This window comes from Flavobacterium sp. LAR06, from assembly GCF_041946075.1.
Lineage (GTDB): Bacteria > Bacteroidota > Bacteroidia > Flavobacteriales > Flavobacteriaceae > Flavobacterium.
In genome coordinates this window covers 692,057-749,727 of sequence record NZ_JAUTYT010000001.1, presented here as the reverse complement: position 1 = coordinate 749,727, position 57,671 = coordinate 692,057, and the positions used below count along the sequence as shown (strand labels likewise).

Sequence of the window (57,671 nt, the reverse complement as noted above, 5' to 3'; positions counted from 1 at the left end):
AGCTTTAAGCTATAGGCTGTAGGCAGAAAAACTAAACGAAAAAAAGCTTAAAGCATATTGCTTAGAGCCTAAAGCATACAAAATGAACAAAGGAAAATTAATTGTTTTCTCGGCACCGTCCGGATCTGGGAAAACAACTATAGTAAGACATTTACTTGGGAAAGAAGATTTAAACTTAGAATTTTCGATCTCAGCGGCTTCACGTGACCCACGCGGAGAAGAAGAACACGGAAAAGATTATTATTTTATTTCGTTAGAGCAATTCAAAAAACACATTAAAGCAGAAGATTTCCTTGAATGGGAAGAAGTTTACCGTGATAACTTTTACGGGACTTTAAAAGCCGAAATTGAAAGAATCTGGGCTTTAGGAAAAAACGTGATCTTTGATATCGATGTTGCAGGCGGATTGCGTATTAAACATAAATTCCCGGAACAAACGTTAGCTGTTTTCGTAAAACCACCAAGTGTCGACGAATTAAAACGCCGCTTGAAACAACGTTCTACCGAAAGTGATGATAAAATCAATATGCGCATTGCAAAAGCTTCAGTTGAATTAGCAACAGCTCCACAATTTGACACGATTATCAAAAACTACGATTTAGATACAGCTAAAGAAGAAGCTTATCAATTGGTAAAAGACTTTGTAAATAAATAAGTTATTACACAGAGCTGCACAAAGTAAAACGCAGAGATACACAAATTTTTTATAAATTACTTTGCGAATCTCTGTGAGATCTTTGCGAATCTCTGTGAAACAAGACAACTATGAAAGTAGGCCTTTATTTCGGAACGTATAATCCAATTCATGTTGGTCATTTGATCATTGCCAATCACATGGCTGAGTTCGCCGATTTAGATCAGGTTTGGATGGTGGTTACGCCTCATAATCCGTTAAAAAAGAAAGCGACTTTATTAGACGATCATCAGCGGCTTGAAATGGTTTATCTGGCAACAGAAGATTATCCGAAGATAAAACCTTCAGATATCGAATTTAAATTGCCTCAGCCGAACTACACAGTGAACACTTTGGTTCATTTGCAGGAGAAATATCCAAATAATGAATTCTCCCTGATTATGGGTGAAGACAATTTGAAAACGCTTCACAAGTGGAAAAACTACGAAGTGATTTTAGATCATTATGAAATCTATGTTTATCCTCGTATTTCTGAAGAACCGGAAAATATCGAATTAAAATCGCATCCAAAAATTCATATTATTGATGCGCCAGTTGTGGAGATTTCTTCAACTTTTATTCGAAACAATATTAAAAAAGGTAAAAATATTCAGCCGCTTTTACCTCCAAAGGTTTGGGAGTATATTGATCACAATAATTTTTATAAGAAGTAATGTCATTTTCTGCTTCGATTTTTATTCCGCAAAAACCTAAAGGCTTTAATTTAACGCGATCCGAAAAACTTTGTTGGTATTCTCTTGGCGCATTATTAATTTATTCATTACCCGCTTTATTCATCGAGAATTATTATGATTACAGATTTCCTCAATGGGCTTATTATCCAGCATTACTTATCTTTCTATTAAATTTTAGCAGTTATTTCATAAGACTAACAGAATTTGAAAATCTTAATGGCTATTTTGACGGACTAATTTCATTTGAAGAAGATTGCTTAAAACTAAATGAAACTGAATACAAATATTCAGCAATAGAAAATTTGATCATTTACGGAAATTCTTTTTCCGGAGAAAAAACAAAAAATTATAGATATGGCCCAATGTATGGAAATGGTGTTGAAAATTTAATCTCATTTACTCATAATGGATTCAAACTTGAAAAATACTTTCAATTAAATTCAGAACGTCATCTTGACGAATTACAGGCAACTTTAATTCATATTATCACCTGTGAAAAAATTCCCTACAGAAGAGAATACCTAAACTTTATTAATGAAGAGCACCGATCGTTTATCCTTTTTGAATTATTCATAGGAAAATTGATAAAGGAAAAAAGAATCGAATATAGAGATGGGATTCGTTTAATTGGATTTAATTCAAAACAAGCTGAAGAGTTTAAAAATAAAATATTGTCTTAAATAATAAAGCCTGAATATGAATTCAGGCTTTATTATTTTTATGCTTCAATGTTTATCTCGCTTTTAACTTGCGCTCTAATCTCTGTTAGCGATTGATCTATTAAAAGTTTTCCATCTCTGAAAACTTCTTTTAATTCACCCTGTTTTTCTTCATCCCAGGAAACATTATCAGTTAAATGATAAACTCCATCAACTAAATCAATTCTCATCAATCCTTTTGCTGATTTTTTTGTTCCATCATCTGTAATTGGATCTTTGAAGATGGCTCTTCCTTCACCGTCTACTTTACCGTAAGTTGCTTTCATTGCAAAACCAAAAGTGTCACGTGTATTATATTGGTATGTAAAAGAACCTATTCCTAAAACCACATTGGTAGAAGCAAAACCTTTTGCTTTTAATCTTTCGCAAATTTGAATGGCTCTTGCCACCGTAATACTATCACCGTAAATAGCTCCAATTTGAGGTACAAGTTCTTTGTATCCTTTTGCATTAACAGAACCTCCAAAAACATCCCAAAGCAATTCAATTACACCTTTTCTCTCTACTTCCGTTTTTCCGTTTGGATTTCCGCAGATAATATCAACCGGATCACCACTATCAGGACGAATGACTACTTTACCTTCTCTGGAAATAATATCTTCTTTTAAACGCGGTAAATAATCGGTTAGCACTTTCCATAAATCCCAGGTATCAGAAACTATTGAAACAATTCCTTTAGAATAAACTTCTGTAATTAATCTTTTAAAAGTTTCACATTCACCCTCTGTAGTTCCCATACACATTACAGAATGTTCTGTTGCCGCGACAGAACCTGCAATTAGTTGCGTATCTGAATTGGCGTTGTAATATTCTTCAAAGAAATCAATTGCGGGAATCGTGTCAGAACCTGTAAAACTCAACAAGTGTCCTGCTGCAGATGTTATTGCTGCTTCAATTCCGCCCATTCCTCTCATGGAGAAATCGTGTCCCTGCCAATCTACAAATTCAGGTACAGAGGAAGTTTCATCAGCATATTTATCTAACACTTTTCTATATTCTCTTGCAATAGTAGCAGAGTTACAAGGCAGCCAAATCACTGCTGAAAGCAAAGTTTCAAAGTAATTAGTCAACCAAAAAAACTCCGGAATGGTATTGTACATCGTAAACATCGGCACTCTCAATGGCACACTTGCTCCTTCAGGCAACGCTTTAAAAACCATAGGAATATAACCCAAATCGTGTAAATCCTCGATATGTTTTGTCCCAACCTGGTTTTCGCCTAAGTAATTATTAATTCTGCGGGCATACTTTTTAACAACTTCCTCTTTTGGTTGTTTGAAAAAATCAGCATCGAAATCGTGAATGATGTATTTTTTAATGAAATATTGTAATCCGAAAAATACAACTTCATCAAGACCTTCAATTCTTGATTTTCTTGGTGTCCAGTTAGAATAAACTAATGTTGTTTTGTCTGGATATTGTCTTCTGTGGTCAACTTTGTAACCATCTGTTAATAATAGTGGGTTCATATACTTATTATTTTAGTAAATTTAGGATTAACTCTTCTAATGTTTTAAATTGTTCTACTGCATATCTTTCGCATACAATATCAATATTGCCCTTACGCCAAAAATCTTCTTCTACCACTACTTTCATTTTCTTAGACTGTGCATAAAGACCAAATTCAAGTAAGGATATTGGCGACATTGTATTTCCAGCAAAATACATAATTATGATGTCTGCTTTTTCTAATGCATTAAGTTCCCAATTTACCTGTTCTTTAAATTGATCATTTTCTATGGTCTGTGACCAGCTGGCATCCCATTCATTTCTTCTGGGATTAAAGATGACAAATTTATCTTCTAATAATTCCTCACACTTTTTTTGCCAATTTATAGCTTTGTCCATTTCAATAGAGCCAGCTAAAAAAATAGTTTTTATATCACTTTGCAAAGGAATTTCTTCTGGAGCTCTAAAAATATTCTTCATAATCCAATTTATCTCAATTCATCCCTAACCTCCATCAAAGCAAACCCCAAAAAATTCAAACCTTTCCATTTCCCTGGATTCATAACATCTCTATCATCACTTGCCATTCCTATTCCCCAAATTGGATCAACCGGACTTGCTTCTACTAAAACCCTGTCTTTTGTATTGATTAAAAATTGTTTTAAATCAGAATTTTGACTGAATTTATGATAATTACCTTGTTTCACAATTTCGTATCGATTGGCTAACCAAAGTTTATCATCGTAATTTTTTACTTCACGACCTAATTTTTTGGCTTCGGCTGGAGAATTCGACTCAATAATTCTTTCTAAAACCTCATTGTCATTAAACAAGGCTGCTTTTTTCGCCATCATCCAGTGTTCTGCCGTCTTGTATGTTAATCCTTCAACTTCAAAAGAGCTTAACCACCATTGACTGAAACAGGTTTTAGAAATAGTTCCATCTTTACTTGGCTGGTGTCCCCAGAAAAATAAAAATTTACTTTCTGGAGCTATATCTTCTATTTTATACTTCATATTAATTCATTTAATTTGATTTGACCGACGTTATCTCCTTCAAAATCTTTAACAGAATTAGTTGTAAAAATTTTATCAAAACAATCCAGAACCTCAAAACCTTTATTAAAAATTCCATGACTTACTGCCAAGTACAGTTTTCCGGCATTTTTGTTTTTTAATTCCTCGGCTAATCCAACAAAAGTTCCGCCACCGTCGCAAATATCATCCACAATTAAACAATCCATGCCGTTTAAATCCTCTTCATAAACTTTAAATCCAGATAATCTTCCGGTTTTTACATCACGGCTTTTACTGCATTCTACTACATCAATTCCACCTAAAAATTCAGAAACTTTATAGATTTTTTTCAATGCACCACCATCAGGAGAAATTAGTTTTACATTCTCACCAACTACTTTTAGGACTTCCTGAATGAAAGTATGATTCGGAATCACTTCGCAATTATTTACTAAAGCCGGAGTAACCTCAGAATGTGCATCAAAAACGAACACTTTATTTAATTGAAGTGCGTTGATAATATCTGCATAAACCTTAACAGAAAGAGGCTCGCCTTTGATCATTACACGATCTTGTCTGGCAGCCGGAAAATACGGAATAAAGAGATCAATAACTTTAACATCCATTCTTCGTAAAGCATCTACTGTAATACACAATAATCCCAAATCATTAAAAGAATTTAATCGGTGCGTAATAGTAACTTTTTGAGTAGCATCAAAATTTGGATCGATTTTGATATGTGGCTCACCGCCTGAAAAAGTAAAACTTTGAAAATTTATTTGTTCCTGATTAAGAATCGGAGTAAATTTTGGGTCTAGGTTAAGTATCATATTTTTTAATTTGCGTTAATTATACGCAAATGTATACTTTTCTTTTGGATAAACAATATTATTTTGCGTAAAATCTACGCAAACTTTATTTCGAAGTGAAAACCTTTGTCAATTAAGTCATTGTATTTCGACTTATTAAACCTAAATAATTTTGCCGGACGCCCACTTTTTATGGGAGAAAAATGGTCTGTTTCTTCTAAAAAACCATAACTAAGAATCTTTTTTCTGAAATTTCGTCGGTCAATTTCTTTCTCCAATATCGTGCAATAAAGATTTTCAAGGTCAGAAAATAAAAATTCATTCGGAAGTAAATCGAAACCGATTGGTTCATAAGTAAGTTTTGCTTTTAACCTAATAATTGCTTTTTCAATTATCAAATTATGATCAAATGCTAAAGTCGGAATTGCATCAATTTTACACCACTGCACTCTTTCAGCATCACTATCTGCTTTTATTTCGAGATTTGAAGCATCAACCAAAGCATAGTAGGCAATTGATATAACACGATTTCTTGAATCCCTGAAAACATCATCTCCAAATGTATACAGCTGTTCCATAAAAGTCAGCTGAACATTTGTTTCTTCATGCAATTCTCGTATTACGGCATCGCTCAACGATTCATCGTTTTTCACTAAACCTCCCGGAAGAGCCCAATATTTTTCGGAAGAACCAAATTGCTGCTCAATTAAAAGCACGTATAAACTGTTGTTTTTATATCCAAAAACAATGGCATCAACAGCAATTCTAATATTTTGAAAATTTTCCATATTTAAAACAAATTAGTAGCAAAAAACATTGATTTCCTTGCTGTTTTAATCCCTACATCCTATTCCCAAAAAACAACTTTAATTCCTTAGAAATAGTATCAAAAAACGAGTTTAAGTTATTGTTCTTAGCACTCAACAAATACACATACTCCTCCGGAACGTGAAAACTATTCCACAACAGCTGCAATTTATTTTCTTTGATATATTTTCTCGAATTACAATTCCATGTTATGGCAATTCCAGAATTTCTGGATAACATTTCCAACATCTCAGATTCTGATGGAATGATATAATTAGGCACTATTGCAGGCCTTTTTTTATTGAATGCATGTAACCAGAATAATTTCACATGGGGAATTCGGGCATCATGGCTGTACCATTTTTGATCATTAAGCCACTGCTCTATTTCTGTAGCATTATCTGATTTTAATTTCTGGCGAAAATCGGTTGTATCTAAATTTGTTGAACCAACTACAACCAGCTTAATCTTTCCGATGATTTCATAGATAGTATCAAAAGTGTCAAACTTTTTAGTAACTACCGCAAAATCAATTTTTTTACCATCAACTAGAGAAAAAAGAACATCGTCTTCAGCGAAAGTAAAATCGATTAGATCAAACTTCGAGATTAAAGTACTTCCAAAACTATTAAACAAATCTTTTGAAACTCCAATTGAAATTAATCGTTTAGAATCTTCTGCTTTAGCCCTAAAACCGCTTTCCACATTTTCTAATCTGTCGAGTGCATCAATAATTAAATTATTGAGTAACTTAGCGTATTCGGTTGCTTCAACCCCTTTTGACTTCCGATTGAATAATTTATAACCTACATGCGCTTCTAGCATTGATATCTGCTGACTTACTGCGGGTTGACTAATAAACAACTCTTTTGCAGCGACTGAAAAATTACCGTTTTTATAAACCGACTTAAAGGTTCTGTACCATTCTAGATTTACCATGATATAAATATATTTATTACAAACATAGTTTATTTTATTTTTACTAATATCACTTAAGCCGTAAATTTGATAAAAATTTAAAACTATGAAGAAAATAGCATTACTTGCAATTATAGCATTCACTGCCAGCAGTATAACAGCTACGGCTCAAAAACCAAATAAAAAAGGTATGAAAAAAGTATTATTTGTTGTTACCAGTAACGATAAACTGGGTAACACTGGAGAAAAAACCGGATTTTGGTCAGAAGAATTTGCTGCACCTTATTATGAACTATTAGATCAGGGAGTCGAAATTACGATTGCTTCTCCGCTTGGAGGTCAGCCACCAATTGACCCAAAAAGTGCTGATCCGGCATCAGCAACAGAAGACACCAAACGTTTTGACGCAGATAAAATACTACAAGAAAAACTAAAAAACACGCGCAAACTTTCTACTATTAATCAAAAAGATTATGATGCCGTTTTTTATCCTGGAGGTCACGGACCACTTTGGGATTTAGTCGAAGATCAAAACTCAATAGATTTAATCGAATCATTCTACACGCATAACAAACCTGTTGCTTTTGTTTGTCACGCTCCAGCCGTTTTGAAAAACGTAAAAGTAAATGGCGAATATTTAGTAAAAGGTAAGAAAGTTACCGGTTTCACCAATGAAGAAGAGGAAGCAGTTGGTTTAACCAAAGTAGTTCCGTTTTTATTAGAAGATGCACTTTCATCAAACGGAGGTAAATTCTCAAAAGGACCAAACTGGCAACCTTATGCTGTTGAAGACGGACTTTTAATTACAGGACAAAATCCGGCTTCATCAAAATTAGTGGCTGGAAAATTATTAGAAAAATTAAAATAAAAAAAGCTGCTAAGATTCTAAGCTACTAAGGTTCTAAGATTTTAAACCTAGCGTTTAGTACTTAACTATTAAAACAACAAGAGCCCCTAGGATTCTGAAATGTTAAGTTTAAAAAGCTTAGCATCCTAGAATCTTAGCCTCTCAGAAACTTAAAGAACATGTTAAACTTCGAATTATATAATCCGACGAATTTAATCTTCGGAAAAGGACAAATTGAAAAACTTTCAACTTTAGTTCCACAAGGAGCCAAAATATTAATGGCTTATGGCGGCGGAAGTATTTTTAAAAATGGCGTTCACGAGCAGGTAATCAACAACCTAAAAGGTTTTGATATTGTGGAATTTGGTGGAATAGAACCAAATCCGCATTTTGAAACTTTGATGAAAGCCGTAGAAGTTATAAAAGCCGAAAAAATTGATTTTATTCTGGCAGTTGGAGGCGGATCTGTAATTGACGGCGTAAAATTTATTTCGGCAGCCGTTAATTTTGACGGAAATCCGATTGATATTTTACAAAAAAGAATTTTAATTAAAGAGAATGCCGTGCCTTTTGGAACCGTTTTGACCTTACCGGCAACAGGAAGCGAAATGAATTCCGGTTCTGTGGTGACTATTGCAGCAACTCAGGAAAACTGGCTTTTGGTGGTAGCGCATTGTTTCCAAAATTTTCTATTTGTGACCCAACAGTTATTGTTTCTTTACCAAAAAGACAATTGCAAAACGGAGTTGTCGATGCTTATACACATGTAATGGAGCAATATTTAACATATCCGCATGAAGGTTTTTTACAAGATCGAATTGCAGAAGGAATTTTGCAAACGTTAATTGAAGTTGGCCCTAAAGTTGTTGAAAATCCAGCTGATTATGCTTTGGCTTCGAACTTTATGTGGAGCTGTACTATGGCATTAAACGGATTAATTCAGAAAGGTGTTCCTTCAGACTGGGCAACCCATATGATTGGACACGAATTGACCGCTTTATACGGAATTGATCACGCCAGAACTTTAGCTATTATTGGCCCAAGTTTATACAAAGTGATGTTCGATACTAAAAAAGGAAAATTAGCACAATACGGAAGAAGAATCTTCAACTTAACAGGTTCTGATGACGAAGTAGCAAAAGAAGCGATCAATAAAACCGTAGAATTCTTCCACACAATGGGAATGGACACGAAACTTTCGCAGTACACAAACGATTATCAAGAAACGGCTAATTTTATTGTAAAGCGTTTCGATGAAAGAAACTGGAAAGGTTTAGGCGAAAATCAATTGGTGACTTTAGATAAAGTAAAATCTATTGTTGAGATGAGCTACTAATAAATAAAATTCTAAAATTTTGAAATTCCAAATTCCAATAATGTAAGTTTACTATTGGGATTTGTTTTTTTTACTTGAATTTAAAATCTCTTGCTAATTACAAGAAATTAGAATTTGAGTTTAACAAAAAAGGCGTTCTTAAAAATATTTAGGAACGCCTTTTTAAAATACTAAAACAAAACTAACTAACTCATTTTTTGCTAAACTCATTAAATTCTAATTTATAACTACTTAGAACGTAATGATATCAACTTTATTGTATTAATGATGAAAATATTTTTAATATTTTTTTTATCAGTTGAAAACCCTCGCAATTAAAGGTCAATTATAAATTTCTTAAATGAGATTTTGTGTTATTACTACTTTATTAAGTACTTTTGCTTCAAATTATTAAAATAATGAGCGAAAATTTAAAATTTGCAGTAATTGGAGGAGGTAGTTGGGCAACAGCAATTGCAAAAATGCTTTGCGTGAATCTTTCCGAAATTGCATGGTATATGCGTAATGACGCTGCAATAGAGCACATTCAAAAATACAAACACAATCCTAACTATTTAAGTTCGGTAGAATTTGACACCAAAAAGCTTAAATTGACCAACAATATCAACGAAGCAATCGAATATGCAGATTATGTAATTTTTGCTATCCCTTCTGCTTTTTTAGATGCGGAATTGAAAAACATGACCGTTTCTTTATCTGATAAAATTATTTTCTCAGCGATTAAAGGAATTGTTCCTGAAACGAGTTTAATTGTTGGCGAGCATTTTCACATTCAATACGATATTCCATATTATAACATCGGGGTTATTACAGGCCCATGTCACGCTGAAGAAGTAGCCTTAGAAAGACTTTCTTATTTGACCATTGCCTGCGGTGATCCGGACAAAGCTTCTATCGTTGCAAAATCACTTTCAGGAAATTATATTAAAGCCAAAATTTCAGATGATATTATTGGAACTGAATACGCGGCAATGCTTAAAAACATTTATGCAATTGCAGCCGGAATTGCCCATGGTTTAGGTTATGGAGATAATTTCCAATCGGTAATGATGAGTAACGGAATCCGTGAGATGAAAAAATTCATCAGAAAGGTTCATAAAATGAAACGTAACATCAATGATTCCGCTTATTTGGGCGATTTATTGGTTACAGGATACTCGGTTTTCTCGAGAAACAGAATGTTCGGAAATATGATCGGAAAAGGCTACACCGTAAAAAGTGCCATGATGGAAATGAGCATGGTTGCGGAAGGTTATTATGCTACCAAAAGTGCGTACAAACTAAATCAGGGTTACGGTGCTAAAACACCTATTATTGATGCTGTTTATGCTGTTTTATATGAAGGAAAGGATGCTAAAGCGGTATTTAAGAAATTGACGGAGTCTTTGGATTAAAAAGAATATAGAACATAGAATATAGATTTATATTCGTATAGAATAAAAAGAGTCAAGACAAATTAATTTTCGTCCTGACTCTTTTTTATTTATTATTTTGTTCTAATTCAAGAAGCCATTTTTTTCTCCATAAACCTCCACCATAACCCGTAAGTTCGCCATTTGACCCTATTACTCTGTGACACGGAATTAATATTGAAATCCTGTTCATCCCATTTGCATTGGCAACGGCCCTGATCGCTTCCGGCTTTTCGATTACAAGAGATTGTTCTTTGTATGATTTTACACTCCCGTACGGAATTTCACCTAAAGCTTTCCAAACCCTATTTTGAAAATCTGATCCGGGTGAAAATAACGGAACTGTAAATTCCTTTCTTTTGCCTTCAAAATATTCCTTCAACTCAAATTCTAAAACATTGAAATGCTTATTTTCGCCCTGAACTATTGCTGCTTTTAAACTTTTAGCCAATGCTTTCAATTCGGTTTCCAGCATTTTTCTATCCGTAAATTCAAGCAGACATATTCCTTCTTTTACGGCACAGGCATACATTGTTCCTAGTGGCGTTTCTATTCTTTTAAGGTCAATAATGTTATGAGTTTTGCTGTTCTTGGGAGAAACACCAAAAACCGCTTTAAACGAATCGTTAAATCCGCTCAAAGATTCATATCCTGCATCAAAAGCAGTTGTTGTAATACTTTCTCCGTCTTTTATCTTTTTGAAAGCGCTGTTGATTCTAAACATTCTCTGGTAAGCCTGAAAAGTAATACCATGATTTTTTAAAAACCAGCGTCTCATTTTACTTGGTTCAATGCCTCGCTTGACCAAATCATAATCTTTAAATTTCAAGGAAGGATCATCTGATAATTCTCTCAGAATTTCTTTTATAAAGTCTGGCGTTTCGTTATATTTTTCTAACGGAAAACAAACTTTACAAGGTCTGTAACCTTTTAAAATAGCTTCTTTTGAATTGGTGAAAAATTCAACATTTTCTCTTTTCGGTTTTCTGGCCGTACAGGTAGGTCTGCAAAATATTCCTGTCGTTTTTACAGCGGTAAAAAACACACCCTCAAAGGAAGTATCTTTGTTTACCGCAGCTTTATACATTATGTCATCTGTAAGTTTCATATCCTATATTAAAAAAGCGAACTAAAATCATTTATCTTAATTACTTTTTCTATCACATTTTCCAATTGTTTATGCACATAAACAGTAGCAAAATTTCCCATACTAATACGTTTTACACCTAATGTTTTTAAAACTTCAAAATTAGGAAGATTTGGCATGCACATTACATTTAACGGGAGTTTTGTAAACGCTGTTATAGCTTTAATGTCGCCTTCATTTGTAATACATGGAAGAAAAATTCCATCTATACCACAGATTTCATATTGGCTTATTCTAAATTTAGCCTCTTCTAAAGCATTAGGTAAATCTAAAAGAAATGCATCACAACGAATGTTTATAAACATAGGGACATTTTTCTTTTTCAAATCCTTAATGATTTCTTTTAATAGTAATGTAAAAGCATCAATACCCACTATTTCTCTCCCTTGCTTATGTACAATTGAATCTTCAATGTTAATTCCAACTACACCTATTTCGTGTAATTTTATGATATTAGAAATTATTTCTTCGGATGCTTTTCCGTAACCCGCTTCTAAGTCTACAGAAAAAGGAATATTTACACTGGATACAATCCTTTTAATCATAAAAAAGTAATCTTCAAAAGGCATATTTTCACCATCTTCATAACCTAAATCGGCAGCAATCGCAGCACTTGAAGTTCCGACAGCCTTGAAACCTATTTTTTCAAACTGAAGTGCATTTTGTACATTCCAAACATTACCAATTAATATTGGATACTCGCTAAAATGCAATTTTTTAAATTCCTCAAATTTTGTCATAGTCTTTTTTTTACAAAATTACCTCTGATACAACCTCTGATACAACCGAAAAATTGACAAGTATTTTTTTTTTGAGAAAAGAAAATAAAGAGAATAGAATATAGACTTTTGAAATAAGATAAAAAAGAGTCAAAACAAACTTATGTTCGTCCTGACTCTTTTCTTGTAGGTCTATTCTAATGTCTATTCTCTATATTCTATTCTCTATATTCTTACTTCACCATCACTCCTTCAACAAACAAAATCGGCACTTCCTCCGTATCTTTCTCGTTGATTAAGTTTGATTTAAAAATGAATTTCTTATCGTATAAAGTGTTTCCAATGAAGAAAGTCACCATAAATTCGTTATTTAAAACCAAAAGGCTTTTCTCGATCATTTCAATTTTAACTACAGAAACAGCCGGAACCTCAACAAAGGCATGACGCAAAACAGAAGTTTTTTTCATTTCGCCATCTATTGTTCCAAATGCTCTTGAAACAACCATAACGCTGTCTAAATTAAAATCACTGTCGTTTACCAGGTAAGCGTACCACACTTTTTCCATGAAATCGTCACTCCATTCCTGAACAGCGGCAATGAATACGTTTTCTACTTCTGGAATTGTTATATCTTTTTTCATATTAGTCAAAAGTCATAAAGTCAAAAGTCATAAAGTCGAAAGTCTGATGCCATTATGTTGAGACTTTAGACTTTCGACTTTATGACCTTACGACTTAAATTATATATTTGCTTTAAATTGCTCTAAAAAACGAACGTCATTTTCGTAAAACATACGGATATCACCAATTTGGTACAATAACATCGCGATACGCTCCACTCCCATTCCGAAAGCAAAACCATTGAATTCATCAGCATTGATATCGCAGTTTTTAAGAACATTTGGATCTACCATTCCGCAACCTCCAATTTCTAACCAACCCGTTCCTTTTGTGATACGGTAATCGGTTTCTGTTTTCAGCCCCCAATAAATATCAATTTCAGCACTTGGTTCTGTAAATGGAAAGTACGACGGACGCAAACGAATCTTAGATTTTCCGAACATTTCTTTAGTAAAATAAAGTAACGTTTGTTTCAAATCGGCGAAAGAAACATCTTTGTCTATGTACAAACCTTCAACCTGATGGAAGATACAGTGTGAACGCGACGAAATAGCTTCGTTACGAAATACACGTCCCGGAGAAATAGTACGAATAGGCGGTTTGTGATTTTCCATATAACGCACCTGAACAGATGATGTATGCGTACGCAACAACACATCAGGATTCGTCTGGATGAAAAAAGTATCCTGCATATCACGAGCCGGATGATATTCTGGCAAGTTTAAGGCAGTAAAGTTATGCCAGTCGTCTTCGATTTCCGGACCTTCGGAAACATTAAAACCAATATTGGCAAAAATATCTATAATTTGATTTTTTACAATAGAAATAGGATGACGCGAACCAATAATTACAGGCTCAGCAGATCTGGTTAAATCACCAAATATACCTTTTGTCTCCTGTTTGCTTTCCAGCTCTTCCTGAATAACTCTTACTTTTTCTTCAGCAACGGTTTTTAAAGTATTTATTACCTGTCCAAAATCTTTTTTCTGGTCATTCGGAATATTTTTAAACTCTGTAAAAAGTTCTTTTAATAATCCTTTACTACCTAAATATTTAATTCGGAACTGCTCTAAAGATTCTTTATTTTTATCATTAAAGGCTTTGGCTTCCTCTATATGCTGTTTTATCTTGTCTATCATTTTCCTTCAATAATTGAGAGAGCAAATTTAGTGATTTTAGTTGAAAGTAAACAGTAGCAGTCACAGTTTTCAGTGATTGACAATCTTATAACTGTGACTGCTACTAAAAACTAGTCAATAACTTCTCTTTCTAAAAAATAATTTACAATCGCTTCTTTCATCAAAACCGATTGTTCACCTGCTTTTAGTGGTGGTAACTCTTCTTTTACTCTGTAATGCGGCCATCCGTCTTCATCAAAATACTCGAATTCATAGAATCCGTACGGTTCTAATAATCGGCAAATGGCGATGTGCATTAAGTTTAATTTTTCATCTTTTTTATATTCACGATGTACTTTTCCGAGTTCCTGAACTCCGATTAAGTAAATAATGGCATCTAAATCTAAGTCTTCACCTTGCGAAAACTGATTGGATAGTATATCGACGAGCTTTTCCCAACGCTCTTTTAATTGTGTATCTCTGGACATTTTTTATAATTGTGAATTATGAATTGTGAATTGTGAATTCAAAAACCATAAAATTTAGTTTGCAAAGATACGGACTTCAAATCCAATGACCTTAAAAAATAAAACATCAGAAAATAAAAACCTTTGCCCCTTTGCATCTATGAGTCTCTGAACCTTAAAAACTAGATAATTCTTTTATATTTGCGCCTCAATAAAACAACAGATATATGAGTTTTTTCGATATGATTTTTGGAGCACTTTTGGCTTTTAGTTTGTACAAAGGTTTTAAAAATGGGCTTTTTGTAGAAGTTGCTTCTTTTATTTCATTATTGCTGGGAATTTATCTCGCTATTAAGTTTTCTTCGTTGATGAAAGAAATAATCATGAAACATGTTTCCTGGAATCCCAACACGATTCAGGTTACGGCTTTTATTCTGACTTTTATTCTGGTTGTAATTGGTGTTTATTTCTTAGCAAAAATCCTTACCGGAATTGCCGATTTCGCTTTCCTTGGATTACCTAATAAACTTGGTGGTGCTTTTTTCAGAGTTTTGAAAACCATTTTGATTATGAGTGTTTTTATTGCTCTGTTTGAGAAAATAAACTTCAATAATACTTTTGCTAAAAAAGAAACTTTAGATAAATCTATTTTTTACAATCCTGTAAAAAAAGCGGCTGCTTTTGTTTATCCGTCTATTGAGAAATGGTACGAATCTTTTAAAGAAGAACATGCTAAAGATTCCCAGAAAAAATCCACCGAAACTTCTGAAAAATAATAATTAAGTCCCAGAGGGACAACACATTTATAGGAATTTACGAATACAGTTGGCAGAAACCCCATTGGGGTGGCATATTTTAATTGCAAAAATCAATATGTCGCTCCACTAGAGCTTTATTTCCGTTAATATTCTAATTGCTATAAACATATCGCTCCGCTGGAGCTTAGTCATAGCAAACCCGACAGGTTTTAAAAACCTGTCGGGTTTGACAAAGATTACGTTTAGAATTACTTTACCAGTTTATTTCTAGTTTTTCTCCTTTTTTCAATGTGATATCTTGCTTTTTATCACCGCTTATTAAAGTTGTTTTTCCTCCATTTTTAGAAAATACCGTAAGTTTTTTAAGTAATTTCTTTTCCCACTCCATTGTAATTTCAAATCCGCCACGGGCGCAGATTCCTTTCACAAATCCAGTACCCCAGGCATCTGGTAAGGCAGGCAATAATCTTATTTCGTTTTCATCAGATTGAACTAACATTTCTGCAACGGCAGCTGCTCCGCCAAAATTACCATCAATTTGAAATGGCGGATGCGCGTCGAATAAATTAGGGTAGGTTCCTCCTCCTCTTCTTGGTTTTTCGGTTTTCTTTCCGTCCGGATCGACGTAGCGAAGTAATTCTCTGTACATTTTATAAGCACGATTTCCGTCCCAAAGCCTTGCCCAAAGGTTGATTCTCCAACCTTTTGACCAACCTGTGGTTTCATCTCCTTTTATTTCGAGTGTTTTTCTTGATGCTGCAGCTAAATCTGGTGTTTTCTCAGGTGTGATTTGATCACCTGGAAAAAGTCCGAACAATTGCGATTGATGACGATGTTTAGGATCTTCGTCATTCCAATCGAAATACCATTCCTGTAAATTTCCTTTTTTACCCACTTGATAAGGATAAAATTTAGAAAGAGCTGTTTCCAATTTCGCTCTAAAAGCAATATCAATATTTAAAACTTTTGACGCTTTGATTGTTTTATCAAAACATTCTCTGATCATCGCCAAATCTGCCGTTCCTCCATACATTGTTGCTCCAATATAACCGTCTGGTGCAATAAATTTATTTTCAGGAGAAGTTGAAGGGGATGTAATTAATTTTCCGTTTTTATCTGTAATCATCCAGCCCAAAAAGAATTCAGATGCTCCTTTCATGATTGGATAACCATCATTTTTCAGGTAATTTTTGTCTTGAGTAAAAACATAATGTTCCCAAATATGTGTACTCAGCCAAGCACCGGATAATGGCCAGCAAGCCCAACTTGGATCATCGTTTCCGAAAGTCCCAACCGGATTTGTCATTGCCCAAATATCAGAGTTGTGTGCCGAAGCCCAGCCTTCATTTACGCCATAAAATGTCTTTGCCGTTACTTTTCCGGTTACCGAAAGGTTTTTAATAAAACTTAGAAGCGGTAAATGCATTTCTGAAAGATTGGTGTTTTCAGCCAGCCAATAATTCTCTTCCACATTAATATTCATGGTGTAATTACTGCTCCATGGCGGATTTAAATACGGATTCCAAATTCCTTGTAAATTTGCCGGAACACCCATTGTTCTTGAACTGCTGATCAATAAATAACGTCCGAAATTGAAATAGAGAATCTCCAGATTTTTATCTTCCTTCCCTTCTGAATATCTAAGTAATCTTTCGTCTGTTGGCAAATCCGGAGCGGTTGTTTTCCCTAAATCCAGATTGACACGATTGTAGAATTTTTGATAATCGGCAATGTGAGATTCTTTTAATTTATCGAATGGTGTTGCTAAAGCCTTGCTCAAGTGTTGTGATGCAATTGCTATATCGTCTATACCTTCAGTTGCAGGATTTTTGTCAAAACCATTAAAACTTGTTGCCACAGAAACATAAATAATAGCTTCTGTCGCGTCTTTTAAACTTATAGATTCTCTTGAACTTGTAATTTTCCCGTCCGTTTTTTTAATTTGGATTAAAGTCGTAAATCGTGTTCCTCTTTCGTTTACATCCTGATATTTTGGTAGAACTGTATATCCCGGATTTTCATGAATTGGCGCAGTACCTGTCATTACCAGAATATTGTTTCTTACTTCAACATTTGACTTTAATAGGCTCTTTAAATTAATATCAAAATTTAAAGCTCCTTTTTGATCACTTGTCAGTTTGATTACCATAATTTGATCCGGAGCTGAGACAAAATATTCACGGGTATATTTTATGCCTGCCATTTCGTAACTTACTTTTGATATGGCATTCGAAATATCCAGTTCGCGATGGTAATTTACCGCTTTTCCTTTTTCAGCATTATTGATTTCTAAAGTTCCTAAAGGCGCAAAAGATTCGGAGTTTTTACCCTGAACTTTTTTGTTTAATTCGTCTGCCAGCTTATAATTTTCATTTTTTAAAGCTTCACGAATGGCCGGAATATTTTTGTAAGCTTCCGGATTCATTTTGGCATTTACGGGTTCGCCCGACCAAAGCGTTGCATCGTTCAGGTAGATTTTATCGGAATTGGCACCACCAAAAACAGTTGCTCCCATTTTTCCGTTTCCTAAAACAAGGCTTTCCTCAAAAAATTCAGCGGGTTGATTGTACCATAAAACATGATTGGATTGTGCGTTTGCATTTTTACAGAAAAATGTAATTAGTAAAATGAAAAATGTTTTTTTTGTAAGGTTTGCGTTCATTTTGTTGCGTTTAAAATATGTCGCTCCTACGGAGCTTTATGCTGATGTTCCTTTTCATCAACGGATTTACATCCGTTGCTACCGATATTTCGTCCCTATGGAACTATTTTCGGTTATAATATACGTTTATCAATTATAAAAATGATACTTTCTTATTTACCGATCCCCCCGCGTGAGGGATAGGAGATAGCGCCTTTTGCAAATACGGTCACGCCCAACTATTTGCATCAACGCATTAAAATCCATTACTACAATATTAATCGTTTCTCCCGAACTTTTCACTTTTAACAATTTACATTGAACATTATTTGCTCACCTTATATTTCTCATTTGCTGTAATCATTTCCCAATTATCAGTTCTGAAAGGTGATGCAGGGAATTTTTCTTTGTTGAAAAGATTGATTTCGGTATCATCATCTGACCAACCGTAGTGAACGGCAACCGGATTTGGAACATTTTCGCTTGAAACGATTATTTTGTTGTCTTTAATTATCGCTTTCGCGGAATGAAAAACTTTGTCGGCACCTGCGATTTCGAAGCCTTTTACGTTTTGGGAATTATCCGATGTTGACAATCCGGTCCCGATAGTATCGAAAGTCAGGATGATCTGATTTCCTTTTATTTCCTGAGATTTATAAGTTGGACCACTGTAAACCTGTTTTTTACCGTAGACATTATTTAAGGCAATTGCTGCCAATCGCAATCCAACGTCTTGTTTGTTAGTTGGATGAATATCTTTTGCATTTCCGATATCTGTGGTTACGGCCATACCAGTGTTTTTCAATTTTAAAGTCTCCGATTGTGCTTCACGAAGTTCTGCCCAACGGCTTCCGACTTTGCTGTTTCCTTTGAACTCATCAAAAGTGGATAATTGAACGAAGTAAAAAGGAAAATCACCTTGATTGAATTTTGTTCTCCAATCTGTAATCATTAACGGAAATGCTTTTTTGTATTGATTGGCTCTCCAAACATTGGCTTCGCCCTGATACCATAAAACACCTTCAACGGCATAAGGAACTAGCGGGTTTACCATGGCATTGTAGAGTAATGACGGATAACTGTTTGGTGATAATGAAGTTTTTACAACTATAACTTTGAATTTCCATTTTCCGTCAAGCGGAATTGTTTTGCTTCCTAAAGTCAGTTTTAAGTCGGCTGCATCTCCGTAGATTCCGCCACCGCCGCTGTTATCGACAATTCTTACGGCAATAACATTTTGTCCTTCTTTCAGGACATTTGTAGGAATTTCGTAAACACGTTTGAAATCCCATTGGGTATTTTTACCCACTTCGATTCCGTTTACATAGGTAATATCTTCGTCGTCGATTTTTGAAAGGCTTAAAACGGCTTTGTTTCTAATATCTTCCGCAGAAAGTGTAATGGTTTTTCGCATCCAGACAATTCCGTCTAAATCACCCAAAGGCTGGTTTTCCCATAAACCTGGCGTGTTTAATTCGCCCCAGTTTGTATCATTGAATGTTGATTCTTTGAAAGTGTTTTCGCTTTCTGTACTTACCGGAGTTCCCTGAATTTTTTCGACTCTTTCTTTCATTTGTCTGGCGTACAATTTTGAAATAGAATCGATATTTAATGTTGGAACTTCAGCGATCATGGTTTTGAAATCTTCACTTTTTTGGAAAGCTTCACGACTTGTCCAGGTTTCTACGTTCGTTCCACCCCAGGAAGTGTTTATAATTCCGATTGGAATTTTTAATTCTGCATATAATTTTTTAGCGAAATAATAACCGACAGCTGTAAAATTGCCAACTGTTTCTTTGCTTGAAACTTCCCATTTTCCGGCTTTTAGATCTTCTTTTGGTTTTCCACTTAAATCCTGCGCTACTCCAAAATGACGAATCATAGGATAATTGGAATCAGCTATTTCTTTTTCTGCATTTATGGTTTTAGCCACCTGGAATTCCATATTGGATTGTCCGCTGCAAATCCATACTTCTCCAACCAAAACATCTTTTATGACGATTTTGTTTTTTCCTGTAATGGTCAATTCAAAAGGTCCTCCTGCTTTTTCTGCAGACAAACGAACCATCCATTTACCGTTTTTATCGGCAACGATTGTTTTGGTTTGTTTGTTGAAATGCACTTCGACTTTTTCACTAGGATCAGCCCATCCCCAAACCGGAATTTCTTTGTTGCGCTGTAAAACCATTCCGTCTGTAAACAACAATGGCATTTTGACATTCGCATTTGTAATTATGCTTACCAGTACTAAAATAAAGGTTGTATATTTTTTCATTTTCTTAATCTTGAAATTTAACTTAAAAATTTAACCGCAAAGGCCACAATGAATTACGCAAAGTTCGCAAAGCTTTGCGATTATTTTGCTGGCTTTGCGAACTTTGTGGTTCAATCTATATCTCAAATATAGGTTATTTATTGCAATCCTTCAATCAGTGCATTTAGCGCCTGGGTATCAAAAACAGTGTTGTCACTTCTATTAAAAATTCCGAAACCATTGTTGCCCATGCTTCCTTCATCCCAATAGAATGGCAATAAGCCGTTTGCTTTGGCTTGTTTTACCACTGATTTTAAATAATAAGCTCTTGAAGCTAAATGCAGGGTTAAAGCATCTCCTGTTAAGGTTGTTCTCCTGATTGCACCAAATTCTCCCAGTAAAACCGGAATTCCTTTGTCTATAAACTGCGTTTTCATTAACTTGAAATTTTTCTCCAAATCTGCTTCTTCACCCCAGGTTGGGTTTCGCTCTGTATCTGTTGTAGAATGAAAACCAGTTCCCCAGTAATAAAACATTTTGCCCCAGGATTCGTCTTTTGTTAAGCCGGCGAAATTCCATGGCGAATAATAATGCACTTCAACCATCATTTTATTAGCCACTTTATCGGTGGGCAAAGTCAACATCAATTTGTTGGTTTTTTCAATATCCGTTGTAGGTCCCTGAATTACCAACACACGCTTGGCATTTTTTCCGCCTGTAGAACGAACAGCATCAATAAATGTTTGGTGGTACGAGGTTAAAACAGCCATTTGGGCTGCGTCTTCAACCGCCGGTTCATTGGCGCTTGCGAATAATACATGTTCATCAAACCCTCGTAAAGTGGTTGCAATTTGTTCCCAAAAAGCTTTTTGTTTCGCGTTGTTTTCCTCTTTTTTGGCTTCGGTAATATTGTTTTCCAGCCAGCCGCCGTCCCAGTGAATATTCACCAATACGTACATGTCGTTGTCAACGCAATATTGCACGACTTCTTTAACACGATTTAACCAGTCTGATTTTATTTTTGCAGTTGTCGTATTTTCTAAATATTGATTCCATGAACACGGAATTCTAATCGCATTAAAACCTTTTGCTTTTACCGCATCGATCAGCGCCTTTGTGATTTTTGGGTTTCCCCATGCCGTTTCTCCACCAGTCGCTTCCATGGTATTCCCGATGTTCCAGCCTAATTTTATTTTTGCCGCCAATTGAACAGCAGTACTGCTCATTCCGGTTGCGTCGGCAGCAATTGGATTTGTATTGTAACTGGGATAAATACCTGTTTTTCCTGCCTGAGAAACGTTTACTTGTACGGATGGCATATCACTGGAGCTAATTGTAATGACAGCCGTTCTTGTTTCCGAAGTCGTATTTTCTAAAGCTTTAACTATAATCGTTGTTCTGCTCAGGACACCAGTCCCCGGAGTAAATGTCAACCAGCTGGCCTCAGATGCAGCAAGCGACCATTTTGTAGCATTTGCTGTAACAATAAATTCTGAAGTACTGGCCGGACTCTGGAATTCAATTTTATTAAGATCAACGGTCAGCGTTTTTACAAGAGGTATCGGGTTATCAGCCTTAGTCTCTTTTTCTGCACTGCAGGCCAGAAGGCTTATCCACGATAAACACAAAACGGTGTTTAACAGATAACTTTTTATTATTCTGTTCATTTATTTGGTTTATATAGTTAGTTAAGTGGTTTTAGTTGTTTTTTAATGGAAATTTATTTGATGGTAATCGCAATTTCCTTCTTGATATCTCTTGAAGAATTTCCAACTTTCAACGTGTATTTTCCAGCTTCAACAACCCATTTTTTAGAAGCCACATCGTAATAAGCCAATTCTTTTACAGGAAGTTTAATCGTTACTGTTTCAGAGTTACCGGCTTTTACTAATACTTTTTTGAATCCTTTTAACTCTTTTGAAGCACGGCTTACTTTTGAATCTGATTTTGAAGCATATAACTGAACCACTTCTTTTCCATCCACTTTTCCTGTATTTTTCACATCAACAGAAACCGTAATAGTTTCATTTTCATCATAAGAAGTTTTATCGGCTTTAGCATTTTCGAAAGCAAAAGTGGTATATGATAATCCGTATCCAAAAGGATATAACGGTGCGATATTTTTAGTATCAAACCAACGGTATCCAATTAAAATACCTTCGGCATAATTAACGGTTTTTCCGCCCGGGAAACTTTTTGTTGCGTGTGCAGGAGAATCCATAATATTTACAGGCATTGTCCACGGTAATTTTCCTGACGGATTTACTTTTCCTAAGATTACATCTGCTAATGCATTTCCACCTTCAGAACCATTGAACCAGCTCCAAACCAAAGTCGAAGTATTTTTACTTACCTCATTAATATCAAAAGGAGCTCCGGCGATCATGACAACAATAGTTCTCGGATTTACAGCTTGTACTTTTTTAATTAATTCTTCTTGTCCGAAAGGCAATTTCAAAGTTCTGCGGTCAGAAGCTTCTGTTTCGTAATCACGATTTGAACCCGCAAAAATGATGGCAACATCAGATTTCTTCGCAGCCTCAACCGCTTCGTTCACTTTTGCAGGATCTAATGCGTCAATTGTTACAGGACCATTTAAGGTAATATCTCCTAATTTTCCTTTGTTTTTTTCATCATAACGCTCTAAATATCCTTCAGCATACTTAATTTTGATTGATGATGGTAATCTGTTTTTCAAACCTTCAAGAGGTGTAATTTCTCTTTTTGTTTTAACTCCAGCACCAAATCCGCCTAAAGCATTTTTCTTTGTTGCATTGTTTCCTATGACAGCAATTGATTTTACTCCGTCGAGTTTTAAAGGCAATGCGTTGTTTTCATTTTTCAATAAAACGATTGCTTCAGCAGCAATTTTGTAGGCATCCTGATAATGCGCTTCGGTAGAAATACTTCCCTTTGCACGATTTTTACTATCTGGCCCCATAGCTTTTACCTGAAACAAGGTGCGTAAAATTCTTTTTACATGAATATCAATTTCTGCCTCAGACACTTCACCTGCTTTTGCTGCTGCAACTAGTTTATCAGCAAGGAAAAATTCATTGAAAGGTTTTGGTGTTCCCATTTCAATATCTAAACCGCTTTTTAAAGATTTAACTGTTGAATGCACCGCTGCCCAATCTGAAACTACAATTCCTTTAAAACCCCATTCGTCACGAAGGATTTTATTCAGCATATAATCATTTTCACATAAATATTCACCTCTGAATTTATTGTAAGCTCCCATAATTCCGTAGGCATGTCCCTCTTTTACCGCTGCCTCAAACGCTGGTAAATAAATTTCACGAAGAGTACGTTCATCAATTTGAACATCCACAAAATCACGATTTGTTTCCTGATTGTTCGCTGCGAAGTGTTTAACACAAGCCATTACATCATTGTCTTGTAAACCAACAACTAAAGGCACAGCTATTTTTTTATTCAAAAACGGGTCTTCACTCATGTACTCATAAGTTCTTCCGCCAAGTGGTGTTCTCACCATATTAATTGCCGGTGAAAGCAACATATCTTTATCACGTGCACGCATTTCCTGTCCAAGACTGTTCCCGAAGGTATACGCCATTTCCGTATCCCAGGTTGCTGCTAATGCTCCTCCTGCCGGATAGTAAGTCGCAAAATCATTCGTTAATCCCGCCGGTGCCCAGTTATCACGTGAAATTTCTTCACGAACTCCCAAAGGTCCGTCAGCCATTTTTAATTCAGGAATACCTAAACGTTCAACGGCACCGGTACTGAACATACTGTTCCCGTGCAACATTCCGATTTTTTCCTCCAATGTCATTTGAGAAACCAACTTGTCTATCTCTGCATCAAATTCTGAACTGATTTCTTTTCCCTGATGCTCTTCGGTCTGAACAGCAGTTGAATTTTCACTTTTTGCGTCTTTTTTACAAGAAGTAAGCAAAGCAAAAGCCATAAAAACCGGTAGATATATCATTTTCTTTTTCATGTTTATTATTTATTGTTTGTGGTTTTTTAATAGTTTATTGTTTGACGAAGTTGAATAACACAACATCATTTTCGTTAATTTTAAAATCTTTACGGTAGGTTCCTTTTGAATCAATTATCACTTTTTCGGTTACAATTGGGGCGCCATTATTGTGTTCCTTAATCTTTTTAACCTGATCAATAGTAAGCTGATTAGGTTTATTCATGGCTAAATAATCGGCGTAAGCATCATTTGATTTATAACCCACTTTATAAATTTCCAGATTGTATTTCCCTTTTTGAAGCCCGTCTACTTCAATTTTTACCGTTCCTTTTGACTGAGAAGGTAAATCCTGAACATAGTAGGTCTGATTCCAAACTTTATCTCCAGGATGTGTATTGGTAAAGTCCCAAAACAATAACTGAACATCTCCTTTTGCATTTTTAGCCGCCCATGAAGAGGTATCTTTATTCTGAAGTTCTGTTTCTCCCAGTTTATTCAGTAAGGAATAAGAAAAATAAGCCGGTTTTTTAATTCCTTGTGTATTCAATAATCCGAAACCGCCGTGAAAAGGGGTAAATCTTGGACCTGGTTCTTCGAAAATATCCGTGAAAACCCAATAAGACATGGAGTTTGCTGCATTGCCAACTTGTTTTAATTTCTGCAAAATATAGGCTGCCGAATGATAACTGTCATGAACCGGATCTGCCGGTGTATACGAAGAACTCCATTCGGTATAATGCAATTCTAATTTTGGCTTAGCCGAATTTGAAATTTGGTTGCGGGAATTAATTACATCACCGCTTATACTGGAATCATCTTTGCTTAAAACCGTCCCTGAAGTTCCAAATTCATCCAGATAACCTTGTTTTACTCCATAAGTATGCGTTGAAATAAAATCTAACGGAACATTATTTTTAGCACAAAAATCAATCGTTTCCGGAACCCAGCCCGCGCCTGCTGTTGCTGGCCCACCTACTTTATAAGCTGCATTTACACTTTTTATTCCGCGAGCTGCATATTCATACAATTTGAAATATTCTGCCTGTGTCCCTGTCCAGAAACCTGGTGTTAAATTAGGTTCGTTCCAAACTTCAAAATACCATGTTTTTACTTCTTCGGCCCCGTATCTTTCTGTAAAATGCTGTGTTAAGTTGCGAATTAAATCTTCCCATTTTTTATAATCTTTTGGAGGTGTTACATTTCCTTTCCACCAGAAAATAGTTTCTTTTCCACTAGCCAAAGCTTCTGGCATAAAACCTAATTCAACAAAAGGTTTCATTTTAATACTCAATAAAAAATCATACAAAACATCAATATACTGGTAATTGTATTCCGGATTTCCTTTTGCATCTTCACGGTAAACTGCCATATCATCAGACAATAAACCATGCATCCTGATGTATTTAAAGTCGCATTCTTTTTTCGTCATTGCGAGTTGCTGTTGCCAGTCGGCACGCAAACCTTCATTGGCTCTTCCGGCACCAATGCATTCTTTGAACATGGTGTTTAGTTTTCCGGCCGTTTTATTGTAATCCACTTTTATAAACCTTTCTGAACTAGTATTGGTCTGCTGTCCAAACATTTCAGCATTGTAAAGTGATATTAAAATAAGCAGTATGATCCCTTTTCTTTTCATTTTCAATTATTTCACGGTTATTTTTTTATTTAGCAGGATAGCATCTGAAGCACTTCCTATCTGAATTTCAATAGTATTGTTTTCCAATTCAAATTGTTGTTTTGCTGTATTCCAATATTCTAAATCTTTCGCTTTTAAAGTCAGTATAACATTTTTAGTCTCTCCGACTTTAAAGAAAACCCGCTGAAATGCCTTCAATTCTTTTTCAGGACGTTCCACTTTTGACTGTACTTGTTTTACATATAATTGAATTACCTCATCTCCGTCCTTATTTCCAGTATTGGTAACCGAAACCGTGAATCTTACTTCGCCATTTTTAGTAATACTTTCTAAATTGGTTTCAATTGAATTGTATTTAAAAGTGGTATAACTTAATCCGTGACCAAAAGCATATAAAGGTTTTCCTTTAAAATACATATAGGTTCTGCCGTTTCGGATATTGTAATCTAATAAATCAGGTAAATCTGTAATGTCCTTTACCCAAGTTTGTGTTAAACGACCAGCCGGATTATAGTCTCCAAATAAAACATCTGCCAAAGCGCTTCCTGTTTCCTGACTGTTTTGTGCCATGTGAACGATGGCCGGAACATGTTCCTGTGTCCAGTTGATGGCATAAGGAAAACTGCTAATCAGAGCGACTACCGTTTTCGGATTGGTCTGATATACTACTTTGATCAAATCTTCCTGCTCTAAAGTCAACGATTGACGATCTACAGCTTCTTTTCCTTCACTTGGAACGGGACAATTTGCCCAGCCTGCGTTACAAACCGGATGATTTCCGACTATGACAATAACAGCATCTGCTTTTTTAGCTATTTCAGCCGCTTTGCCGTCTATATTATTTTTCGCATATAGAATTTCGACGTTGCTGCCCAGTTTATTTTTGATTCCCTGCAAAGGTGTGATCGTATACGGAGGTGTTCCGCTGTACCAATCGAGAAGCACTTCATCAGCGCGATTACCGATTATCGCAATTGTTTTTAGCTTATCTTTTTGTAAAGGCAATAGATTCGAATCGTTTTTAAGCAGAACAATAGATTTTTGGGTGGCTTCTAAAGCGATTTTTTTATGCGCCTCGGTTTTCCACGGATCAATAGTATCTTTTCCTGTTCCGATTTTCGCATACGGATTTTCATCCGTAACATCCAACATTCCGAGTTGAATCATAACTCTGTAATTCCCACGAATAACAGCATCGATATCTTTTTCCTTTAAATAGCCATGCGAAAGAGCACCATAAACGCCCTCTGTATATTCATCTAAAAACTGATTAATCCCAGCCTTTATAGCGGCAGCAGCACCCAGATATTTATCTGCATAATATTTATGATCTGAAAGCAATAATTTGAATGCACCGCCATCGGTACAAATGATTCCATTTTGACCCCATTCTTTTTGGGTAATATTTTTCAGCATCGGATGTACCATTGCCGGAATTCCGTTTACTTTATTGTAGGCTGCCATATACGCACGGGAACCGCCCTCAACAACTCCCATATGAAAAGGCAGTGCATAATATTCACGCCATAATCTTTCATCAAAATCAGATGATGTATAGGTTCTTCCATCTTCATTACTATTGGCTAAAAAGTGTTTCATTAAAGAAGCGGTTTGCCAATACTTTGGATTATTTCCCTGCAAACCTTTTACAAAAGCAACTGTCATTTTTCCGTTAAAAAAAGCATCTTCTCCATAACTTTCTTCGGTACGTCCCCAGCGTGGATCTCTTCCTATATCAGCATTTGGAGCACGAACGACTAATCCGCCTCGACGGTATTTCTGAAAAGCATATCGCGTTTCGTAACCTTCAACATTAGCTACTTTATGAAGTAGATCAACATCCCACGTTTCCCCCAAACCGTAAGCCTGTGGAAAAGTTGTGGTTGTTATGGGTTGTTTATTTTTTCCACCCCATTCTGCCGGTCCGCCCAAAGCTAAACCATGCAATCCTTCTACATGACCTGCACCCGCAACGCCCAATCTTTTTATCGATGGATTCGTGCTCAAAGCCTGAACTTTTTCATCGAGCGTCATCAATGATAGCAAATTATCAATACGCTTTTCAGTATCTAATTTAGAATCCTGAAAGGGATATTGCTTTTGCTGCGCCAATATTAAATTGATCGACAAAAGAAAAACGATATGCAGAATGAGATTTTTCATTTAAAAAAATGTGGTTATTTAAGCCAGACAGGTTTTTGAAACCTGTCTGGTTTGACAATCTATATCTAATAAATTATAATTTTTTAAATCTAATTGCTGTTCCACCAGCGCCACCTAAATGCAATTTCAATACATCTGAAGCTTTTACGGTTTTCTTAGAAATGGTAATTGCAGCCGGATTGTGTGTTTCATCCGTTCCTTCTGCGTCAGCATAAATCTGAGCTTCGTACGTTGCAGTTGCATCTAAGAATGATAACGCAACATTTACATCCCTTGCTTTTTCATTTGTGATCGTTCCTAAATACCAATCGGCACTGTTTCTGTCTTTACGCGCTGTAGTGATGTATTCCCCAATTTTTCCTTCCAATACTTTTGTGTCTTCCCAGTCTGTCGGAACATCTTTTAAGAATTGTAAAGCTGGTTTTCCTTCATAGTTTTCAGGCAAATCTGCCATCATCTGGATTGGAGCATAAATCGTTACGTATAACGCCAATTGCTGGGCTGCAGTTCCGTGTACTCTTTTTCCAGGGAAACCCTGTTTTACTTCTACATCAAAAATTCCAGGTGTAAAATCCATTGGCCCTGAAAGCAATCTTGTAAACGGAATAATTGTTAAGTGGTTTGGCGGATTTCCTTCGCTCCACGCGTTATACTCTTGTCCACGTGCCGCTTCTCTCGAAACCATGTTCGGGAAAGTTCTTCTTTCTCCGGTATCTTTTATCGATTCGTGGTATAAAACAGCTAAATCATATTGCGCTGCTTTTTCTAAAATATATCTGAAATAATTTACTCCAAATTGCCCGAAATGATTTTCTTTCATATTCAGTTTAGAACCAACGTGACCAATTTTAACCGAATGCATTCCGAGTTTTTTGTACAAGGCAAAACCTTCATCAACCTGTTTTAGGTAATTAATAAGATTTGAACCCGTTTCGTGATAACCAATAAGTGCTACGTCTTTTTTCTTTCCGTATTCCACCACTTTTTCTATGTCGAAATTGTCTGCGCTTTTAGTAAAACTGAACATGTGCATGTGGTTTTCATACCAGGCCGGTGTCCAGCCTTTGTTCCAGCCTTCGATCAATAAATGGTGAAATCCTTCTTTGGCTGTAAAATCAATATATTCTTCGGCGTGTTTGGTTGTTGCTCCTTGTTTGTCACTTTCCCAAAAAGTATATTTTCCGATGTGCATTCCCCACCAGATTCCAAAGTATTTATAAGGTTTGAAATAACTTGTGTTTTTTAATTTGTTTGGATCATTCAGATTTAGAATCAAATAAGAAGTAATTAAGTCTCCTGGATTCTCTCCAATCTGAAGCGTTCTCCACGAAGAGGTAAATGTATCTTTTACACGCACTTTTACACCATCCGCCCACGGCACTAAATCGGATTTCAATTGTGTTCCGGTTGTATTGACCAAAGTCATGCTGGCAAAATCAGTTAGGTTTGCTTCATGAAAACTCAAGGCCAGTCCGCTTTTGCTTTCAATGGTAAGCGGTGTCAAAACTGTATCCAACGTACTTACCGGAGCATCTTTAAAAAGATATTCGTCACGGTTTTCCCTGTTGGCCGGAATCCACCATGCTTTTCCATCTTCTTTTAAATTAAAAGTCGTTTTTTCATCCATAATGAAAATACTGTCTTTTACATTTTGTTTTGGATACACATATCTAAAAGCGATTCCGTCATCAAAAGCACGAAACTGAATTTCTAATTTGCGTTTGTTTCCGCTTTTTTGCTGTAATTCAACTGAAAGCTGATTGTAATGGTTTCTGATGTTTTTCTTTTCTCCCCAAACCTGTTCCCAGGTTTCATCGAACGAAGTGTTTTTTACATTTTTGATTTCGAAGTCAGAACTTAAATTTTCATTTCCTTTTAGTAAAAAACCCATGTCTGATGGTGTAATCACTTCTGTTTTTCCGTGTGAAACAGCATATTTTGGAGCGTTTTTTACCAGCTCGAATTTTATTTTATTCTGCCCGTTTGGCGATGCCAATTCGTAAGCATTTTTATTTTTTTGACTGTATCCAATCGAAACGTAAAGGATTAAAGCAGGAAGAATCAGGTAATTTTTCATGATATTTTTCTTAATTCATTTTTTATTAATCGGGCGTTAGCAAGGCCTTCACCCGATTTAAAAACTCAAACAAAACTTATTTTTATCCTGTTGGGGATGTTTTTTTTTGCCACAGATTAAAAGATTTTAACGATTTCTTATTTTCTGTGTGTTTATTTTTTCTCACAGATCTGGCAGATCTAGCAGATTTTTAATTTTAATTCTCAATTTTTAATCCTTTTAATCTGTGCAATTCGTGGCATACTTTTTTTATTTAATCCACTCCGTTTTAAAAGTGGTTTTTCCGTTTAATGGATTTGCATTTACATCAAAATTGTTTCCGTTTTTGCTTACTTTAATTTCTTGTACAGCATCACCATCCGGTAAAAATACTTTGGCTGTCGCCGAAGTTGTTTTATCACTTGCATACACTTTCAATGTCAATTTGCTCCAATCCATGTCTTTTGTTGATTGTGCCAAAGCGATGTGAGGCAATGCTGTTCCGTCTTTCACTAAAACTACAATTGGCACCTCGCCCGCTTTGATTTTATGCCATCCCGATTGGTATACTTTTTTAGTTTGATAATCAATCCATGTTCCTTCTGGAAGATAAACGTCTCTTTCGGTCACTTCTTCAAAAAGCGGAGCAACCAACATACTTGAACCAAATAAATATTCATTGTCAACTAACCATGCTCCCGGATCATTTGGATATTCTACAAATAAAGCACGCATCATTGGCAATCCTTTTTGAGAACTTTCTTTCGCCTGAGCGTAGATGTATGGCATCAATTCGTAACGCATATTATCTGCTTTTCTAAATCCTTCTAAGAAATCTTTGCTGTATAACCAAGGCTCGCGCGGAGGTTCGCCATGGCTTCTTACGTGTGAAGTAAACATTCCGAATGGTGCCCATCTTCTGTATAAACTCTCAGGAGATTTTGTTGCAAATCCACCCACATCATGACTCCAGAAACTGAATCCGCTTAATCCTAATGAAAGTCCGCCTCGTAATTCAGCCGACATTGCACCGTTTGAAGTTTCCGCATCTCCACCCCAATGTAACGGGTAACGTTGAGATCCTGCCCAGGTACTTCTTGCCCAGATTAAAGTGTATCCTTTTTCTTTCTGCGTAATTTCAGCAACAGCCTTATTGTATCGTAATGGATATAAATTATGTTCGTAGAAACCTGTTCTTCCTGAATGGTAAATTCCGTCTGGCGGTGCTGCTTCTCCAAAATCAACTTTGAAAACAGAAACGCCCTGATCGAATAATTTCTTCAATTTGGCCTGGTACCAGGTTACGGTTTCAGGATTTGAGAAATCTAAAACAGCATCTTCGTAAGGAAGGTTTCCTTTACGATCTCTTACTGCTAAGTTTTTTTCCATGATTTCGGGAAACAAGGTGTTTTTTGGTGTGAAATACGGCAATTGCCATAAACACACATGAAAACCATCGTCTTTTAAATCAGACATCATTTTTTGAGCATCCGGGAAACGGGCTTTTGCAAATTCGTAATTGTTTCTCCAATCTACATCAAACCAACCTGTATCAAAGTGAATTACATCGGTTGGAATTTTATATTTACGTAAATCTTTGGCTACTTCTCTTCCCTCTTTTTCAGTAAAATAAGTGATCCTACTCATCCAAAATCCGAAAGACCAAAGTGGTGGCATAGCAGCTTTTCCAGTCAAATCTGTATATTGATCTAAAATGTCTTTTGGTTCTCCGATAAAGAAAAACAAGTCAGCTTCGTCATCTCCAATATACATTTCGTTGGCACTTCCAAAGTATCTTCCAAAGTCAACCGTAATTGGTGTTGAATGATGCATGAAAACTCCGTAACCACGGCTACTCATATAAAACGGAACCGGTTTGTACATCGTTTCGTTCTGGATTCCATTAGCGTCATCCGTCCATAAAACTACTTTTTGCCCGCGTTTATTGAATTGGGTAAACGATTCTCCACAACCAAATATTTTCTCGTCCGGTTCTAAGCTAAAAGCTGCGCCCATACTTCTTGAATAATCGCTGTTTCTGCGCACATAAGAAAACGGAAGTGTTGGTGTATAGGTATTTTTGAAATCAGAATCATGAAGTGTACTGGTTAGTAACTTTCCTGTTTCATCATAGATTTTTACGTGCCATGGTTTTGATAAAATCTCAACAACACCGTGTTTGCTGGTATATTTATGACCACCTTCGATTTTAGAATATTTCCATAATTCAGGATGATTTGGCGCAACGCCGTTAATCAACATCAAAGATTCTTTCTCAGGATGAAATTGTGGTCCTGAAGTCGTTTTGATTCGGATCGTTCTGTCTGAAACAAACTGAATCTGGAAAGGCAATTCAGGCGAAACTTCGTATTCCGTTGTTGGGAATTCGTTTGGTTTCTCCACATCAGGTTTCATCATCATGTTGTTGAAAGCCTGACGCGTTTTGTAATTGTATCGTAAATATTTTATGGTTCCTTTTCCTGTTGCGGGATCAAAACCGGTTAACTCATCAGCAAAATAAAAAGTATTCAGGTAATTCTGAAAATCTTTACTGATATCTATTGGAGCGTTCAAAACATCTGCGTTCTGAATTTGTGCCGAAACTTTTGGCGTCAATAACAATCCCAAAAATAGAGATAAAGAAGCTATTTGTATTTTTTTCATCGTGTATCTTTTACTATTATTTATTCTGCTGTAATTACAATTGTTGCGGGTTTTACTCCATTCGCTTTAGCGGTTAATTCTAATCTTCCTGTTTTATTAGTAGATTGAACAATTACTAAACATTTTCCATTTAAGGCTGTGTGTTTAGATCCTTTGTACGGTTCATGACTTACCGGATCTCCACTGCAAACACCTACTATTTTTCCGTTTCCTTTTAAAGAGAAATTGATTTCGTTATTCGCATTTGGTGCTAAAACACCTTTTCCATCTAAAACATCAACGGTTACAAATGATAAATCATTTCCATCTGCCTTGATATTACTTCTGTCTGCGGTCAATTTTAAATTGGATGGATTTCCAGCGGTTTTGATTTCAGTTTCTAAAACTGTTTTTCCGTTTTTACGAGAAACCGCTTTTAAGGTTCCGGGCTGAAAAGGAACTCTCCACATGACATGCAAATCATCTCCTTTTTTGCTTCTGATTCCAACTGATTTTCCGTTTAAGAAAAGTTCAACCTCATCGGCTTTATTATAATATGCCCAAACATCAACGGTTTGTCCTGCTTTCCAGTTCCAATGTGGAAAAATATGCAGCACGGTTTTATCTGTCCATTCGCTTTGGTACATATAATAAACGTCTTTTGGGAAACCGGCTAAATCTACGATTCCGAAATAGGAACTGATTGATGGCCATTCGTACGGAGTTGGTTCTCCGATATAATCAAAACCGGTCCAGATGTACATTCCAGAAAGGAAATCGTATTTTTTAATGACTTTCCACGTTGCTTCGTGTGTAGAACCCCAAGGCGCCTGCACCTGATCATAAGCAGAAACGGTATTACCAGGATTTCCTCCTGTAAATTTAAGATCCCATCTTACCGGCCATTTTTTAATAGTGTCTGAAACCGCATCATAATAGCCTCTTGTCTGCAAACCTGAAGTAGTTTCGGTGGCAATGAAAGGGGTATTTGGAAAGTTTTTTTGATGGTGTTCGTAAGTCTGATGCGCATAATTGTATCCAATAAGATCTAAAACTCCAGATGCGGCAAGCGGATTAATTTGCACATTGTTCTTTTCGAATTGTAACGTTACCTCATCAATATTCATATTAACCGGCGGATTCATCGCTGCGGTGAGCGGACGCGTTTTATCGTATTGGCGTGTAATTGCGGCTAATTCTTTTGCGATTGTTACACCGTTTTCATTCCATTGTTCCGGAATTTCATTTCCGATACTCCAAACAAAAATACTTGGATGATTACGGTCGCGAAGCAATTGATCGATTAAATCTTTCTTGTGCCATTTGTCCCAGTCATTTCCGTAATCGTATTTGGTTTTGGTCTGCTTCCACATGTCGAAAGCTTCATCCATTACAATGAAACCCATTTTATCACAAAGGTCTAAAAGTTCCGGAGCAGGAGGATTATGAGAAGTCCTGATTCCGTTAACACCCATTTCTCTCAGGATTTCTAATTGGCGTTCTATTGCACGAGTATTGATCGCCGAACCTAAAGGCCCCAAATCATGATGCATACAAACTCCTTTGATTTTAACCTGTTTTCCGTTTAAAATAAAACCTTTGTTCAAATCAAATTTAAAATCTCTGATTCCGAAATTGGTTTTGTATTGATCTGTAATTTTGTCGTCGACTGATATTTCAGTAACTGCGGTATACAATTCCGGTTTTTCAACTGACCACAAAATTGGAGTTTCAACTTCTGCTGCTTGTCTGATGGTTTGATTCGTATTTGCACCAATCGTTATATTTTGAGTAACAGCTGTTACTTTAGTATCTTCTTTAAAAATAGTAGTTGTTACTGTTGCTTTTTTTGAAGCCGAATTTTGATTTTGAATAGTCGTCTCAAAATTTACCGAAGCTTTTTCTGCCGTAACCTTTGGAGTGGTAACATAAATTCCCCATTGTCCAACATGCAGTTTATCTGTGGTTTCGATCCAGACATTTCTAAAAATTCCTGATCCCGAGTACCAGCGTGAATTGGGTTGTTTTGAATTGTCAACCTTAACAATTATTTCGTTGTTTTTATCTCCATAATTTAAATATGGTGACATATCATACTGAAAGCCAATATATCCGTTTGGGCGTTTTCCTAAATAATGTCCGTTTACCCAAACTTCACTGTTTCTGTAAACCCCATCAAAAATAATTGAAGTTACTTTGCTGCTGTCTTCAACGGCAACTTTGAATGTTTTTTTGTACCAGCCTAAACCTCCGTTTAACGCTCCTCCGCCATAACCAGCCGGGCTTTTTTCATCAAATTTTCCTTCGATGCTCCAATCATGAGGAACATTTAAAGTTCTCCATTTGGTTGAAAGTCCAATAGTATCTTTATCGATGATACTGTCATTGAGATGAAAACTCCAATCTGAATTGAAAGAAATTTTTCGGTGCTCAAAATCTGTATTTTTCTTATTACAGCCAAAAATTGCAAAAAGTCCTAAAATAGTCAGTATTTTAAAAAAAATCGAATGTCTCATCTTTCTTTATTAATGATTAGTGTGAAATAAATTTACCGATAAACTATTTTAATTAAATTATTTACCGGTAAAATACTTATTTACACTTTCTATTGGTACATTTTTAAGTCTTAAACTGATTTGATTTTATCAAAAAAGCAAAAACTATTTCGGAAGAAATCTCTAAAAACGTTCTTTTTAAGATTCATATTAAGATCGTTTTTAGAGAAGACTTTAAGTGTTTTCAGACCTATTCGGACAGATCTATACAGAACTTCAGATCTCATGAAATTGTACAAATCTGTTCCACTGAAAGGGCTGTCTTTAATATTGTGTTTTAATAACAAAACCGGAATTTAAATCACCCCGACACCCCTATCAAATCAAGATTAGGGTTTAGATGCGTCTGGCACCCAGCTGTCGCTATATTCTTTTGATATAAAATTGAAAATCAAAAACTCTTCCTTACTCTTATTACGAACAGCAATTTGCATTGCGTCGTTTGTCAGGGTAATGATTTTACAGTTAGACCAGTCAGCAACATCACCAGCAGCACTACTGCTTTGTAAAATTGCTGCATTTGTCATGGTTAACTCATGGTTTGTAGCATCAAGATAATAAGTCCCGTTTTCGACACCTCTTGTAGTCGTAAATGCGTGATCTACAGTTACAAATGGACCGCCATCTAAACTAAATGTCATTGAACCATAATCTCCTGCAGGTGTTATCCATTGGTTGCCTTTCCAGTCTGGCTCCCATATCCAACACAATCCGCTATCTCCTGTACATTCTTTTTGCCATCCCAATTTATTTCCTGAAAATGCAACCGGACCTGCAAAATATTTCGAAACTCCTGCTGCATTTAAATCTAAATACCATGTTTTTGATTTTCCTACTCCACCTGATAAAGCAGTCCAAAGCGGATCATTTACATAGTTTAAGTTATCATCTGTCACTGTAATAGTTACCGGATCTAACTCCACAATACCTCCACCGGTTACAGCAGAAATTTTTATAGTATAATCACCTTTAAAGGCATACTTTACTGTTTCGATGGCCTTGTTTGATTTTCCTGTACCATAATCCCATGTTAATATAACACCAGGTGTGGTGTTTTTCAGTAGTACAGTATTCCCACCCGGATCAGCTGCTAAATCCTGAGTAATTTCAAACTTAATATCGGATTTATTCGTCACTCCGTCTAAAGAATACGTTTCCGGAGAACAAGATGATACTAGCATAGCTAACATCAAAAACGAAGTCATTATTATTTTAATATTTTTCATTTTTTGTTTCATTTTTAGTTAAAATTACCAGCCGGCATTTTGTTTTAATACTCCACTTGATAAGGTAATCTGAGTATTAGGAATTTGCTGCAAACCTTTTGTTGCCTGAATTTTAGCAGCCGAAATTGTTTTTGGACCTGCAACTCCTCCACTTAATAAAGTAGTAGTTTCAGCAATAGTTGAAGAAGCTTTTCCAATTCCCTGACGCAATAAATCCCAATATCTCACCCCTTCAAGAGCAAACTCTAAATGTCTTTCTTTTAAAATATTGTCAGCATTTACTGGTAAAGCTGCAAAATTCTCCTTATACGCTCTTCTTCTTACTTCATCAAAATAAGCCTGAGCATTTCCACTGCCTAATTCAGCAGCCATTAACAATACATCTGCATATCGCAATACCACATAATCCTGGAATTGGCTAATATCCCAAAACTGACTACCCATTGTTATTGGAAGATCTACTCCATTCTCGTCCACCATTGGCGTGTATTTTTTGTTATAATAACCTGTGTATTCTCTTTGATTATCAATTTTGTTAAATGCAATATTTTCTTCCTGAATTCCAATCACTGTCGCTACACGTCTGGTATCAGTTGCATTGTAGGCATTCCATAATTTTGAGTTTACTGTAACTCCCCAGCCACGTCCGTAAGGATATGAAGAGAATTCTCTCATTCCGAACATTACCAGCCAGTGGTTACCATCTGTATTTCCGTTGTAATCACTTGTATAAGTATATTTTATAGAAAACACGATTTCTTTATTATTTTCACCTGCATAATTATCAGCAGAAGCTGCTGGCCACAAAGTGGAGAAATCAGCCACTAAACCATGTGCGCTGTTAGCAATAACATTTTCTAAATGTCCTAAAGCCTGAGCTTTGGTAACTACTCCTGCTAAATCATTCTTCCCATAATAACCGGTATAGTATAAATAAACACGTCCCAGCAAAGATTTCGCAGCCCATTTGGTGACACGTCCACTTGTTGTTGCATTATAGGCTACTGAAGGCAAATTGTCTGAAGCAAAAACCAGATCTTCTGCTATTACTTTATAAACATCATCCGGATTTGCCTGCGGAATATTATCAGTAGAAGGAGCTGTTAGTAAAGGTATATTCCCCCACAAACGAACCATTTCAAAATAAAGATAAGCTCTGATAAATTTTGTTTCAGACTCGTACGTTTTTCTTAGTTCTGTATTTCCATTCCACTCAATCTGGTCCATTTTTAATAATAAAATGTTGCAGCGATAAATTGCTTTATAATAGGCAACCCAGTTATTATTAAGTAAATCTACATCTGAAGGAGAGCGGCTAATATCAAATTCATCAATAGCGGCATAACCATAACCGTCTGAAGCACCGGTTCCACCAAAACAGTCGTCTGACATTACTTCACTTATCACAGGAACTCCCATACCGCCTGCACCGGTTGCTACTTGTAAACCATCGTAACAGCCTACTAATGCCGTATAAGCATCATCTGTAGTTTTGTAAAAATTGGTATCTGTTTGCTGTGTCAAAGGCTGTGTTTCTAAACTGCAAGAACCAAGCGACAATAAACCCAAACAGAAAATATATATATATGTATTTTTCATTTTTTTTATTATTATAGTTTAACATTTAATCCCAACATGAAAGTTCTTGGCCTAGGATAGTACCCTACGTCAACACCTGATGAAAATTTCTGGTCATTATTTGAAGAACCAAATCCAATTTCAGGATCCATACCATCATATTTCGTAAAAGTGTAAAGATTTAAGACAGAGAAGTAAAGTCTAAACTGGCTTGCAAAAAATGGTTTTGATTGTTTCATTTTTGCTAAATCAAATCCTAAAGTAACCGTACTGATTCTGAAGAAATCTCCATCCTGAACATATAAGTCAGAAAATTGAGTGAAGTTTCTGTTGTCTTCTGTTACTCTCGGTATTGTGTTTGAAGAACCTTCTCCATGCCAACGGTCTAATATGGCAGAAGTATAATTTCCGTAAGCACCTGATTGGTTTCTGTAAGACTGTACGATTTGGTTTCCGGCAACCCCATTCCCCATAGCGGAGAAATCAAAAGCTTTGTAACTGGCTGAGATAGACAAACCAAAAGTAAAATCAGGATTTGGATTTCCAATACTTGTTTTATCAAATGCATCTATTTTATCATCTCCGTTCACATTCTGATAAATAAGGTCTCCCGGAGCTGCAGTTGGCTGTAGTACTACACCGTTAGCCGATTTATAATTATTGATTTGTTCCTGATTTTGAAAAACACCTCCCGTTTTATATCCCCAGAAATAACCTAATGGGAATCCGTTTTGTGCTCTGTAGAATTCACCGGCATTATCATAAAGCTCATTACTTAAACCGTGAATGATTCCATCTCCAGTAGGTATTTTACCAACTTCATTTTTATTATAAGCCCCGTTTGCACTAATGCTATAATTAAAATCTCCTATTTTATTTTGGTAATTTAAACTCAACTCAACTCCTTTGTTTACCACATCACCGCCATTAATATAAGGAGGATTAGCACCCGCGGTAGCTAAGATTGGAGCTAAAATCAGCCAGTCTTTATTTGTTTTCTTGTAAGCATCAAAAGTTACACTCAAAGTATTGTCTAAAAATCTTGCATCAAAACCAAGATCAATTTGTTCTGAAGTTTCCCATTTTAAGGTAGGATTTGCGATGTTATAAAGATAAGCCCCCGGTGTAAGAATTCCTTCTTCATCACCAAAAATATAGTTGACTCTTTGTGAATATACTTGTGCCAGGTACTGAAAAGTTCTGATACTCTGATTACCTACCTGTCCCCAGCTTGCTCTTAATTTCAGGAAATTAATTGCATTAGAATCTTTTAAAAACTCTTCGTTTGAAACTACCCATCCACCAGATACAGATGGAAAATAACCCCATTGGTATCCGGGAGCGAATTTTGACGAACCATCAGCCCTAAATGTTGCATTTAACAAATAGGTTTCTTTATAGTTATAATTTAATCGCCCAAAATAAGACATCAATATATTCTCAAACTTACCTCCTGACATAGACATTTTCGCAGAATCGCTATTTGTAGTAGTATCTAACCATGCGTGTTCTAAATCATTAAAAACAGAATCTGCATTAGCGGCATTGATAGAAGTTTGATCGAATTTGATATAAGAACTACCAGCCATGGCTTCAAAATGATGATTGTCAGCTACATTAAATTTATAGCTTAGCAAATTATCCCAGTTGATGCTTTTACTTTTATTCATATATTGACTAACATTGTCAAAATCCCTGTTAGCATAGATTGATAAATGGTAAATAGGAGAATAAGAATGTCCTTCGCTAACGTTATAATCAAGACCTAAAGTAGTTCTTAATGTCAGGTTTCTTATTGGCTGAATCTGTAAATAAACGTTTCCTAATAATTTTTGATTGTTACTTTCATTTTGATTATTGTAAGTCATCAAAGCATAAGGATTAGCAACACCCGCCAACCAAGGCTCACTGTTATTCGTAGTATCATAAAAATTACCATTCATATCATACATTGGTAATAATGGTGTAACCTGAAAAGCACTTCTCAAAGAGTTGTTGTATTGATTTCCAACTCCAATTCCATTTCTATCAATATAAGCAAAACTTAAATTTTCTCCAATAGTAACTACATCTTTATACAATTTATGTTCTGAATTAAATCTGAAGTTGTAACGGTCGTAGTTGGACAAATCTTTACCCCCTACAACTCCTTCTTGTCCTAAGTAAGATAATGAAGCAGAGTAAACAGAAGTATCTGAACCACCTGATGCACCAAAAGCGAAATTTTTAGTAGCTGCATTATCAGTAAACATTTTATCCATCCAGTTTGTTCCTGATCCTAATGCCGCAATCTGATCATTTGTAAAATAAGGAGCTTTACCTGAATTTGCCGCAGCTTCATTCAAAATAATACCATATTCTGTTGCATCAAGCAAATCTACTTTTCTGGCTACAGACTGAACACCATAATATTGATCGAATGTAATTTGCCCTGCCGCACCCTTTTTTCCTTTTTTTGTTGTCACCAAGATAACTCCGTTAGAAGCCTGTGAACCATAGATTGCAGCCGAAGCGGCATCTTTTAAAACAGAAATAGATTCAATATCTGAATTGCTCAAATAAGAAATATCACCTGTCAATATTCCGTCTACAACATATAGCGGACTGCTGCCTCCAATCGAACCAGCTCCCCTGATAACCACATTCAAACCTTCTCCCGGTTGTCCTGAAGTAGAAGTAATCTGAAGTCCTGCCGCTTGTCCCTGAAGGGCCTGAAGCGCATTGATCGTATTCGTTTTCGCTAGATTTTCACCACTTACCTGTGTTACAGCATTGGTTACCAGTGTTTTCTTTTGTGAACCATATCCAATAACGACTACTTCTTTAAGTTCTGCCGTTTCTTCCTGCAACTTCACATTCACAGTGGGTTGCGGTCCTACGGTCACTTTTTGCGTTTTGAATCCAATAAAAGAAAATATAAGCACATCGCCTGCTTTTGCTTCTATTTTATAATTTCCATCAAAATCGGTTGACGCACCAATTTTGGTTCCCTGTACAGCAACGCTCGCTCCGGGAATTCCCATCCCATCAACGCCCGATGTTACATTTCCACTTACAGATCGGGATTGTGCCTGCGCAAAACCCGACTGCATCATAAATAAGCTAAACAACAGTGCCGTAAAGAACGAGGACAGTGTTGTTTTTATACAATAGTTGCTTTTCATAATAAATAAAAGTTGATTAAATTAAGTTAGTTATGGTTATATATAAAGTGTAAGTTTCATTGCGATGGCGCCAAAAAAAGCTAATGAGTACAGCTTGTTTTCAGCTAATTTTTTTACCTTAAAAATGGCTCTTTCAAAACTTATAGTCACTTTGAACTTATCTTATGGTAAATTTGACTACAAGTGTAAAACTTTTTTTCTATATTAGCAAAATATTAAGGTTATTTTTTTTTAATTCTGATTTATAGAGATCCTATTTTATCGATCTAATAAGTTTAGACGCAAAAACGAAATAAAAAATATTAAAAAAATAAGGAACTAGCCGTTTGACAATCAATCATTTAAATAATTCTGAATTTTAAATCCCATTTTCTCAGAATTTCAAACAATTGAATATCAGATTTTTACTATGTTAAAAAAATATTAAGTAATTAACAAAGACACTTATGCATTTTATTTGCTTAATTTGTCAAAATTTCTATCGCACATGGATAAAAATATAACTGCCGATGCAATCATCAAAAGTGAACAGAACGCAATGAATGCGATCACGATTGACTGTGTCATATTTGGTTTTGATAAAGGAAGTTTAGAAGTTCTTTTAGTTCAACATGGGGAAGGAATCAGCAAAGGAAAATGGGGTCTTCCGGGAGGATGGATCTATAAAAAGGAAAGTACAGATAATGCAGCACATCGTTTATTGAATGAACTTACTGGTCTTGATAATATTTATTTGGAGCAGCTAAAAGCATTTGGAGATCCGGATCGTTTTCCGCTGCGACGTGTTATCACTATCGGATATTATGCTTTGGTAAAACGAGAAGACTATAATATTAAAGCAGGTTTTACGGCTGCTGATGCAAAATGGTACAAGATTGATGCTATTCCGGATTTAATTTATGATCATAACGAAATTCTGGCTTACAGTCTGAAACATCTTCAGAACAGAGTGCGTCAGGCACCGATTGGATTTAATCTTTTGCCTGAAAAATTTACTTTATTACAGTTAATGCACTTATATGAAGAAATTTTAGGAATCGAAATGGACAAATCTAATTTCAGACGAAAAATTTTGCATATGAAATTATTGGTTGCTTTAGATGAAAAACAGCAAGATGTTTCACATAGAGCGGCAAAATTATATAAATTTGATCCGGAGATTTATAATAAACTAACTCAAAAAGGTTTCAATTTTGAATTTTAATAACACGCTTATACAAGCAAAGAATGGCATCATTACATCCTAAAGAAATTTCTAAAATCGACAATGTTTTAAATAGCCCGACACCAGCAGTTGATGGAATTTCAATTGACTGTGTCATTTTTGGTTTTAAAAAAGGAAGCCTTGAAGTGCTTTTGGTACAACATGCTAGTGGAGAAAGCGAAGGAAACTGGGGATTGCTTGGCGGCTGGATGAAAAGAGAAGAAAGCGCCGATGATGCTGCACATAGAATTCTTTATGAACTTACCAGTCTTGATAATATTTATCTGGAGCAGCTAAAGGCATTTACAAATCCAAAAAGGGTTTTAAATCGCCGTATCGTAACTATTGGATATTATACTCTTGTCAATCAGGAAGATTATGACGTTAAAGCCAGTTTAGCCGTAAAGGAGGCAAGATGGTGTAGGATCAATGAAATTCCAAATCTAATATTTGACCACAACGAAATTTTAAATTTCAGTTTACTACAACTTCAAAACCGCGTTCGTCAGGCCCCAATTGGATTCAATCTTTTACCCGAAAAATTCACTTTATTGCAGTTGATGCAATTATATGAAGAGATTTTAGGAATTGAATTGGAAAAATCGAATTTCCGCAGAAAAATTCTGCACATGAAACTGTTGGTTGCCCTGGATGAAAAACAACAGGATGTCTCACACAGAGCCGCAAAACTGTACAAATTTGATCCTGATATTTACAAGAAACTGACTCAAAAAGGATTTAATTTTGAATTTTAAAGACTGTTTTGAATTAGAGAATCCAACAATCAGACAACTACATTCCAGAATCCAAAACTTTGCGCTATCTTTGCGCCTTAATAACATGCTCTACTGCAATTGCTACAGGGCAAATTTATATCCGGAAATTACTAAAACTCGCATAAGAGAATTGAAATAATAAAATGAAGAAGATACGTAACTTTTGCATTATTGCACACATTGACCACGGTAAAAGTACATTGGCAGACCGATTATTGGGCGCTACACAAACCGTTACAGCTCGTGAAGAAAAAGCACAATTGCTTGACAACATGGATCTGGAACGCGAGCGTGGAATCACCATTAAAAGTCACGCCATACAAATGGAATATACTTATAAAGGAGAGGAATATATTTTAAATTTAATTGACACTCCTGGTCACGTTGACTTTTCATACGAAGTTTCACGATCTATTGCAGCTTGTGAAGGTGCGCTTTTGATTGTTGATGCTGCACAAAGTATTCAGGCACAAACGATTTCAAACTTATATTTGGCTTTAGAGAATGATCTGGAAATTATTCCGGTTTTGAATAAAGTTGATTTACCAAGTGCTAATCCGGAAGAAGTTAGTGACGATATTATCGATTTATTAGGATGTAAATTAGAAGATATTATTCATGCATCAGGAAAAACAGGTTTTGGTGTTGAGAATATCTTAGCTGCCATCATCGAAAAAATTCCTGCTCCAAAAGGAAATGTGGATGAGCCCTTACAGGCATTGATTTTCGATTCACATTACAATCCGTTTCGCGGAATCGAAGTAATCTTCAGAGTTATGAATGGAGAAATTCGTAAAGGGCAAAAAATTAAATTCATGGCCACTGGCAATGAATATTTTGCTGATGAAGTAGGAACTTTAAAACTGAATCAAGTTCCTAAAAATGTGATTTCTACCGGAGATGTTGGTTATTTGATTTCTGGAATTAAAGAAGCAAAAGAAGTAAAAGTTGGTGATACATTGACAGATGCCAAAACACCAACAACTAATATGATTACTGGTTTTGAAGATGTAAAACCAATGGTATTTGCCGGAATTTATCCAGTTGATACTGAAGATTATGAAGATTTGCGTTCTTCAATGGAAAAACTGCAATTGAATGATGCTTCGCTAGTTTTTACACCTGAAAGTTCAGCAGCTTTAGGATTTGGATTCCGTTGTGGATTCTTAGGAATGTTGCACATGGAAATTATCCAGGAGCGTTTAGAGCGTGAGTTCGATATGACTGTAATTACAACAGTTCCTAACGTTTCGTATTTGGCTTACACCAAAAAAGATCCTGAAACTCCATTCGTAGTTAACAACCCTTCTGACTTGCCTGAACCATCTCGTTTAGACAGAGTTGAAGAACCTTATATTAAAGCAACTATCATTACAAAAGCTGATTTCGTTGGAAACGTAATGAGTTTGTGTATCGAAAAACGTGGTCAAATTACCAATCAAACGTACTTGACGACAGAAAGAGTTGAATTGAATTTTGATATGCCTTTGGCCGAAATTGTATTTGATTTTTACGATCGTTTAAAAACAGTTTCTAAAGGTTACGCTTCTTTTGACTACTCTCCAATCGGAATGAGAACTTCAAAATTGGTTAAACTGGACGTTCTTTTGAACGCTCAGACTGTTGATGCACTTTCTGCCTTGATTCACGAAGACAACGCTTATAACATCGGTAAAAAAATGACCGAGAAATTACGTGAACTGATTCCAAGACAACAATTTGACATTCCGATTCAGGCTGCAATTGGAGCTAAAATTATCGCGCGTGAAACGATTAAAGCACTTCGTAAAGACGTTACTGCAAAATGTTATGGTGGAGATATTTCGCGTAAGCGTAAACTGCTTGAAAAACAGAAAAAAGGTAAAAAACGTATGAGACAAGTTGGAAACGTTGAGATTCCGCAAGAAGCTTTTATGGCTGTTTTGAAATTGAACGACTAAAGATTTTAGAAAATAGATGCAAGAGCAAAGAATATAGAATATAGAATATAGAATATAGAATATAGAAAAACCCGATAACTTCGTTATCGGGTTTTTGTTTTTTATGCAATTGATGTATTAAATGTCCATCCGGCTATTACGAGATCACGAACGACTTCGTTTGTTTCGGCTCCGTATTGTACCGTATAAATTCCTTTATTGGCAACGTATCTTTCTGCTAATTTTGCTGATCCGTAGATACCTCCGAAAAGGACCGTGAAAAGTCCCAGCATAAATACAAATGTGTTTAAATTCACAAAATTATAAAGCAAAAGACCTAATAATAATATAGCGGAAACCATCGAAATGCTAATGGCCTTATTTTTCGCATCGTAGTGAATCTCTTTACAGGACTGGCACCTGGGTATTCCGATTAAGATTTTGGAATATTCTACAGATTTGTAAACAACGATATTAGTTTTATCGTCCTCCACAATAAGCGGTAAAAAATAACAATCATTAATATTTTCCATTTCAGCCTGTCTGCAGTAGGCGCATCGGTGATCGTGAGGCTCAAATCTCTTATAAGCCTCGTCAAAGGTGTAATTTCTAATCATTTTATTTGGGGTTTAAAATTTAAAAATTAATCTTCAGCGGGATACATCATTCGATAATGTATGTTTTGGTAAAAGTGCAAATTCAAAAGAACGTACTACAGCAATAATAAGAGTCAGATTTGTAGGTTTTCTGGTTCTAAAATTACTGTACACCGGGGATTAAAAATAGTAAATAATTGAATTAACAATCTTAATTGTATGAATAATTTTCACCAATAAGTAACAATTTATTTTTACATTTTGTGAAGGCCTGTATTTACAGACTCTTTAAAATATCATCTTTAAAAAATATAGGTAAATACTTATAAAAATAAAAAAAGAACTTTAATCATCTAGTTTTTAGTGCATTTCATCGAGATTAAAATAAATTTTAACATAAAAAATATAACTTTAATCTTACAACTTTAAAACAAATATTATGAAAACGAGATTTTTAATTATCGCCGCATTGTTTACTTTTTCATTCGTAAATGCACAACAACAAGAAGCTGAAGAAGAAATGCATTCAGCAAAAGGTGTAAGATTTCAAAAAGGAGATATGTTTATTGAAGGTGGTATTTCAGTTAGTACAAGTGACGATGCCAACGCTTATTCTATCAATCCAAAATTTGGATATTTAATCGCAGACAACTTTGCAGTTGGAGGAGATTTAGATTTTGGAGGTGGCAAAACTGATGTAAACGATGGTAAAACAAGTTTTTTTGGTATTGGTGCTTTTGCCAGATATTACTTTTTTGAAGCTGATTCAAGACGTTTCAAAGCATTTGCAGATGCGGGACTGGGTTATAGCCATGCAAAAGCTGAATACAACATTGTAGGTAATCCCGTGCGATATGATAATACTACTAACGGAATTAAAGCCAACATTACAGTCGGGTTAAACTATTTCTTTAGCAAAAAATTCGCGGCAACTTTTGTTTTGGCTGACATTTTAACTTATAACAATGCAAATCCGGAAGATGGCTCATCATCAAACAGCTTTGAATTAAATGTTAATTTATTCAATAACATCTTTGCACAGCCTAAATTTGGACTTTTATACAAGTTTTAATTTGTTTCAAGTTTCAGGTTTCAGGTTGCCATACTTTGATAGTTAATCGCAAAGTAAGCAAAGGGTTTACGCAAAGTTCGCAAAGTAATATAGCCCGATAACTTTTGTTATCGGGTTTATTGTTTCTATCAACCTTTGTATCTTTGAATCTTAAAATCTTAGAACATCAGCAACTCAGAACCTTAGAACCTTCAAAAAAAATGGACGAATCTCCAAAACGTTTTGACCGCATTGTCGCTATCCTCATTCAGTTACAATCAAAAAAAATTGTAAAAGCACAAGAATTGGCCAATCGCTTTGAAGTCAGTTTACGAACTATTTACAGAGATATTCGAACTCTTGAAGCATCCGGAGTTCCTATTTATAGTGAAGCTGGCGTAGGTTACGCCTTAATGGATGGTTACAGATTACCTCCCGTGATGTTCACTCGTGAAGAGGTAAGCAGTTTTATCGCAGCAGAAAAACTGATGCAGAAATTCACGGATCCTTCTTTAGGAAGTCATTATGCATCGGCGATGTTTAAACTAAAGTCGGTTTTGCGAAGTACTGATAAAGACTGGCTTTCAAATATTGAATCAAAAGTGGTTATGCAAACCGCAGAACCCATGTTTAACGACAATTCTCCTAATACGCTTGCTGTTCTTTTTGAAAGTATTGCAGAGAAAAAACAAATCTTACTTTCTTATAAAACGGTCGAAAGAGACGAAAAGACCCAAAGAAACATTGAACCTGTTGGTGTTTTTCATGATCATAATAATTGGTATTTTCTGGGATATTGCCATTTGAGGAAAGATTACCGACAATTTAGAACCGATAGAATTCAGGGAATTCAAAAAACAGAAAGTGATTTTACAATAGAACATGATTCTTTAGAAAACTATCTGGCTAAAACAGAAACCATTCCGACTATAAAGGTTAGACTTCTGATTGAAAAGAAAATAGCCCGATATCTGGAAACAGAGCGAAAATACCACGGTTATATTTCAGAAAAAGAAGTAGACGGCCAGATAGAAATGACTTTTATGTGTCGCGATATCGAAAGTAGTTTTCCACGCTGGTTTTTAATGTTTGGCGATTATGCCAAAATTCTGGAACCGGAACGCCTTAAAGTTCGGGCCTTAGAATTGCTTGAAATCAACAAAAAAAGACTCTTATAAAAAAAAAACTCCAAAAGAAAAATTAGTTCTTTTGGAGTTTTTTTAGCTAGTTATTGTGCTTTTACAACATTGTAAAAATTATAATCGGTATTGGAGGCATCGGTTATACCAACATTTCGGCCAATCGTAACAATTTGTCCTCTGTGATAAGTGCCATGATTTACCACTTGCAGTAAATATTCACTAAGCGGCAATTCGCATTGAAACCACGGATTTTCAATTTTAATTGTTTTATCCAATTGCTCGTCTGATAGTGATGAGATAAAATCAGCTAGTTTCGCAGATGTACTAAGCAAACCCTCAAAGACTTCCTTCTTATTCAAATCAACGCTTTCTTTTTTTTCAAACGGACCAGTTTCTGCTATAATCGAGTACCAATATTGTTCCGTTTCCCAAATGTGATTAAGGGTTTTAATAATACTTGTGTAACTCGAAGCTACTTCAGTATTTAGTAACTCATCTGATTTTGTAGAAAGCCAATTTACAAATTGCTGGTTAACCCATAAGTTGTAAGCGGCATAATTTGTCATTATTTTTTTTAGACCCATAATGTTTGATTTAAATTATACTTCGAATAAAGTGATTTAGGTTTGAAATAATTTGCTGCTCTTTATCTTTCCCAGAAAAAAGGCGGTTCAATATTTAAAGCTCTTAAATATACATAACCTTGTCCACGATGATGCACCTCATTATCAATAAAATATAAAATATTCTGTACAACCGGAAATTCATACTGACCAAAAAGATTAAAAGTTTCATTAAAATCTTCAATACTTAATTTTTGCCAATATTCATTGATTATTGCGGTTGCTTCGTCCCATTTTTCAAGGTATTGCGCTTTAAAAATCAATTTCTCTGAATCTTCGGTAAAAGGTTTTGTTTCTTTATTTACTATTCCGGTAAGACCAGGAACTGCAATAGCCAAAAGTTCATCGGCTAACTTAGAAAAAGGACGCATTCCACCGATTGAAAATTCGAAGAAATCTTTTTCAGGAAAAGCTTCAATTACACGACGTGTAAGGGCGCGGTGTCCTTGCCAGTGATTCAATAAATCTTCAGGAGTAATTACTTGGGCTGCTAATGTTTTCATGATTTTAAAGTTTTAATTATTTAATACTTCAAAATTATTGAGGGTCGGTGACAACAGTTTGTCAGCAGGAAAAATAATTTTTAATTAATTTATTCTGTTTATCAAAAAAATGCTCGGAAGCCTTTATTTCTTACACTTTTACTTGTTTTTCAACCATTCAAATAAACGATTAGCATCTTCAAATTTGAACAATTGTGTTCCTTCGTTCATGGTGGCGGCAGATCCGCAGGCAACTCCCCAACGAATAACTTCTTTCAGGCTTTTGTTTTGAGATAAAGCCCAAACTATTCCTCCAACCATACTATCTCCTGCTCCAACGGTACTCTTTTTAGCAACATTTGGTGCAGGAACATATTCATACTCATCTTTTGTTACTAAAACTGCTCCCTGAGGACCAAGCGAAACCACTACAATTTCAGCCCCGCCTTTGGCAATGATTTTTTTTGCGGCCTCGTTTACTTCTTCCATTTCCAGGCGTTCTACTCCTATTAATTTTGCCAATTCACCAACATTGGGTTTGATTAGATAAGCTCCTGTTTCCAAAACTTTCTTTAAAGCATCGCCTGAAGTATCGACGATTAGTTTTGAATTGGACACCTTGGCAATTTCGGCAACTTTCTGATAAAAATCTGACGATAGTCCTTCATTCAAACTGCCGCTTGCCACTAAAAACTTTGCTTTTGAGTTACTCAACGTTTCCAGAACTGCTTTTTCTTCCTCGGCTGTAATTTCTCCTCCTGTAAAACCAAAACGGTATTGTGAATTGGTATTTTCATCAACAGCTACAAAACTTTCTCTTGTCCAGGTTTGAATGGGAATCGCCTGAAATCCTATGGTTTCTTTGGTTACCAATTCTTCCAGCATTTTCCCCATAGGCCCACCAGAGGTAAATACAGCCAACGATTTTCCACCCAATCTGGATATCGCTTTAGAAACATTGATTCCGCCGCCGCCAGCGTCGAATCTGGGTTCTGAGCAGCGTATTTTTTGTTCGGCAACCAAACCTTTAAAATGAGTGCTTTTGTCTAAAGCCGGATTTACTGTTAGCGTAACTATATCAAATACTTTCATGTTTTTTTCTTTTTATATCACTTTAAAGGTCTGAAAAAAAACCGATTTTCACTTTTGAATTCAACAGAAAAGAACTGATTATCATTAAAATTAACCAAAACCTTTGTTCCCGAAGCCTTGGGATTGTACCTTTGCGACTTATAAACATTGGAACTTACAAAAATGATCGAAGATAAAAACCCACAACGTACCAGTATAGCGCAATTAGGCGAGTTTGGTTTAATAGAACATTTAACCAAAAATTTTGATGTTACACAGGAGTCAACTTTAAAAAGCATAGGAGATGATGCTGCAGTTCTTGATTTTAAGGATAAAAAAGTAGTTGTTTCGACTGATTTATTGATTGAAGGCGTACATTTTGACTTAGCTTACATGCCGCTAAAACATTTAGGATACAAATCAGTAGTTGTAAATCTATCTGACATTTGTGCTATGAATGCCAGACCAACTCAAATTACGGTTTCTGTGGCCGTTTCTAACCGTTTTCCACTAGAAGCCCTGGAAGAATTATTTGAAGGCATTACACACGCTGCAAAAGAATATAAAGTCGATGTTATAGGCGGAGACACAACCTCATCGCAAAAAGGATTAATTATAAGCATTACCGCAATTGGTGAAGCCAATGAAGAAGAGATCGTTTACAGAAACGGAGCCAAACAAACCGACTTACTTGTTGTAACCGGCGATATTGGCGCTGCTTATATGGGACTACAGGTTTTAGAACGTGAAAAGCAAGTTTTTCAGGTAAACCCAAACAGTCAGCCTGATTTAGACATGTACAGTTATTTAATTGAACGTCAACTAAAACCGGAGGCGCGAAAAGATGTTCGTACTTTATTGCACGCTCTTGAAATAAAACCAACTTCGATGATTGATATTTCTGATGGATTATCATCAGAAATCATTCATTTGTGTAAACAATCAAAAGTGGGTTGTAATTTATACGAAGACAAACTGCCTTTAGATCCTCAGTTTATTTCGACTTGCGAGGAATTTAATATAGACAGTACAACAGTTGCTATTAATGGTGGAGAAGATTATGAACTTCTTTTCACAATTGACATTAACGACTTTGATAAAATAAAAGGAAATCCAAACTTTTCGATTATCGGCCATATGGCTGATGAAAGCGAAGGAATAAATTTAGTTACACGTGCCAACACTCAAATTCCTTTAAAAGCCCGTGGTTGGGATGCTTTAAGCGAGTAATTTTTAAAAAACTCCAAATAAAAAATTCCAAATTCCAATGCGATTCATGCTATTGGAATTTGGAATTTTTTATATTGTAATTTTATTTTTAGAAAAGTCCTTTACTTTTTGCTTCTTTAATTAAGTCTTCGTCTGAACCAGACTTTATTTTAAGCAATTCTTTTAAATTGACTTTTCGTTTTTCAATGGCATTTAAAGAAATGGGAATGTAATGCGGCATTTCTGCTACCGGAGTTTTCTTTGACAAATGAAACAGAATCTGCTTATCAAACTCATCAATCTCGATTGAATTGTGAGCCGACTGATTCAGCATTTTAACAACTGACTGACTGTAATACTTCTCATTTTTCATGACTTTATCAAAAGCAAAAAGAAGTTCATCAAAAGTAAGATCATTTTTAATTATCAGTCCATTTGGGTTTATAGTTCTGATAATTGTTTTAATTTTTAGCAATTCGGTATACATCGTTAGCAAAATAATTTTGCAATGAGGCATTTTTTTCATGATTAAAATAGCCAGATCTTCACCTGAAAAAATCTCCTTTTCTTCATACGCCGGCATACTTATATCTAAGAAAGCCACTTCAAAATCTGGAGTTGACTCATCTTCGATCAAATCGTAAGCTGACCTGCAGTCATAAGCCTGCGAAATAGCAAAATCGTATTCCTTGGGATTGTAACGTGTAATTGCGTTTTTATATCCTTCAATTATAAAAGGATGATCATCAACAATTAAAATATTCCGGCTGATTAAAGACGAAATCGGGGTTGTTAGGTTAAATGTCATTCTTTTGCAGGTTTAGTTTTTGGTCTATTGGGACTTTGATTAGAAGAATGGTTCCTTCTCCTTTGGCAGATTTTATAGTAACTGTACCCTTACACTCTTTTGCACGGTATTGAATATTATGCAATCCTATTCCGTTTTTCGCTCTTTTTGTATTAAAACCTTTTCCGTCATCTGAAATGGACAAAATCAAATAATCGATCTCACTTTTAAAATCTACCGTAATTGTATCAGCCTCAGCATATTTATTACAATTCTGCAAGGCCTCCTGAACAATTCTGTACAAATTAATCTTAACAATATTACTAACTAACTCCCACTTAATATGCGGGTCAAAAGAAGTAATTAGTTTAGAGTTGTAGGTATTTTGTTGATTTTCAAACAATTTGTTCAAAATTGCAATAAAATTATTAATTAATTCTGATTTTTCCCTATTTAAATCATGAGAAATTTCACGAATGTCTTCTTCTATATGTTTTAGCTCTGTTAAATATTTTTTCCTTTTCTGTGCCGCCTGTGCTTCATCTTTATTTTCCATGCTATCAAGACTATCCAGACTAATTCGCACCCCAAACATTCTCCCTAAAACACCGTCATGCAGTTCCTGTGCAACCCGCTTCTTTTCTTTAATTCGGGTCATCTCAATATCATTTTGCTGAGAAATCATCAAATTGTAAATATTTTCGTTTGCAATTTGCTGCTCTTGCTTAAAAAGTAACTCCCTGTGTTTTGCCTGTTGCGTTTTGTAAACATAAAAAAACAAACCTAACAAAGTACATATACTAAAAACATATACCAAAGCTCTGTTTTTCTCCTGCAGATTCGAATTTTGATCCTTTATTTCATTTGTCTCATACTCGATACGAGTAAACTTATCTCCTATTTGGCGTTCTCCTTTCTGTAGACTGTCATTAATACGAATATATTCCTTAGAATAGAGAGACGCTTTTTTGGGGTCAATCAGAGCAAGGTGTTTCAACGACTGCAGAACATTTCTCGAATTATTCATTTTTTTGGATTCTCGCAGAGATTCGACAGAAAATTCCATTGCTCTGGCCGTATCTTTATTAAAAGCATAGAATTCAGAAAGATGAAGTTTATTAGAAATCACTCCAGTGTTAAGTTTTAGACTGTCTCTAAATTTAAGCGATCTGTAAAACATGTCTGGAAGATCTTTTTTTTCTAAGAGCTTGAATTTGGCATACGCCAAATTATCAATCAGCATGGCATATAAAGATGGCTTATCTGTTTTTAAATTCTTCTCTTTTAAAGCGTTTTCATAAAACTCCTTGGCTTTTTTGTAGTTTTTAATATTATTATATACATAGCCAATATTATTTAACGAAGTTGCTTTTGATTGAAATTCAGTGGGTATTACTTTACTGTCAACACTAGAAAGTGCTTTATTATGAAATTCCAACGCTTTTTCATATTCCTCCAAATCGTTATAAATCGCTCCGAGTAAATTATAAGATTCGTACACAATTTCAGCATTTTTGGCGGTGTCCAAAACTTTCAGCACATTAAAAACAGCTTTTTCGCTTCCTAAAAGATCCCCTTCTGCATATTGCAGATAAGCCTTGCTTAAGCGTGTTGTCGCCAAGTTCGAATTATCTTTCAACTGAAAATAAATTTTTTCAGCTTTAAAGTAAAACATATAGGCGCTGTCAGAAATTGCACGACTGCTGTAATAATCGCCAAGATAGGTATATGACTTTGCAATAAAAACAGAATCTTTGGCAGCTTGCGATCTGTTTAAAGCTACAAGAACTGTTCTTTTAAAGCTATTCCAGTGGTTATTATTATAGAATCGGTTCGCAACTTTAAAAAGATTTACCCGGTTTAAAGAATCATTAGCCTGATTCGATACTAATTCATAGGCCCTTTCACTGTATTTGATTTTATAATCCAGAGGCAGCTTATCATCTTCGGCTAATGCCAGATAAATTTTAAGACTATCCTGTACGGATGAAGAGTCATCATTCTTGTTTATTTTCTCAGTACAACTAAGAAAAGACAATATGGAAAAAAACAATATGAAGTAATTTTTTCTCAATGATGTTTTACAATTTTACCAAAAATAGCAAAACTATTGACACAAAAAAAAGGTTGCCAATAGATTGACAACCTTTTTGTTTATAATATAAAATTTATTACAAATCTAATTTTTTATTTCCTCTCACGATACTTCCGTTAATGTCTAATTTTGCTGTTACTGCATGAAAATCACGTTTTTTGTTTCCTCCAACAATACTTCCATCATTTGGCGGAACTATACTTAATTTCTCATTTGAAAATGTATTTGAAGTTGATGGATTAGCAAAAGAAGTTGCTACCATTATTAAAGAAAATAAACCGATTGTTAATGTTGCTTTTTTCATGATCTTGAGGTATTTTATTCGACTGTTTGTTTTTGGAGTCGATCGTTTTTGGCGAATCGAGAGTGTAAAACTAGGTACAGAATCAAAATAAATGGATGCGAAAAATGCAGTTTATGGTAGAACATGCCCAAATGATAGTCAATGAACGTTAATTTAGTGTAAATGCCTAATTTTTAGATCTCTAAGTAGTTTCCTGCTGAAAAATTAGCAATAATTAGATCGACATTTGATTTATAGGTCTTCGAAAATGGAATCTTTTTGGGAGAGTTTTTTATGTAACAAACTGAGTTTCCGTTATGAATTCTTGCTATATAATTTTGATTGATGATGTAACTGTTGTGAATGCGAATAAATGGATGCGACAAAACACTCTCAAAATGCTTTAATGTTTTAAAAGCCGTTATCATTTCACCAGAATTAAGATAAATATCTGTTGAATTATTATCCGCCTGGAAATAGGCTATATCAACTGCATTTAGATAACGATAGTCTCCATATGATTTAATACAGATAATTAAAGGTTTTTCCTCGGCATGCGATACATTTGAAACTTCTGCTTGAGGAACTGCAACAGAGACAATTTCATTTGTCATTTCTACAGTATTAGTCTCCAAAAACAACTTTTCTAATCTCAAAGTCATCTTAAGCAAATCAATATGCGTGAGAGGCTTTAGTAAATAATCAAAAACACCATATTGAATAGCCTCAAAAGCCAATCCTCTTTTTGTGGTTGTAATTATTATTTTAGGCAGCACAGCCAGATATCGATGCAACTCACTTATAAAGGCAAGCGATAAATTACTGGATAAGTCATCCGGGCCGATTTCTAAAAAAACAAGAACAGGTTTGTGCTCTAAAACCAAATGCAAACCCTCCTGATAATTCATAGCCGACGCAACAAAAGTTAACTCTGAAAAACCATCCGCTATTGTCTTGGTTCTCAAAATACTTTCAGCAGCATCATCAATTATAATATAAGAATACTTTTTCAAGTTTAGCTTTTATGGTTTATGCCCAATTAAATTTACACATTTCTATTTTCTAAACATTTCATTGTTAACACATTACAACTAAATGTTAATACATAAAGATGAAATGCAAAAAAAAATCGACGAAATGCACTTTCCAAAAGTAAAAAAATCCCAAACTCCACCTAAGGAATTTGGGATTTATATGGTAAAATTTAAAGAAATTACATTTTCATCAACCAGTTTTTCATCGAAACTTCGTTTTCAATAATAGCTCTCAATTCGCTAATTTTTACACGATCTTGTTTCATTGTATCTCTATGACGAATAGTTACTGTTTCATCTTCGATTGTTTGATGATCTACCGTAATACAGAATGGAGTTCCAAGAGCATCCTGTCTTCTGTAACGACGTCCAACAGCATCTTTTTCATCATAAGCCACGTTGAAATCCCATTTTAAATCGTCAATGATTTTTTTAGCGATATCTGGTAAACCGTCTTTCTTAACTAATGGTAAAACAGCTGCTTTTGTTGGCGCTAAAACAGCTGGTAATTTCAATACTGTTCTTGTAGATCCATCTTCAAGAGTTTCTTCTTGCAATGATGTTGCAAAAACAGCTAAAAACATACGATCTAAACCTACAGAGGTCTCTACAACGTAAGGAACGTAATTTTCATTCAATTCCGGATCAAAGTATTGTAGTTTTCTACCAGAGTATTGTTCATGCGCTTTTAAGTCAAAATCGGTACGAGAGTGAATTCCTTCTAATTCTTTAAATCCGAATGGAAAGTTGAATTCAATATCTGCAGCAGCGTTTGCATAATGCGCTAATTTTTCGTGATCATGAAAACGATAGTTTTCTTTTCCTAGTCCTAAAGATAAGTGCCATTTTAAACGTGTTTCTTTCCAGTGGTGGTACCATTGCATTTCTTCACCCGGACGCACAAAAAACTGCATTTCCATTTGTTCAAATTCACGCATACGGAAAATGAATTGTCTTGCAACAATCTCATTTCTGAAAGCTTTACCCGTTTGAGCAATTCCAAAAGGAACTTTCATACGGCCAGACTTCTGAACATTCAGGAAATTAACAAAAATACCCTGAGCTGTTTCCGGACGTAAATATAAATCCATTGCAGAATCTGCAGAAGCACCTAATTTTGTTCCGAACATTAAGTTGAATTGCTTTACATCTGTCCAGTTTTTTGAACCTGTTTCAGGATCAGCAATTTCTAATTCTTCGATTAGCGCTTTTACATCGGGAAGATTATCAGTCATACCTTTTGCAAGCCTTGATAAAATTTCTTTGTATTTCGCAAGATATTCTACAACGCGGGCATTTGTGGTAACAAATTCTTCTTCATTAAAAGCATCACCAAAACGAGCTCTTGCTTTTTCAATTTCTTTTTGAGCTTTTTGATTGATCTTTTCAGCGAAATCTTCCACTAAAACATCAGCTCTATATCTTTTTTTCGAATCTTTATTATCAATTAAAGGATCATTGAAAGCATCAACGTGGCCTGAAGCTTTCCAGGTTGTTGGATGCATTAATATTGCAGCATCTAAACCTACAATATTATCATTCATCTGAACCATTGATTTCCACCAATATTCACGGATATTCTTTTTTAACTCGACACCATTTTGTGCATAATCATATACTGCACTCAATCCATCGTATACTTCGCTAGAGGGGAAAATAAATCCGTACTCTTTTGCGTGCGAAACCACATTCTTAAATATATCTTCTTGTTTTGCCATAGTGATGCAAAAATATAAAAAGTACATTTAAAAAAAAGAAAAAATATAAAGATTGAAGGATTGATTTCGTTATTTTTGTAACCAAATTCCTTCTATTTGTGATTAATTATCTTCTTAACCTGTTTTTTCCCAAAGTTTGCGCCGGTTGTCATGCGCTTTTAATGTCAAATGAATCTGTAATCTCTTCGTATTGTCGTCATGAAATACCTCTCTCACAATATCATTTAGACATCAAAAATGAAGCTGTAAAGAAATTCTATGGTAAAATTGAAATTCAGCATGCTTCAGCTTTTTTATATTTCAATAAA

45 protein-coding genes and 1 pseudogene (1 of these 46 cut by a window edge) are annotated in these 57,671 nt (G+C 35.3%); 14 read left to right on the top strand and 32 right to left on the bottom strand.

The genetic code is table 11. The annotated features are described in order from the left end of the window. Positions 1 to 82: 82 nt before the first annotated feature. From gmk to Q7C23_RS03215, 3 genes are all read left to right on the top strand, one after another. Complete coding sequence (gene gmk / locus Q7C23_RS03225; RefSeq protein WP_194657546.1) at positions 83 to 655, top strand: guanylate kinase; 573 nt, start codon at positions 83 to 85, stop codon at positions 653 to 655. A gap of 110 nt (positions 656 to 765) precedes the next feature. Beyond that, positions 766 to 1,347: a nicotinate (nicotinamide) nucleotide adenylyltransferase gene (nadD, locus tag Q7C23_RS03220; protein ID WP_375031149.1), complete on the top strand. Its 582-nt coding sequence runs from the start codon at positions 766 to 768 to the stop codon at positions 1,345 to 1,347. Then, positions 1,347 to 2,048 carry a hypothetical protein gene (locus Q7C23_RS03215; protein WP_375031148.1) on the top strand — a complete coding sequence of 234 codons (702 nt, stop codon included), beginning with the start codon at positions 1,347 to 1,349 and terminating at the stop codon, positions 2,046 to 2,048. The genes nadD and Q7C23_RS03215 overlap by 1 nt, the downstream gene beginning before the upstream one ends. Before the next feature lie 38 nt (positions 2,049 to 2,086). On the opposite strand, the gene Q7C23_RS03210 is transcribed toward Q7C23_RS03215, so the two are convergent. From Q7C23_RS03210 to Q7C23_RS03185, 6 genes are all read right to left on the bottom strand, one after another. Next, positions 2,087 to 3,556 carry a nicotinate phosphoribosyltransferase gene (locus Q7C23_RS03210; protein WP_375031147.1) on the bottom strand — a complete coding sequence of 490 codons (1,470 nt, stop codon included), beginning with the start codon at positions 3,554 to 3,556 and terminating at the stop codon, positions 2,087 to 2,089. Between the two features lie 7 nt (positions 3,557 to 3,563). Further along, entirely contained in the window at positions 3,564 to 4,016 is a 453-nt protein-coding gene (locus Q7C23_RS03205) for a nucleoside 2-deoxyribosyltransferase domain-containing protein (RefSeq protein ID WP_375031146.1), read from the bottom strand. An 8-nt stretch (positions 4,017 to 4,024) separates the two neighbouring features. Further along, positions 4,025 to 4,552, bottom strand: a complete 528-nt coding sequence (locus tag Q7C23_RS03200) for an NADAR family protein (protein ID WP_375031145.1) — start codon at positions 4,550 to 4,552, stop codon at positions 4,025 to 4,027. Next, positions 4,549 to 5,382: a ribose-phosphate diphosphokinase gene (prs, locus tag Q7C23_RS03195; RefSeq protein WP_375031144.1), complete on the bottom strand. Its 834-nt coding sequence runs from the start codon at positions 5,380 to 5,382 to the stop codon at positions 4,549 to 4,551. The genes Q7C23_RS03200 and prs overlap by 4 nt, the downstream gene beginning before the upstream one ends. 74 nt (positions 5,383 to 5,456) lie before the next feature. Beyond that, on the bottom strand, positions 5,457 to 6,149 hold the full coding sequence (locus Q7C23_RS03190; protein WP_375031143.1) for an NUDIX domain-containing protein: 693 nt from the start codon (positions 6,147 to 6,149) through the stop codon (positions 5,457 to 5,459). A gap of 52 nt (positions 6,150 to 6,201) precedes the next feature. Then, entirely contained in the window at positions 6,202 to 7,107 is a 906-nt protein-coding gene (locus tag Q7C23_RS03185; RefSeq protein ID WP_375031142.1) for a LysR family transcriptional regulator, read from the bottom strand. 85 nt (positions 7,108 to 7,192) lie between these two features. Here Q7C23_RS03185 and Q7C23_RS03180 point away from each other — a divergent pair, with 85 nt between their 5' ends. From Q7C23_RS03180 to Q7C23_RS03170, 3 genes and pseudogenes are all read left to right on the top strand, one after another. Continuing rightward, positions 7,193 to 7,954 (top strand): type 1 glutamine amidotransferase domain-containing protein, encoded by a 762-nt coding sequence (locus Q7C23_RS03180; RefSeq protein ID WP_375031141.1) that lies wholly within the window; start codon positions 7,193 to 7,195, stop codon positions 7,952 to 7,954. Positions 7,955 to 8,112: 158 nt separating this feature from the next. Next, a pseudogene (locus Q7C23_RS03175) lies at positions 8,113 to 9,269 on the top strand (iron-containing alcohol dehydrogenase). A 398-nt stretch (positions 9,270 to 9,667) separates the two neighbouring features. Further along, positions 9,668 to 10,663 (top strand): NAD(P)H-dependent glycerol-3-phosphate dehydrogenase, encoded by a 996-nt coding sequence (locus tag Q7C23_RS03170; protein WP_194657552.1) that lies wholly within the window; start codon positions 9,668 to 9,670, stop codon positions 10,661 to 10,663. 85 nt (positions 10,664 to 10,748) lie between these two features. Here the strand turns inward: Q7C23_RS03170 and Q7C23_RS03165 are convergent, their stop codons facing one another. The 5 genes from Q7C23_RS03165 to Q7C23_RS03145 all read right to left on the bottom strand — a co-directional run bounded on the left by Q7C23_RS03165 (position 10,749) and on the right by Q7C23_RS03145 (position 14,774). Beyond that, a complete protein-coding gene (locus Q7C23_RS03165) occupies positions 10,749 to 11,789 on the bottom strand; it encodes a bifunctional transcriptional activator/DNA repair enzyme AdaA (protein ID WP_375031140.1) in 1,041 nt (346 codons plus the stop codon). A gap of 8 nt (positions 11,790 to 11,797) precedes the next feature. Beyond that, complete coding sequence (locus tag Q7C23_RS03160; protein WP_375031139.1) at positions 11,798 to 12,568, bottom strand: isocitrate lyase/phosphoenolpyruvate mutase family protein; 771 nt, start codon at positions 12,566 to 12,568, stop codon at positions 11,798 to 11,800. A gap of 212 nt (positions 12,569 to 12,780) precedes the next feature. Continuing rightward, positions 12,781 to 13,188, bottom strand: a complete 408-nt coding sequence (locus tag Q7C23_RS03155; protein WP_375031138.1) for a hypothetical protein — start codon at positions 13,186 to 13,188, stop codon at positions 12,781 to 12,783. A 99-nt stretch (positions 13,189 to 13,287) separates the two neighbouring features. Continuing rightward, a complete protein-coding gene (pheS, locus tag Q7C23_RS03150; protein WP_375031137.1) occupies positions 13,288 to 14,307 on the bottom strand; it encodes a phenylalanine--tRNA ligase subunit alpha in 1,020 nt (339 codons plus the stop codon). Positions 14,308 to 14,417: 110 nt separating this feature from the next. Beyond that, the gene (locus tag Q7C23_RS03145; RefSeq protein ID WP_375031136.1) at positions 14,418 to 14,774 is read right to left on the bottom strand and encodes a hypothetical protein; all 357 of its coding nucleotides are present in this window, start codon (positions 14,772 to 14,774) and stop codon (positions 14,418 to 14,420) included. 206 nt (positions 14,775 to 14,980) lie between these two features. Here Q7C23_RS03145 and Q7C23_RS03140 point away from each other — a divergent pair, with 206 nt between their 5' ends. Further along, positions 14,981 to 15,529, top strand: a complete 549-nt coding sequence (locus tag Q7C23_RS03140) for a CvpA family protein (protein WP_375031135.1) — start codon at positions 14,981 to 14,983, stop codon at positions 15,527 to 15,529. Between the two features lie 235 nt (positions 15,530 to 15,764). On the opposite strand, the gene Q7C23_RS03135 is transcribed toward Q7C23_RS03140, so the two are convergent. The 12 genes from Q7C23_RS03135 to Q7C23_RS03080 form a co-directional block, all read right to left on the bottom strand. Next, entirely contained in the window at positions 15,765 to 18,173 is a 2,409-nt protein-coding gene (locus Q7C23_RS03135; protein WP_375031134.1) for a glycoside hydrolase N-terminal domain-containing protein, read from the bottom strand. A gap of 304 nt (positions 18,174 to 18,477) precedes the next feature. Beyond that, positions 18,478 to 20,427 (bottom strand): sialate O-acetylesterase, encoded by a 1,950-nt coding sequence (locus tag Q7C23_RS03130; RefSeq protein ID WP_375031133.1) that lies wholly within the window; start codon positions 20,425 to 20,427, stop codon positions 18,478 to 18,480. 137 nt (positions 20,428 to 20,564) lie between these two features. Beyond that, positions 20,565 to 22,073 carry a cellulase family glycosylhydrolase gene (locus Q7C23_RS03125; RefSeq protein ID WP_375031132.1) on the bottom strand — a complete coding sequence of 503 codons (1,509 nt, stop codon included), beginning with the start codon at positions 22,071 to 22,073 and terminating at the stop codon, positions 20,565 to 20,567. Positions 22,074 to 22,126: 53 nt separating this feature from the next. Next, positions 22,127 to 24,370, bottom strand: coding sequence for a glycoside hydrolase family 3 C-terminal domain-containing protein (locus tag Q7C23_RS03120; protein WP_375031131.1), 2,244 nt, complete (start codon positions 24,368 to 24,370; stop codon positions 22,127 to 22,129). 34 nt (positions 24,371 to 24,404) lie between these two features. After that, the gene (locus tag Q7C23_RS03115) at positions 24,405 to 25,988 is read right to left on the bottom strand and encodes a glycoside hydrolase (protein ID WP_375031130.1); all 1,584 of its coding nucleotides are present in this window, start codon (positions 25,986 to 25,988) and stop codon (positions 24,405 to 24,407) included. 6 nt (positions 25,989 to 25,994) lie between these two features. Beyond that, positions 25,995 to 28,151, bottom strand: a complete 2,157-nt coding sequence (locus Q7C23_RS03110; RefSeq protein WP_375031129.1) for a glycoside hydrolase family 3 C-terminal domain-containing protein — start codon at positions 28,149 to 28,151, stop codon at positions 25,995 to 25,997. A gap of 73 nt (positions 28,152 to 28,224) precedes the next feature. After that, positions 28,225 to 30,228: a glycoside hydrolase family 97 protein gene (locus Q7C23_RS03105; protein WP_375031128.1), complete on the bottom strand. Its 2,004-nt coding sequence runs from the start codon at positions 30,226 to 30,228 to the stop codon at positions 28,225 to 28,227. 249 nt (positions 30,229 to 30,477) lie between these two features. After that, the gene (locus tag Q7C23_RS03100) at positions 30,478 to 32,871 is read right to left on the bottom strand and encodes an alpha-xylosidase (protein WP_375031127.1); all 2,394 of its coding nucleotides are present in this window, start codon (positions 32,869 to 32,871) and stop codon (positions 30,478 to 30,480) included. A 20-nt stretch (positions 32,872 to 32,891) separates the two neighbouring features. Beyond that, positions 32,892 to 35,366: a glycoside hydrolase family 2 TIM barrel-domain containing protein gene (locus tag Q7C23_RS03095; RefSeq protein ID WP_375031126.1), complete on the bottom strand. Its 2,475-nt coding sequence runs from the start codon at positions 35,364 to 35,366 to the stop codon at positions 32,892 to 32,894. 368 nt (positions 35,367 to 35,734) lie between these two features. Next, positions 35,735 to 36,631 (bottom strand): hypothetical protein, encoded by an 897-nt coding sequence (locus tag Q7C23_RS03090; protein ID WP_375031125.1) that lies wholly within the window; start codon positions 36,629 to 36,631, stop codon positions 35,735 to 35,737. A gap of 24 nt (positions 36,632 to 36,655) precedes the next feature. Next, on the bottom strand, positions 36,656 to 38,230 hold the full coding sequence (locus Q7C23_RS03085; RefSeq protein ID WP_375031124.1) for a RagB/SusD family nutrient uptake outer membrane protein: 1,575 nt from the start codon (positions 38,228 to 38,230) through the stop codon (positions 36,656 to 36,658). 11 nt (positions 38,231 to 38,241) lie between these two features. Continuing rightward, complete coding sequence (locus tag Q7C23_RS03080) at positions 38,242 to 41,373, bottom strand: SusC/RagA family TonB-linked outer membrane protein (RefSeq protein WP_375031123.1); 3,132 nt, start codon at positions 41,371 to 41,373, stop codon at positions 38,242 to 38,244. A 487-nt stretch (positions 41,374 to 41,860) separates the two neighbouring features. On the opposite strand from Q7C23_RS03080, the gene Q7C23_RS03075 reads away from it, so the two are divergent. The 3 genes from Q7C23_RS03075 to lepA all read left to right on the top strand — a co-directional run bounded on the left by Q7C23_RS03075 (position 41,861) and on the right by lepA (position 45,293). Beyond that, complete coding sequence (locus tag Q7C23_RS03075; protein WP_375031122.1) at positions 41,861 to 42,577, top strand: NUDIX domain-containing protein; 717 nt, start codon at positions 41,861 to 41,863, stop codon at positions 42,575 to 42,577. A 23-nt stretch (positions 42,578 to 42,600) separates the two neighbouring features. Then, a complete protein-coding gene (locus Q7C23_RS03070; RefSeq protein ID WP_375031121.1) occupies positions 42,601 to 43,332 on the top strand; it encodes an NUDIX domain-containing protein in 732 nt (243 codons plus the stop codon). A 164-nt stretch (positions 43,333 to 43,496) separates the two neighbouring features. After that, positions 43,497 to 45,293, top strand: a complete 1,797-nt coding sequence (gene lepA, locus Q7C23_RS03065; protein ID WP_072969844.1) for a translation elongation factor 4 — start codon at positions 43,497 to 43,499, stop codon at positions 45,291 to 45,293. Between the two features lie 101 nt (positions 45,294 to 45,394). Here lepA and Q7C23_RS03060 read toward each other — a convergent pair whose 3' ends face one another. Continuing rightward, the gene (locus Q7C23_RS03060) at positions 45,395 to 45,889 is read right to left on the bottom strand and encodes a hypothetical protein (protein ID WP_375031120.1); all 495 of its coding nucleotides are present in this window, start codon (positions 45,887 to 45,889) and stop codon (positions 45,395 to 45,397) included. Positions 45,890 to 46,307: 418 nt separating this feature from the next. Between Q7C23_RS03060 and Q7C23_RS03055 the strand changes: the two genes are divergently transcribed. Both Q7C23_RS03055 and Q7C23_RS03050 read left to right on the top strand, forming a co-directional pair. Further along, positions 46,308 to 46,940, top strand: coding sequence for a porin family protein (locus Q7C23_RS03055; RefSeq protein ID WP_375031119.1), 633 nt, complete (start codon positions 46,308 to 46,310; stop codon positions 46,938 to 46,940). A gap of 200 nt (positions 46,941 to 47,140) precedes the next feature. Next, complete coding sequence (locus tag Q7C23_RS03050; protein WP_375031118.1) at positions 47,141 to 48,097, top strand: helix-turn-helix transcriptional regulator; 957 nt, start codon at positions 47,141 to 47,143, stop codon at positions 48,095 to 48,097. A gap of 50 nt (positions 48,098 to 48,147) precedes the next feature. Here the strand turns inward: Q7C23_RS03050 and Q7C23_RS03045 are convergent, their stop codons facing one another. The 3 genes from Q7C23_RS03045 to Q7C23_RS03035 form a co-directional block, all read right to left on the bottom strand. Then, complete coding sequence (locus Q7C23_RS03045; RefSeq protein ID WP_375031117.1) at positions 48,148 to 48,645, bottom strand: DinB family protein; 498 nt, start codon at positions 48,643 to 48,645, stop codon at positions 48,148 to 48,150. Between the two features lie 62 nt (positions 48,646 to 48,707). Then, on the bottom strand, positions 48,708 to 49,187 hold the full coding sequence (locus Q7C23_RS03040) for a DinB family protein (RefSeq protein ID WP_375031116.1): 480 nt from the start codon (positions 49,185 to 49,187) through the stop codon (positions 48,708 to 48,710). A gap of 138 nt (positions 49,188 to 49,325) precedes the next feature. Then, the gene (locus Q7C23_RS03035) at positions 49,326 to 50,258 is read right to left on the bottom strand and encodes a 1-phosphofructokinase family hexose kinase (protein ID WP_375031115.1); all 933 of its coding nucleotides are present in this window, start codon (positions 50,256 to 50,258) and stop codon (positions 49,326 to 49,328) included. Positions 50,259 to 50,420: 162 nt separating this feature from the next. Here Q7C23_RS03035 and thiL point away from each other — a divergent pair, with 162 nt between their 5' ends. After that, positions 50,421 to 51,467 (top strand): thiamine-phosphate kinase, encoded by a 1,047-nt coding sequence (gene thiL / locus Q7C23_RS03030; RefSeq protein WP_375031114.1) that lies wholly within the window; start codon positions 50,421 to 50,423, stop codon positions 51,465 to 51,467. Positions 51,468 to 51,555: 88 nt separating this feature from the next. Here thiL and Q7C23_RS03025 read toward each other — a convergent pair whose 3' ends face one another. The 5 genes from Q7C23_RS03025 to Q7C23_RS03005 all read right to left on the bottom strand — a co-directional run bounded on the left by Q7C23_RS03025 (position 51,556) and on the right by Q7C23_RS03005 (position 57,363). After that, on the bottom strand, positions 51,556 to 52,254 hold the full coding sequence (locus Q7C23_RS03025) for a response regulator (protein ID WP_375031113.1): 699 nt from the start codon (positions 52,252 to 52,254) through the stop codon (positions 51,556 to 51,558). After that, complete coding sequence (locus Q7C23_RS03020; RefSeq protein ID WP_375031112.1) at positions 52,244 to 54,286, bottom strand: sensor histidine kinase; 2,043 nt, start codon at positions 54,284 to 54,286, stop codon at positions 52,244 to 52,246. Before Q7C23_RS03020 ends, Q7C23_RS03025 begins: the two co-directional genes overlap by 11 nt. Positions 54,287 to 54,404: 118 nt before the next feature. Next, a complete protein-coding gene (locus Q7C23_RS03015) occupies positions 54,405 to 54,632 on the bottom strand; it encodes a hypothetical protein (protein ID WP_375031111.1) in 228 nt (75 codons plus the stop codon). Between the two features lie 173 nt (positions 54,633 to 54,805). Further along, a complete protein-coding gene (locus Q7C23_RS03010; protein ID WP_375031110.1) occupies positions 54,806 to 55,624 on the bottom strand; it encodes a LytR/AlgR family response regulator transcription factor in 819 nt (272 codons plus the stop codon). Between the two features lie 200 nt (positions 55,625 to 55,824). Next, on the bottom strand, positions 55,825 to 57,363 hold the full coding sequence (locus Q7C23_RS03005; protein WP_375031109.1) for a glycine--tRNA ligase: 1,539 nt from the start codon (positions 57,361 to 57,363) through the stop codon (positions 55,825 to 55,827). A 98-nt stretch (positions 57,364 to 57,461) separates the two neighbouring features. Here Q7C23_RS03005 and Q7C23_RS03000 point away from each other — a divergent pair, with 98 nt between their 5' ends. Beyond that, positions 57,462 to 57,671, top strand: the 5' portion of a protein-coding gene (locus tag Q7C23_RS03000; protein WP_375031108.1) for a hypothetical protein. The gene runs 51 nt beyond the window's last position; the window shows 210 of its 261 coding nt (coding positions 1-210); the start codon lies at positions 57,462 to 57,464; the stop codon falls past the right edge of the window.

Bases quoted from the DNA above. Each gene is read 5' to 3' on its own strand.
- Q7C23_RS03055 (WP_375031119.1), top strand. From the start codon at position 46,308: ATGAAAACGAGATTTTTAATTATCGCCGCATTGTTTACTTTTTCATTC.
- Q7C23_RS03155 (WP_375031138.1), bottom strand. From the start codon at position 13,188: ATGAAAAAAGATATAACAATTCCAGAAGTAGAAAACGTATTCATTGCC.
- Q7C23_RS03180 (WP_375031141.1), top strand. From the start codon at position 7,193: ATGAAGAAAATAGCATTACTTGCAATTATAGCATTCACTGCCAGCAGT.
- Q7C23_RS03140 (WP_375031135.1), top strand. From the start codon at position 14,981: ATGAGTTTTTTCGATATGATTTTTGGAGCACTTTTGGCTTTTAGTTTG.
- Q7C23_RS03120 (WP_375031131.1), bottom strand. From the start codon at position 24,370: ATGAAAAAGAAAATGATATATCTACCGGTTTTTATGGCTTTTGCTTTG.
- Q7C23_RS03070 (WP_375031121.1), top strand. From the start codon at position 42,601: ATGGCATCATTACATCCTAAAGAAATTTCTAAAATCGACAATGTTTTA.
- Q7C23_RS03040 (WP_375031116.1), bottom strand. From the start codon at position 49,187: ATGAAAACATTAGCAGCCCAAGTAATTACTCCTGAAGATTTATTGAAT.
- Q7C23_RS03170 (WP_194657552.1), top strand. From the start codon at position 9,668: ATGAGCGAAAATTTAAAATTTGCAGTAATTGGAGGAGGTAGTTGGGCA.
- nadD (WP_375031149.1), top strand. From the start codon at position 766: ATGAAAGTAGGCCTTTATTTCGGAACGTATAATCCAATTCATGTTGGT.
- Q7C23_RS03080 (WP_375031123.1), bottom strand. From the start codon at position 41,373: ATGAAAAGCAACTATTGTATAAAAACAACACTGTCCTCGTTCTTTACG.
- prs (WP_375031144.1), bottom strand. From the start codon at position 5,382: ATGATACTTAACCTAGACCCAAAATTTACTCCGATTCTTAATCAGGAA.
- Q7C23_RS03090 (WP_375031125.1), bottom strand. From the start codon at position 36,631: ATGAAAAATATTAAAATAATAATGACTTCGTTTTTGATGTTAGCTATG.
- thiL (WP_375031114.1), top strand. From the start codon at position 50,421: ATGATCGAAGATAAAAACCCACAACGTACCAGTATAGCGCAATTAGGC.
- lepA (WP_072969844.1), top strand. From the start codon at position 43,497: ATGAAGAAGATACGTAACTTTTGCATTATTGCACACATTGACCACGGT.
- Q7C23_RS03105 (WP_375031128.1), bottom strand. From the start codon at position 30,228: ATGAAAAATTACCTGATTCTTCCTGCTTTAATCCTTTACGTTTCGATT.
- Q7C23_RS03075 (WP_375031122.1), top strand. From the start codon at position 41,861: ATGGATAAAAATATAACTGCCGATGCAATCATCAAAAGTGAACAGAAC.
- gmk (WP_194657546.1), top strand. From the start codon at position 83: ATGAACAAAGGAAAATTAATTGTTTTCTCGGCACCGTCCGGATCTGGG.
- Q7C23_RS03200 (WP_375031145.1), bottom strand. From the start codon at position 4,552: ATGAAGTATAAAATAGAAGATATAGCTCCAGAAAGTAAATTTTTATTT.
- Q7C23_RS03185 (WP_375031142.1), bottom strand. From the start codon at position 7,107: ATGGTAAATCTAGAATGGTACAGAACCTTTAAGTCGGTTTATAAAAAC.
- Q7C23_RS03215 (WP_375031148.1), top strand. From the start codon at position 1,347: ATGTCATTTTCTGCTTCGATTTTTATTCCGCAAAAACCTAAAGGCTTT.
- Q7C23_RS03145 (WP_375031136.1), bottom strand. From the start codon at position 14,774: ATGTCCAGAGATACACAATTAAAAGAGCGTTGGGAAAAGCTCGTCGAT.
- Q7C23_RS03160 (WP_375031139.1), bottom strand. From the start codon at position 12,568: ATGACAAAATTTGAGGAATTTAAAAAATTGCATTTTAGCGAGTATCCA.
- Q7C23_RS03135 (WP_375031134.1), bottom strand. From the start codon at position 18,173: ATGAACGCAAACCTTACAAAAAAAACATTTTTCATTTTACTAATTACA.
- Q7C23_RS03015 (WP_375031111.1), bottom strand. From the start codon at position 54,632: ATGAAAAAAGCAACATTAACAATCGGTTTATTTTCTTTAATAATGGTA.
- Q7C23_RS03130 (WP_375031133.1), bottom strand. From the start codon at position 20,427: ATGAAAAAATATACAACCTTTATTTTAGTACTGGTAAGCATAATTACA.
- Q7C23_RS03205 (WP_375031146.1), bottom strand. From the start codon at position 4,016: ATGAAGAATATTTTTAGAGCTCCAGAAGAAATTCCTTTGCAAAGTGAT.
- Q7C23_RS03165 (WP_375031140.1), bottom strand. From the start codon at position 11,789: ATGAAACTTACAGATGACATAATGTATAAAGCTGCGGTAAACAAAGAT.
- Q7C23_RS03085 (WP_375031124.1), bottom strand. From the start codon at position 38,230: ATGAAAAATACATATATATATATTTTCTGTTTGGGTTTATTGTCGCTT.
- Q7C23_RS03005 (WP_375031109.1), bottom strand. From the start codon at position 57,363: ATGGCAAAACAAGAAGATATATTTAAGAATGTGGTTTCGCACGCAAAA.
- Q7C23_RS03190 (WP_375031143.1), bottom strand. From the start codon at position 6,149: ATGGAAAATTTTCAAAATATTAGAATTGCTGTTGATGCCATTGTTTTT.
- Q7C23_RS03025 (WP_375031113.1), bottom strand. From the start codon at position 52,254: ATGACATTTAACCTAACAACCCCGATTTCGTCTTTAATCAGCCGGAAT.
- pheS (WP_375031137.1), bottom strand. From the start codon at position 14,307: ATGATAGACAAGATAAAACAGCATATAGAGGAAGCCAAAGCCTTTAAT.
- Q7C23_RS03060 (WP_375031120.1), bottom strand. From the start codon at position 45,889: ATGATTAGAAATTACACCTTTGACGAGGCTTATAAGAGATTTGAGCCT.
- Q7C23_RS03095 (WP_375031126.1), bottom strand. From the start codon at position 35,366: ATGAGACATTCGATTTTTTTTAAAATACTGACTATTTTAGGACTTTTT.
- Q7C23_RS03035 (WP_375031115.1), bottom strand. From the start codon at position 50,258: ATGAAAGTATTTGATATAGTTACGCTAACAGTAAATCCGGCTTTAGAC.
- Q7C23_RS03050 (WP_375031118.1), top strand. From the start codon at position 47,141: ATGGACGAATCTCCAAAACGTTTTGACCGCATTGTCGCTATCCTCATT.
- Q7C23_RS03210 (WP_375031147.1), bottom strand. From the start codon at position 3,556: ATGAACCCACTATTATTAACAGATGGTTACAAAGTTGACCACAGAAGA.
- Q7C23_RS03125 (WP_375031132.1), bottom strand. From the start codon at position 22,073: ATGAACAGAATAATAAAAAGTTATCTGTTAAACACCGTTTTGTGTTTA.
- Q7C23_RS03045 (WP_375031117.1), bottom strand. From the start codon at position 48,645: ATGGGTCTAAAAAAAATAATGACAAATTATGCCGCTTACAACTTATGG.
- Q7C23_RS03100 (WP_375031127.1), bottom strand. From the start codon at position 32,871: ATGAAAAAAATACAAATAGCTTCTTTATCTCTATTTTTGGGATTGTTA.
- Q7C23_RS03115 (WP_375031130.1), bottom strand. From the start codon at position 25,988: ATGAAAAGAAAAGGGATCATACTGCTTATTTTAATATCACTTTACAAT.
- Q7C23_RS03110 (WP_375031129.1), bottom strand. From the start codon at position 28,151: ATGAAAAATCTCATTCTGCATATCGTTTTTCTTTTGTCGATCAATTTA.